A 56,723-nucleotide genomic window follows, 5' to 3' on the forward strand; every position below is an offset into this window, starting at 1 on the left:
CCGCCACATATCCCGACCGGGACGCTGCAGTGCTCGAACTGCCACAGCAACACCGCGGCGAGCTTTGCCACCTACACCATGAACCACACCGCGGTGGCGACGGCACGCTGCGACAGCTGTCACAACGGCAGCTTCACCGGCCAAGGCACCAAGGGGGCGCTCGGCACCGCGTCGTTCCCGAACCACGTCGCGACCGGCGGAGCCGATTGCGTGAGTTGTCACAGCAAGGCCGCCAGCGGCGGATATGTGAGCTGGGGCGGCGCGGCGTTCACCCACTCCGCGGCCAACACCAATTGCTCAGCCTGCCACAATGGTTCGAGCGCGAAAGGCCTGACCACCCCGCCGCATATTCCGGTGACGGGTGTGCAGTGCTCGAACTGCCACAGCAACACCGCGGCGAGCTTCGCGACCTACACCATGAGCCATGCTGCCGTGCATGCCACGCGCTGCGACAGCTGTCACAACGGCTCGTATCGCAGCCAGGGCCGCAGGGGTGCGCAGGGGCCGGATCATAGCGCGAAGTCGCAGGATTGCGGCTGCTGCCACGTGCGCGCCGCCGCCAACTTTTCCACCTGGGACGACGACCCGCAGAAGCCGGCAGCGGGCTGCTCCACGACGGCGCGGTCGGTGGTTCCTGCTCAGGCCCCGGCCGTCAAGGCGGTGACGCCGGCCTCAACCGCCAACCGGACGATGACGGCAGCAACGAATCCCGATGCAGCACCCGGTACGAACGCTGCACCGGCTACATCTCAGGCCGGCGCTGCCGCCAAGCCTGCGGCGCCATCCAGTTCGACGCTCCTGTTCAGCAGCAAGCCGCTGGCGAACACGGCTGCGACGTCGACGGCCCCGACAGCGGGATCCGAAGCAGGGGCCTCCGCCAGTTCGTCCGGTTCCTCCAATCCCGACAGTTCGGCCAAAGCTGGCGGCGCGGCGGCGTCCGTGCCGCAGCCGTCGGGGACGCCGCCCCGAATGACATCCGCGACATCACCGCTCTCGCCGAATGATCCCCGCGGTAGGCTCTTGCCTCCAACCGATACGGGCAGCGACTCGCCGGAAGCGAAGAATGCCGGTCGGCTTCCGTCGCTGCTGCCGACGTTCAATCCGAGGGCAGGGCTTGCCGGATCGAGCACCACGGAGGCCGGTTCCAGATTCAATCACATGACGGCGCAAGGGCCATGCGCATCCTGCCATAACGGAATGACCGCGCCTGGCAAGCCGCCGAAGCACGTCGCAACCGCTGCGCCGTGTGAGACCTGTCACAAGAGCACGACGACGTTCAGCGGCGCCCGGTTCAGCCATACTGGAACGACGGCGGCCTGCGCGAGCTGTCACAACGGCATGGCCGCGACCGGCAAGCCGCCGAAGCATGTCGCGACCACTGCGCCGTGTGAGACCTGCCACAAGAGCACGACGACGTTCAGCGGTGCCCGCTTCAGCCACACCGGCACGATGGCGGCCTGCGCGAGCTGCCACAACGGCATGGCCGCGAGCGGCAAGCCGCAGAAGCACGTGGTCACCAACGCGCCCTGTGAGACCTGCCACAAGAGCACGACGACGTTCAGCGGCGCCCGCTTCAGCCACACCGGCACGATGGCGGCCTGCGCGAGCTGTCACAACGGCATGGCCGCGACGGGCAAGCCGCAGAAGCACGTCACGACGAATGCGCCGTGCGAGACCTGCCACAAGAGCACGACGACGTTCAGCGGCGCCCGCTTCAGCCACACCGGCACGATGGCGGCCTGTGCGAGCTGCCACAACGGCATGGCCGCGGGCGGCAAGCCCCAGAAGCACGTGGTCACCAGCGCGCCATGCGAAAGCTGCCACAAGAACACCGTGTCGTTCTCGGGCGCGCGGATGGATCACACCAGCCTGACGGCGCCATGTGCCAGCTGTCACAACGGCTCCAACGCCACCGGAAAGTCGCCGAAGCACTTCGTGACCAACGTCCCCTGCGAGAGCTGCCACCGGACGGTGAGCTGGAGCTCGGTCAATTACCGGCATATGTCGGCGAGCTATCCGAACCATAGCGCGGCCATCGGCTGCACCGCCTGCCACAGCGGCAACTCGCAGGCCGTTCTGTTCAAGTTCGCGGCCTACAAGCCCGACTGCGCTGCCTGCCACGCCAGTGATTTCCGCCCGCAGCAGCACGCCAAGCTCGTGAAGCCGGCGCCGATGGACTACACCGTCGCCGAGCTCAAGGACTGCACAGGCGCATGCCATATCTATGCTGACAAGTCGCAGACCACCATCGTCACCCGCCGCCAGCGGCAGCACCGGGTCAATGGAGGTGGCTGGTGATGCGCGGCTGCTTCAGACAAGCCGCGGCAGCGAGGTCGGCGGGATGGCTGATCGGTCTGCTGGCCGGCTTGCTCGCAATCCTGCTCGACGGGGTCTTTGGCGTTGCACCGGCCCAGCCGGTCATCGATCAGTTCGTCGCCAATGCAAATGCCACGACGATCGGAAACTGCAGCCTTCTGCGGGTCAATTTTCACGTTCGTGTCCGCTACACCGGGCATTTCCCGCTCGACCAAGGCAGCCAGCTCAGCGTCTCGCTGCAATTGGTCGACCGGGACGCCATCATGGCGCGGCGCCTGGTCAGGCGCGAAGGCGTGCGTGTCGACAATGCCCAGGGCTCCGGCCTCCAGGACGTCTATCTGACGCTCGATCAGAACAGGGGACCGATCCTCGTCGTCCAGTTTGCCAGCGAGTTCACCTATCAGATCGTCCAATCCGGCAGCTTCGAGCAGGTGGCGATCGTGGTTGCCCGAAAGGGTCCGGTGTCGGCGTGCAAGGTGAAGGCCCTGGTGCCGAGCGTAGCCGCCCCGGATGCGCCGAAACCGGTTGCGGTCCCCGGTGCGGCGGCGTCGGTCCGCAACGACAATCGCACGATGCAGCAGGCCTCCGCCGCGGACATCCGGTTTGCGGAGGCGTCGATGGACGAGGCTCGCGCGTCGATCAAGAAAGGCAATTTCAGCGCCGCGATCGAGCTCCTGAGGAAGGTGCTGAAACTCCCCGAGAACGGCTCGAGCGCCGAGGCGCAGGAGCTGCTCGGCGTGGCGCGGCAGAAGGCTGGCCAGACCGCTGCCGCGCAGGCGGAGTATGAAGACTATCTGCGCCGCTATCCGACTGGCGAGGGCGCCGAGCGGGTGAGGCAGCGACTCGCCGCGCTTCTCACCGCAACCAGCAGCGCGCCGGCGCGGCCGCGCGACATGCCTTCCGTCACGCCCGACGGCGGAGACATGGGGGCAGGCATGCCGACCAAGGCGGCAGGGCCGAACGGCGACACCCGCTGGTCGATGTCGGGCAGCCTCTCGACCACCTTCATCACCAACGACACGACCAGCGCCGTCAAGGACAGAGCGATTGCGCCGAATCCGAATGCGGATCCCGACGCGCACCGCGTGCATCAGAACACGCTGCTGACCAATTTCGACTTTCTCGGCACCGCCGATAACGATCGCATCAGGACCAAGTTCAGGCTGGCGTTCACCCATGAGCGCCAGTTCGATACCGGGAACGACAAATACGGCGTCTCGACCGCGCAGGTCGATTACACGCTGAAGGAGGCCGACGTGACGCTGCGCGTCGGACGGCAATCCCGCAACACCGGCGGCGTGATCGGCCGCTTCGACGGCGCGGTGCTGAGCTGGCAGAAGAGCCCGGGGCTGCGCTTGAACGTGCTCGCGGGCTCGCCGAACTGGAGCCGCTTCGACGCACCGTTCAAGGATGGCAAGACGCTCTATGGCGCAAGCATCGACTTCGGCAAGATCCTGGGTGGCCTCGAGACCACGGTCTACCTGATCACGCAATACGACCGCAACATCGTCGACCGCCAGGCCATCGGCGCCGAATTCCGCTATTTCGACGCCAACAAGTCGCTGCTCGGCCTGATCGACTACGACACGCATTTCCGCGCGCTCAATGCCGCCGTGTTCTCGGGAACGTATACGTTCGAGGACAAGTCGGTCATCAACGCCTCGTTCGACTATCGAAGAGTGCCATTTCTCTCGACCTGGAATGCGCTGCAGGGGCAGCCCTTCCTCACCCTCTACGACATGATGAAGTTCAATACCGCGGGCGAGATCAGGCAGCTCGCGATCGACCGTACGCCGACGTTCCAGTCGGCGATGGTGAGCTACTCGCGGCCATTGAATGAGACTTGGCAGGTTGCTGCCGATGCCACGGTGACCAATCTCACCGGCACGCTGCCGTCCGGCGGCGTCGACGGCACGCCGGCGAGCGGCCTCGAATATTATCTGTCGGCCCAGCTGACCGGGAACGGCATCATCAAGCCGGGCGATCTGTTCATGGGTGCGCTGCGCTACGCGAGCCTGGCGGACTCCAAGTTCTACGTTCTCGATCTTGCCACGCGCTATCCGATCACGCCAGATCTTGCCATCAGCCCGCGGCTGCGGGCGGGGTACAGGTCCGGGACCCGGACCGACCTGAAGGAGTACACGGTTCTGCCGTCGCTGCTGGTCAGCTATCTCTGGTCGAAGGAGATCAGCCTGGAAACGGAGATCGGCTATCGGTTCGTCGACAGCACGCTCGCCAACGTCAAGACGACGACCAAGGACCTGTTCGCGACGGTCACGTTGCGGCGCGATTTCAACGCCGACGGTGTCACGAAGTGCAACGCCTCGATCGTCAGTTGCGCCTGGGCCAGGCCTGCAGCGTTGCAGGGCGGGCAGGGGGCAGGCTCGGGCGACATGCCGCTGCAATCGCGCGCGTCGATCCTGCCGTCCTACATGCTGGAGACCGGTGTGCGCTACTGGTTCAGCTCCGGGCAGAATCGCTACCGCTATTTCGCCGATCAGGCTGCGACGCTTCAGGTCTCCCGGCTCGCCTATGGCGGCATGACCGGGCACAGCGGCGAGATGTTCTTCAGGATCGATGCGCTCGACGGTCCGTTCACCAACATGTTTCTGAAGGGCTATATAGGGGCGGGCAAGATCAGCTCGGGCACGCTCGTCGACGAGGACTTCGCTCCGTTCGTCAATCCGTCGTCCAAGACCGTCAGCAGCGTGGGCGGGGGGCTGCAATATGCAAATCTCGATGTCGGTTTCAACCTGCTGGAGACCGAACGCTTCCGGCTCGGCGCCTTCGTCGGCTATCAATATTGGACGGAGACGGTGGACGCGCGGGGCTGCACCCAGGTGGGCGGCAATCCGACGATCTGCGCTCCTGCGCTGGGGCCGGGCGTGAAGGTGGTGACCGAGCAGGATCGCTGGCATAGCGGACGGGCCGGTGTCTCCCTCGACACGCGGCTGTCAGACCGGCTGAGCTGGCAGGCGGAGGCCGCCTATGTCTGGACCACGCAGAATGCGATCGACACGCACTATTTCACGTTCGGGCGCGATCCCGCCTCAGGGCAAGGAAGCGGCTTCCAGGCCGAGACCGTGCTGAACTACCAGTTGACCGACAATTTCCGCATCGGCATCGGTGGGCGCTGGTGGCATCTCAGCACCAATGCCGTCGATTCGTTCAACCAGGTCCTGAGATATACGACGGAGCGCTATGGCGTCTTCCTCCAGGGCTCCTACCAGTTCAATCGGGCAAAATAGCCGGCCGGAGGCGTCCAATCATGAACGACCGGACGGCCATCCGGCCTTCGCGGGACAAACCATCATCATCGCCGCCGATGAAGGACTGGGCGATATGATCCAGTTCGTCCGCTACGTCCCGATGGTCGCAGCGCTGGGCGCGCGCGTGATCCTCGCCGTTCAAGAGCCGTTGCTTCCGCTGTTGTCGAACATGCCAGGAATTTCGCAGTGTGTTCCGGTCGCGGAGGCCAGCGACCTTGCGGGAGTGGATGTCCAGTGTCCGATCATGAGCTTGTCGCTTGCCTTTCGGACGACACTGGCCACGATTCCAGCGCCGGTGTCCTATTTGCCGGCGCCTGATCCGGATCGGATCCAACTCTGGCAGGAGCGCCTTGGCATCCCGGAGAAATTGCGGATCAGCCTGGTCTGGTCAGGCAATCCCAACCACCTCGACGACCACAATCGTTCCATCCCCTTGCGCATGTTTTCCCGCCTGCTCCGCGAGGATGCGGCGTTCATCAGCCTGCAGAAGGAGCCGAAGGCCGAAGACAAGGCCGTGCTCCAGGAGACGAGCGGGATCATGGACCTGACGGGTCAACTTGCCGATTTCGCCGATAACGCCGCGCTGATCTCATGTCTGGATCTCGTGATCACGGTCGATACCAGTGTCGCTCATCTCGCCGGCACGCTTGGCTGTCCGACCTGGACGCTCCTGTCGTACACGCCGGACTATCGCTGGCTGCTCGATCGTGACGACAGCGTCTGGTATCCGCGCATTCGCCTGTTCCCTCAGCGCGAAAGGCGCGATTGGCGCGAGGTCATCGATCAGGTCGGAGATGCACTTCGCCAACGGATCGTGGCGAGGGCGTCGTCCCCGCCGGTCTCGAGCGATGATCGCGTGATCCTTCGCCGCTTCAATTCGACGACTGGCGGCTTGCCGTCAGTTGCTGGCGGTAACGTTCGGCGTCCCAGTTGTGCAGCAACTGCTCGTGCTGCGAGGAGAGATAGCCGATATCGGCCGATAGCGGCAGGCGGCTGGTCACGAGCGCGAGGCAGCTCAGCATGGCCTCGGCGCCCGGGCTGGCGTCGCTGCGGATGATGGCACCGAGACCCGGCGCGAGCGCTGCGACGGGCGCGGGCAGGCGGCTCGCTTCGGCGCGCGCGAGCAGCGTGGCGAGGTCGCTGGCGCTCTCGATCGTCGGCAGGCCCGGGCCGAGAAACACGACGTGGTCCGGATACAATGAGCCGCCGGTCGCGATGGCGCGGTTGAACGGATCGGTGGCGATGCCGTGGCTGGCAGCATCCTGCGGCAGGCGATAGGCGGTGCCGGCGCACAGACGGCGCAAGGCCGCTGCGTCGGCAGCAGGCGCCGGGCGTACCGGCAGCGCCAGCCGGTGCTCGACGTCATGGACCAGCGCCTCGGCCTGATCGCAGCTCTCGGCACCGACGACGAGGCCGTGATTGCCGAGGGTCAGCACGTCGATGCGGTCGCGCGCGACGATGGCGCTCACTGCGCGCGCCAGCGGCAGCCCGGGATGAAAGTAATCGAGATGGCGCCAGGCGAGCCCGTCCAGCCGCGCCGCAAAGTCATCGCGCGCATCGCGCCGCGCCGCCCAGGCGATGGTGTTGACGGCGTGCACGTGCAGCACGATCCGGTGCGGCAGCAGCGCATGCAGCGCGGTCTCGATCGAGGCGCGCAGGGGACCGGGAGCGGCCAGCGGAATGCGCTCGTCGTCAGCGGCGAGCGCGTCGCGCGCCGCCGGCAGGAGCACAGGCACGAAGATGTCCTTCGCGTCGGCATCGGCAAGCCAGGTGCCGGACGCCTTCACCCACAGCACATCATCCTGCTTGAGCGAGGAGTTGCCGCCGGCGCCTTGCACCAGCTCGATGTTGCGGCCGACCCGCGCCGACATCCGGCGCAACTCCTGAAGCTCGGCTGGCTCGCGCATTTCGCATCTCCTTCTCACCAAGAAAGGTGCTGCATCGTCCAGTTCGGCATGCGGCCGGGCGAAGCTGCGAGCTTGCGCGTTGCCGCAGCCAGGTCGGGCGCGCCGGCCAAGGTCGTGCGATGCACGCCATCGCCGAGCAGCAGGCTCTGCAGGCCTGCGGCGCGGGCGCCGGCGACGTCATGGTCGAGCGAGTCGCCGATCATCAGCACGCGGTGCGGATCCGGATCGCCGAGCTGCTCCAGCGCAGCCGCGAAGATCGGCTGATACGGCTTGCCGACGAAGCTCACCGGGCCGCCGAGCCACTCATAGGCGCGGGCCAGCGTGCCGGGTGCCGGCACGAGGCCGGCTGCACCGAACATCATCAGGTCGGGATTGGCACAGATCATCGGCACGCCCCGTGCCGCTGCTCCGGTGAATCGGTCGCGCCAGAGGTCCGGCTCGGCGAGGTCGTCATCGAGGCCGCCGAGCAGGATGAAGTCGGCGTCCCGCATATCCGTCACGAGGACGAGATCGAGCCCGTCGATCAGCGAGCAGTCGCCGCCCCTGGTGATCAGGAAGCAGGCGCTGCCGCAATCGGTGAACGGCGCGCGCGTCCGGTCGCGTAGTCCGCTCCAGGTCACCTCGCCCGAGGTGAGAATGCCGTCATAGGCCGAGCGCGGCAGGCCGAGCCGGGCGAGGCGCTCGGCATTGGCGCTCGCGCGCTTGCCGGAGTTCGACAGCACCAGGATCTGCTTGCCGGCCTCGCGCAGCCGCAGGACGCAGTCGTGAGCCGCCGGAAGCACGGTCCTGCCGTCATGCAACGTGCCCCATTGATCGAGCAGGACGTGATCGAACCGCTCGGCGATGGCGGACAGGCCGCTGATCTCGCACGCTGCCGCCGTCATTGCGGCGGTCCCTGCAGCGCCAGCAGCGCCGTGCCGTAGCTCGCTTCGGTCTGCGCGGCGACGCTGACGGGCACGCCAATGATGCGCCGGCGGATATCGGTCCAGGCGTCGTTCCGGGCGCCGCCGCCGATGCTGATCACCCGCCGCAGCGCGGGCGCGCCGAGCGCCTGGAGACGCTGATAGGCCATCGCCTCGACGCTTGCGATGCCTTCGAGCAGCGCCTGGAAGAAGCGGTGATCCTCGGCCGGGCGCGGCGTGATCTTTGGTGCGAGGGCGGGGTCGGCGATGGGGAAGCGCTCGCCGGGTTTGGGCAGCGGATAGTAGTCGAGCCCGGTGGGCTCGTCCGGGCGCAGCAGCGGGGTCATGCGGTCCATGTCGGCGGCGGTGAAATGCGCGAGCAGCGCGGCGCCACCGGAATTCGATGCACCCCCGGCGAGCCATTTGTCACCGAGGCGGTGCGAGTAGACACCCTGATCGGCGGCGAAGATCGGCTGCGTCGCGACCAGCTTCACCACCAGCGTGGTGCCGAGCGAGGTCACCGCATCGCCTGGCGTATCGGCGCCGGTGGCGATGAAGGCGGCGACGCCGTCGGTGGTGCCGGCGACGATGCGCGCCGACGGCGACAGACCAAGCGCGCGCGCGGTCGACGGATCGATGTCGGCGAATGGCGTGCCCGGCACCAGAATGCTCGGCAGCACGTCGCGGGGAACGCCGAGCTGATCGATCCAGCGCGGCCATTCGCGCCTGACGGGATCATAGCCGAGCTTCAGCGCGTTGTTCTCGTCGCTGACGCCGTGGCGGCCGGCGAGGCGTCCGGCGATCCAGTCGGCCTGATGCACGGCGTGCCGCGCGCCGCTGGTGGAGGCGAGCAGATGCAGCAGCTTGGCGAGCGGGCTGCTCGTGCCATGCGCGCCGCTCTCGGGCGGCGCCACCGCGGCGATCCGCCTGGCTTCGTCGACCGCGCGCGCATCGTTGTACATCAGTCCGTGCGAGCGGGGCCGTCCGTCGGCGTCGATCAGCAGCAAGGTGCCCGAGGTGCCGTCGACCGCGATGCGCGCGATGGCGCCGGGATCGACGATCCTGCCGAGCTTGTCGAGCGCCGCGACCGTCGCCTGCCACCACAGCTCGGGATCCTGGTCGACGGCGTTGCCGTCCTGGCGCGGCGCGGCGAGCGGAACGGCGGCTGCGCCCTTGATCTCGCCGCGCGCGTCGACGGCGCAGGCGCGCACACCGCTCGTGCCCACGTCGATGCCGACAAACAACTCCGTCATGCGACCTCATCCCGTTGTGCGTCGGCGAGCATGCCTGTGCTTGCCCGGCGCGTCATCCCTGACGCGCTGCAGCACGTTTGGGGGATTGACGGCCGGATCGCCGTCTGCAATTTTTTGCAAGGTGTGAAGAAATTTGCAAGCAGGCATTCAAGCGTGACGACAGCTTCCGACAGGGCGTCGATGGTGGACGGCGAGGCTTCGCTGGCGACGCGCGCCGCATGGCTGTATTTCGCGGCCGGGCTGACGCAGTCGGAGGTCGCCGATCGGCTCAACATCCAGAGCACGAAGGCGCATCGCCTGATCGCGCGCGCCAGCCGCGAGGGCATGATCCGTGTCTTCGTCGAGGGTCCCGTCGCCGAATGCGTCGCACTCGAGAACGCGCTGGCCGAACGCTACGGGCTCGACTTCTGCCGTGTCGCGCCGGATCTCGGCGAGGGCGACCTGCCGCTGAAGGCGCTGGCGCTGGAGGGCGCGAGCTTCCTGCGCCAGGTGCTGGAGCGCGGCGACGACAAGATCATCGGTGTCGGCCACGGCCGCACGCTCGCGGCCGTGGTGGCGCAACTGCCGCAGACGCCGGCGCGCGACGTGCAGTTCGTGTCGCTGCTCGGTGGCCTGACGCGCAAATTCGCCGCCAATCCGTTCGACGTGATCCATCGACTGGCCGAGCGCACCGGCGCCGAAGCCTATCTGCTGCCGGTGCCCGTGTTCGCCAACTCCGTCGCCGACCGCTGCGTGCTGATGCAGCAGTTCGGCATTGCCGACGTGTTTGCTCTCGCGCAGAAGGCTTCGCTGCTGTTCGTCGGCATCGGCCAGATCCATGCCGACGGCTTCCTGGTGTCGAGCGGCATGATCAAGCCGGACGAGGTCGTCGAGCTGAAGCGCGCCGGCGCCTGCGCCGACCTGCTCGGGCATTTCTTCAACGCCCAGGGCGAGCTGCTCGACCTCGATCTTTCGGCGCGGGCCACCTCGATGGCCGCTGCCGATCTGAAGAAACACCGCATCGTCGCCATCGGCGGCGGCGAGGCGAAGATCACGGCCCTGCGCGCTGTGCTGCGCAGCGGCTTCCTGAATGGCCTCATCATCGACGAGGCGACCGCTCAGGCATTGGCGACTGACAAGCCGGAGAAGACATCCGGCAACTCCAAGAACAAGAGTCGGAAGGGCAGGTAACGCGAACACGTCTCTACAAAAAACAAAGGGAGGGTTGAATGTACGATCGTGAGAAGAATCTCTTTGCGTCCTATGCCGGCAAGCGCATCAGCCGGCGTGATCTGCTCGACGGTGCCGCCAAGCTCGGCATTGCCGGTGTCGCCGCCAATGCCGCCTTTGCGTCCGCGATGTCGAAGGCGATGGCCGCTGACTTCAATTGGAAGGCGCATAGCGGCAAGACCGTCAAGCTGCTCTTGAACAAGCATCCTTACGTCGATGCGATGATCGGCGACATCGAGGCGTTCAAGAGTCTCACCGGCATGAACGTCACCTACGACATCTTCCCGGAGGACGTCTATTTCGACAAGGTGACGGCGGCGCTGTCGTCGAAGTCCGACCAGTACGACGCCTTCATGACCGGCGCCTACATGACCTGGACCTATGGTCCGGCCGGCTGGATCGAGGACCTCAACACCTACATCAAGGATCCCGCCAAGACCAATCCGGCGTTCGCCTGGAACGACGTGCTGCCCGGACTGCGGTCGTCGACGGCCTGGGATGGCGTCGCCGGCTCCGAGCTCGGCTCCGGCAAGGCCAAGCAGTGGTGCATCCCGTGGGGCTACGAGCTCAACAACATCACCTATAACCGCAAGATATTCGACAAGGTCGGCGTCAAGCCGCCGAAGAACCTCGACGAGATGCTCGACGTCGCGGCCAAGATCACCAAGGATGCCGGCGGTCCCTACGGCGTCGGTGTGCGCGGCTCGCGCTCCTGGGCCACCATCCATCCGGGCTTCCTGTCGGCCTACGCCAATTTCGGCCAGAAGGATTTCGTGATGGAGGGCGGCAAGCTCAAGGCCGCGATGAATACAAAGGCCTCGAAGGACTTCCACGAGAAGTGGGTCAGGATGATCCAGGGCTCGGGTCCGAAGAACTGGTCGACCTACACCTGGTACCAGGTCGGCACTGATCTGGGCGCCGGCGCCTCCGGCATGATCTTCGACGCCGACATTCTCGGCTATTTCATGAACGGCGGCGAGAACAAGGAGCGCGGCAATCTTGGCTACGCGCCGTTTGCAGCCAATCCGGCCGCCAAGGCGCCGACGCCGAACGTCTGGATCTGGTCGCTGGCGATGTCGAGCTTCTCCAAGCAGAAGGACGCGGCCTGGACCTTCATGCAGTGGGCGGCTTCGGTCGAGCATGATCTGTTCGGCGCGCGCAAGATGGACTTCGTCAATCCGGTCCGCGCCTCCGTTTGGAAGGACAGCGAGTTCCGCGACCGCATCGCGAAGTCCTATCCGGGCTATCTCGAGCAGCACGACCTCTCGGCACCGGGAGCGAAGATCTACTTCACGGCGCAGCCGCTGTTCTTCGACCTCACGACGGAGTGGGCGGCCTCGCTGCAGAAGATGGTGGCCAAGGAGGTCAGCGTCGATGAAGGCCTCGACAAGTTGGCCGACAGCATCAACCGTCAGTTGAAGCAGGCCGGCCTCGGCTGAGCCCAGGCGCACTCTCCATGACCACCCGCCGGTCCGGCCGCTCCCCCACGGGCGTCCGGACCGGCCCATCACTGCGAATGTGTGATCACGTCTGTCATGAGCATGGCTGAACTTATCGAGACCCCGGCGGTGCCGCGCCGCACGAAACGCTGGCGCGGGCGGTTGCTGCCGTATCTCTTGAGCCTGCCGGCGCTGCTGGTCTGCATCGCCATCCTGGTGCCGTTCGTGACCGCGGCGATCTATTCGCTGCAGCGCTACCGGCTCAACCTGCCTTACTTACGCGGCTTCATCGGCGTCGACAACTACATCGACTTCCTGTCCGATCCGGCGTTCTGGAATACGCTGCGGATCTCGCTCGTCTACACCGCGGTGACCGTGATCGCCGAGCTGCTGCTCGGCCTCGGCATCGCGCTGCTGCTGCGGCGGCCGACGCGCTTCCACAACGCTGTCTCGATCATGCTGCTGCTGCCGCTGATGACGGCGCCGGCGATCGCGGCGCTGATGTGGAAGCTGATGACCAATCCGAGCTTCGGCATCCTGTCCTATCTTGTCGGCCTGTTCGGCGCGCACGACTTCAAGTGGGCGTCCGATCCGTCGACCGCGCTGTTCACCGTCGTGCTGGTCGACGTCTGGGTCTACACGCCCTTTATCATGATCCTGCTCTTGGCCGGCCTGCGCTCGCTGCCGCGGCAGCCGTTCGAGGCGGCGGCGCTCGACGGCGTGCCGGCGAGCTTCGTGTTCTTCCGCATCACCCTGCCCATGCTCGCGCCCTACATCATCACGGCGTCGCTGTTCCGGCTGCTCGACTCCATCCAGCAGTTCGACATCGTCTATGCGATGACCCAAGGCGGCCCCGGCGACCGGCTGATGGTGTTCCAGGTGCAGGCCTATCTGGAATTTTTCCAGTACACCAATGTCGGACGCTCGGCGGCGCTTTTGATGATCCTGTGGCTGATCACCAACATCCTGTCGAACATCTTCATCAAGAACTGGCTGCGGCTGCGCGAACGCGCCCACGGTCACGCCTGAGGAGGCCGCCGATGGATCATTCCAGTCTCGCCGGGCGCATCTTCCGCGGCATCGCGCTCGCGCTGGTGCTCGTCTTCTTCATGTTCCCGATCGTCTGGATCCTCATGATGTCGTTCCAGAGCAACGAGCAGATCCTGCGTATCCCGCCGCGCATATTCTTCGAGCCGACGCTCGCCAATTACGAGGCGCTGATCTCCGGCCAGTTGCGTACGGCCGCCGGCAATCTGCAGATCTCGTTCATGCGTAACCTCATGAACAGCTTCATCCTGTCAAGCGCCTCGGTGGTCCTGGCACTGCTGCTCGGCGTGCCCGCGGCCTATGCGTTCGCGCGGTTCAAGTTCAAGCTCGGCGAGACCATCGCGTTCACGCTGCTGTCGTTCCGCTTCGCGCCGCCGCTCCTGGTGCTGCTGCCGCTGTCGCTGTACTACCAGCAGCTCGGCTTGAACGACACGTATTTCGGCATCGTCTGGGTCTACCAGCTGATCGCGCTGCCGCTGATCCTGTGGATCGTGCGCGGCTATTTCGAGGACATCAGCCCCGACATCGAGCATGCCTACCGGCTGGCGGGGCATTCCTGGCGCGAGGCGTTCACCCGGATCGCCGTCCCGCTGGCGGGACCCGGGATCGCGGCGGCGGGCTTGCTGTCCTTCATCTTCTGCTGGAACAATTTCGTGTTCGCGCTGATCCTGGCCTCCGCCGACAAGCAGCCGGTGACGGTGGGCGCGCTCGCCTTCGTGACGGCGTCCGGCATCCAATATGGCCAGATCGCAGCCGCAATCGTGCTGTCGGTGACGCCGACCTTGCTGCTCGCGCTCTATGCGCAGCGCTATCTGGTCGAAGGTCTCTCGCTCGGTGCAGTGAAGGGTTGAGGATACATGGCGCGTCTCGAACTCCAATCGGTCGACAAGAGCTTCGGCGCCGCAAGCTGCGCCAAGGGCGTGTCGCTCGCGGTCGAGCCCGGCGAGATCGTCGCGGTGTTCGGCCCGTCCGGGAGCGGCAAGACCGTGCTGCTGCGCATGATCGCCGGCATGTTCGAGCCTGATGCGGGCGACATCCTGGTCGGGGGCCGTTCGATCGTCGATGCGGCGCCGGAGCAGCGCGGCATCGGCATGGCGTTCCAGAACTTTGCGCTGTTTCCGCATATGAGCGCGCGAGACAACATCGCCAGCGGCCTGCGGGCGACGGGGAGCGCCGACGTCGCCGCGAAAGTTGCGGCGATGAGCCGGCTCCTGAAGATCGAGCACGTGCTCGGCCACAAGCCGCGCGAATTGTCCAACGGCCAGAAGCAGCGCACCGCGCTGGCGCGCGCTCTGATCGGCAATCCTGAGGTGCTGCTGCTCGACGATCCCTTGCGCAACGTCGATGCCAAGCTGCGCTACGAGATGCGGCTGGAGCTGCCGAGCCTGCTGCGCCGGAGCTCTGCGGCGGTGCTTTATGTGACGCAGGATTATCGCGAGGCGATGGCGATCGCCGATCGCATTGCCGTGCTGATCAATGGCCGCCTGGTGCAGGTGGCGCGTCCGGAGGAGATCTATGCGCGGCCCGCGTCGGTTGCGGTGGCGCGGCTGTTCGGCGATCCCAGCATCAATCTCTCGGAGGTCGTGCCGGTGGTGGAGCAGGGCCGGTTGATAGCGGCTATCGCCGGGACGCAGGTCCGGCTCGATGTCGACGATCTGCCGGCGGATGCGCGGGAGCGCTGCTGGCTGGGCGTGCGGCCGGACGATGTCGCGGTGACGCGCCATGGCGGTGAAGGCGCGATCCCCGCGCGCACCGTCGCCGTCACTCCGATTCATGAGCGTGCCGTGGTGCTGCTGCGCTTTGCTGACGGATCCGAGTGGCTGGCGGCGCTGGCGCCCGAGGCGCTGGAAGCCGGCGCCGACGAGGACGTGTTCGTGCGGTTCGCGCCCGAATCTGCGTTGCTGTTCGACCATGCGACGGGAAACCGTATTGGTGTCTTGCCGCGGCGGCAGGCGGCGTGAGGATGTGAGATGGGCATGCTCGAGATCCGCAACGTCGACAAGGTCTATCACCGTCGAGGCAAGGCGCCGGTTCACGCGGTGCGCGCGCTCGACATGGAGGTGAAGGCCGGCGAGATCGTCGCGCTGCTCGGCTCGTCCGGCTGCGGCAAGACCTCGACCTTGCGCATGATCGCCGGCTTCGAGAGTGTGAGCTCTGGATCGATCGCGCTGGCGCAGCGGCCGATCCATGATCTGGCGCCGGCGAAGCGCAGGGTCGCGATGGCGTTCGAAGGCTATTCGCTGTATCCGCCGCTGACGGTGCGCGAGAATATCGCCTTCGCCCTGAAGGCGCAGCAGTTGTCGCGCGTCGAGATCGCCCACCGCGTCGACAGCATCGCCCGCCTGGTCGAGATCGAGGACATTCTCGATCATCATCCGCGCGCGCTCTCCGGCGGCCAGCAGCAGCGGGTGTCGCTGGCGCGGGCGCTGGTGCGCGATGCCGACCTTTATCTGCTCGACGAGCCGATGGGCCAGTTGGAGCCGCAATTGCGCGCGGTGCTGCGCGGCCGCATCAAGGGCCTGCTCGCCGAGCGCGGCATGACCGCGATCTTCGTGACCCATGACCAGACCGAGGCGAGCGCGCTCGCCGATCGCATCGCCGTCATGGAAGACGGTGTGCTGCAACAGTTCGCCGGCGAACGGGAGTTGAAGAACCGCCCGGCCAATCTGTTCGTCGCGAGCTTCATCGGCGAGCCGCCGATGAACCTGCTGGAGACTGTGGTGACGCAGGAGGAAGGCGGGTTCCGCTTGTCTGTCGGCTCCGATGTTGCCTTTCATATTCCCGGGCAGACGTTGGACGTGGCAGGACAGCAGACGCTGGTGCGGACCGATCGGATCAAGGTCGGCATCCGGCCGCAGCGGATCGCGATCGGCAGCGGCGAGGCGCGGCTGCGCGTGGTCTCCAACCAGTGGCTCGGCGATCAGTCGCATATTGCGGGCGAATGCGCCGGTCATCTGCTGGTCGCGGTGACATCGAGCAAGATCGCGGCGCGGCCGGGCGATGTCGTGCCCTGCGCGCTGGAGTCACGCCATCTCCACATTTTCGGCGCCGACGGCATCTGCGTCCGCCACGCGGAGGCGCGCTGACCATGACCTCGGCTGCGACCCGCGACGTGATCATCGGCATCGACGCCGGGACCTCGGTGATCAAGGCGGTCGCGTTTGCGCGGGATGGCCGCCAGCTCGGCGAGTTCGCGATTCCGAACAGCTACACCACCTTGCCCGGTGGTCGTGTCGAGCAGGACATGGAGCGGACGTGGACCGACACTGTCGCGGCGTTGCGCGGCCTGGGCGGCGCGCTGCCGGACCTGTCCCGTCGCGTCGCCGCGATCGCCGTGACCGGGCAGGGCGACGGCACCTGGCTGATCGACGCGGACGGCCGTCCAGTCGCGCCCGCGCTGCTGTGGCTCGACTCGCGCGCGGCAGGCTTCGTTGAGACCTTCCGAGGCGGCGAGCGCAACGCCGCGCATTACCAACGCACCGGATCGGGGCTCAACGCCTGCCAGCAGGGGGCGCAGCTGGCCTGGCTGCAGGCGCATGACGCAGAGATGCTCGAACGCGCGAGTACGGCGTTCCACTGCAAGGATTGGCTCTACTTCAAGCTGACCGGCGAGCGGACCACCGATCCGTCCGAGGCGACGTTCTCCTGCGGCGACTTTCGCCGGCGTGGTTTCGACGGCGAAGCCGCGCGTCTTGTCGGGATCGCCGATTCCGCGCGCCTGTTTCCGGATGTCGTCGATGGTGTCACGACGACGCATGGCTTGACCGCGGCGGCCGCGGCCGAAACGGGCTTGCCCGATGGCGTGCCGGTGTCGCTCGGCTATGTCGATGTTATCTGCAATGCGCTCGGTGGTGGGCTGTATGATCCCGCACCCGACGTCGGCTGCACCATCATCGGCTCGACCGGCATGCACATGCGGCTGGTGAACGGCGCCGACGCGGTCAAGCTGAATGCCGAGGCGACCGGCTATACGATGCCGTTCCCGGTGCCCGGTCACTATGCGCAGATGCAGTCGACCATGGCTGCGACCTTGAACATCGACTGGCTGCTCGATGTCGCGCGCGGCGTGCTCGCCATGGAAGGCATCGCGAGGTCGCGCAATGATCTGATCTGGCGCCTCGACGAGCATGTGCTCGCGGCGAAGGTGGGCGAGCTGCTGTATCATCCGTTCATCTCTGACGCCGGCGAACGCGGCCCCTTCGTGTCCCACGAGGCGTCCGCCCAACTGGTCGGCCTGCGCATCCGCCACGGCTACTGGGATCTGATGCGCGCCGTGATGGAGGGACTGGCCTTCGCCGCACGCGACTGCTACGCGGCGATGGGACCGCTGCCGAGGGAAATTCGCCTGACCGGGGGCGCGGCGCGCAGCCGCGCGCTCGGCGCCATTCTTGGTGCGGCACTTGGCAGCACGATTCGAGTCTGCCGTCGCGAGGAGGCCGGCGCATCGGGCGCGGCGATGATCGCGGCGGTTGCGACCGGGCTCTACCCGGACATGATGATCTGCGCGGAGGAATGGGTGAGACCGTATCTGGATGAGCCGCAAGCGCCGGATGCGGCGCTGGCGGAACGTTATGCGCAATTGTTCCCGGCCTATGTCGACGCCCGCCTCGCGGCGCGGCCGGTCTGGAAGCAGCTCGCCGCGCAGCGCACGGGTGCCGATCATGTCTAGCTCCATCGCCATCATCGGCGACCGCTTCATGCTGCCCTCGGTGTTTGCCGAGCGCATCACCGCCATCTGCGGCGATGGCATCGACATCCGCATGCTCGAGCAGCCCTGGCCGGACGAGCCGATGGAGCACGGCTATGCCGGCTCGAAGCTCGACGGGCTCAAGGAGTTCATGGGCGATCCTGATGAGCTCGCTGAGTTCATCGGCGAGGCGCCCCTGCTGGTCACGCATCTCGCGCCGATCTCGCGCGCGATGCTGCGGCGGCTGCCGAGCCTGAAATTCATCGCGGTGTCGCGCGGCGGCCCGGTCAATATCGACATGCAGGCGGCGCGCGATCACGGCGTGCTCGTCGTCAATACGCCCGGACGCAACGCCAGCGCGGTGGCGGAATTCACCATCGGCGCGATGCTCGCGGAGACCCGGCTGATCCGCAGCGGCCACGAGTCGATGCGGGGCGGCGAGTGGCGCGGCGATCTCTACCGCGCCGATCGCACGGGACGTGAGCTCGGCGAGATGACAGTCGGCATCGTGGGCTATGGCGCGATCGGCACCCGCGTGGTGAAGCTGTTGAAGGCGTTTGGCTGCAAAATCCTGGTGGCCGACCCCTACGTTCAGCTGAGCGCGCAGGACCGCAACGACGGGGTCGAGCACGTCGCGCTTGCCGATCTCCTGGCGCGGGCCGATGTCATCAGCCTGCATGCCCGCGTGACCGCGGAGACCACCGGCTTCATCGATCGCGACGCGCTGGCGAGAATCAAGCCGGGTGCGATCCTGATCAATACGGCCCGCGGGCCCCTGGTCGACTATCACGCGCTCCATGACGCGCTCAGCTCGCAGCGGCTGGCGGGCGCGATGCTCGACACCTTCGCCGTCGAGCCGGTCCCGCCGGACTGGCCGCTGCTGCAGCTCCCCAACGTCACGCTGACGCCGCACATCGCCGGCGCCTCCGTGCGCACCGTCACCTTTGCCGCCGACCAGGCGGCCGAAGAGGTTCGCCGCTATCTGGCCGGCGAGCCGCCGCTCAATCCCTGCTGACGACGAAAGGTTTTCGACATGAATCGCGAGGAACGGCTGATCCGCGAGACCATCATCGCCAAATGCCGATGGATGAATGCGTCGGGGCTGAACCAGGGCACTTCGGGCAACATCTCGGCCCGCTACAAGGACCGCATGCTGATCACGCCATCGGCGACGCCCTACGACTCGATGAAGCCGGAGATGATCGCGGCGATGCCGCTCGAGGGGGACTACGGTTCCTGGGAGGGGCCGTTGAAGCCCTCGACGGAATGGCGCTTTCATCTCGACATCATGCGCGGCCGTCCGGATGTCGGCGGCGTCGTGCACACCCATTCGACCTACGCCACCGTGCTCGCCATCGCGCGCAAGCCGATCCCGGCCTGCCACTACATGATGGCCGCGTTCGGCGGCACCGACATTCGCTGCGCCGGCTATGCGCGGTTCGGCACGGCCGAATTGTCCGAGCTTGCGCTGGAGGCGCTGGAAGGCCGCAACGGCTGCCTGCTGGCCAATCACGGCATGATCGCGGTCGGCGCCAATCTCGACAAGGCGATGTGGCTTGCGGTCGAGCTCGAGACCATCGCGAAGCAGTACTATCTGTCGCTCGCGCTCGGCCAGCCGCACATCCTCGGCGACGCGGAGATCGCCGAGACCGCGCAGGGCTTTTCCACCTATGGCCTGCAGGAGCCCAAGGCGAAAGCGGCGAAGCCGGCCAAGACTGCGACGAAGGCGCGCGCCGCTGCGCGCAGCAAGCCAGAGAAGAAGCGCAGCAGCAAGCGATGAATGCGACGGTCTCACGCAGCGGATCCGATCACGGTCTGTTGGACCTCGCCGTGATCGGCGGCGGCATCAATGGCGCTGGTATCGCCCGTGATGCCGCCGGCCGCGGCCTGAAGGTGCTGCTGTGCGAGAAGGACGATTTCGCCCAGGGCACCTCGTCGCGTTCGGGCAAGCTGATCCATGGCGGCTTGCGCTATCTTGAGTACTATGAGTTCCGCTTGGTGCGCGAGGCGCTGATCGAGCGCGAGGTGCTGCTGGCCTCGGCGCCTCACATCATCTGGCCGATGCGCTTCGTGCTGCCGCACTCGCCGGAGCAGCGTCCCGCCTGGCTGGTGCGCACCGGGCTGTTCCTCTATGACCATCTCGGCGGCCGCAAGCAGCTGCCGGCGAGCCGCAACCTCGACCTCGCGCATGAGCCGGAGGGCGCGCCGCTGCGCCCCGAATTCCGGCGCGGCTTCGAATATTCGGACTGCTGGGTCGACGATGCCCGGCTGGTGATCCTCAATCTCGTCGATGCCGCGCACAAGGGAGCCATTATCCTGCCGCGCACCCGCGCCGTGAGTGCGCGGCGCGAGGGCGATTCCTGGCGGCTGGAGATGCGCTCCGAGAATGGCGAGGTGCAGATCGTCCGCGCGAAGGCACTGGTGAATGCTGCAGGTCCCTGGGTGCAGGACGTGGTGCAGGGTGTCGCCGGGCTCAACTCCGCGCACAATGTGCGGCTTGTCAAAGGCAGCCATCTCGTGGTGCCAAAATTCTGGAGCGGATCGCAGGCCTATCTGCTGCAGAACACCGACCGCCGCGTCATCTTCGTCAATCCCTATGAGACCGATCTGGCGCTGATTGGGACCACCGACATCGTGCATGATGGCCGCGCAGACGACGTCGCTGTCGATGGTGCTGAGATCGACTATCTGCTCGCGGTGCTCGATCGCTATTTCCGGGCCGCGCCGGGCAAGGGTGATATCATTCACGCCTTCTCCGGGGTGCGGCCGCTCTACGATGACAACGCCGACAATCCGTCGGCAGTGACGCGCGACTACGTGTTCGAGGTGCACGGTGCACCCGGGCAGCCGCCGCTGCTGTCGATCTTTGGCGGCAAGATCACGACGTTTCGCCGGCTCGCCGAGCAGGCGATGGAACGCCTCGCGCCGTGGTTTCCGCAGATGGCGCCGGCATGGACGGCGGGCGCGCGGCTTCCGGGCGGCGATCTCGGCGCGCCGTTCGATCGGTTCCTTGCCGATCTCGCCGGCGCGTATCCGGGATTGCCGCGCGATGTGGTAGCACATTATGCGCGGCTCTACGGCACCCGTGCGCGCGATCTGCTCGGAGCGTCCCGCAACGTCGGCGATCTCGGCCGCCATTTCGGTGCCTCCTTCTATGAGCGCGAGCTCGTTTTCCTGCGCGAGCAGGAGTGGGCCGTCACGGCCGCCGACATCCTGGACCGGCGTACCAAGCATGGCCTGCATCTGAGCCGCGCCGAGCGCGAGGCGTTCGAGCTCCAGCTTTGATCGTGTCTTGACGCGTCGAGCCTCTCCGCGACCGCCGCAGCCCCTGGCGGGTGCCGATGACACGCCCTGGCAAACCGTGCTATCGAGCGCCCGCGATATGGATCGCGACGCGCCTGGAGACGCGGAATTCGGCACAATCCGGACCTTCGCCGATGCTTGACGCGCCGATCGATTCACAATCAAACCGCCCGACGACCTCCTGAATGCGACGCCATGCCGGACCAGATCAAAGCGAGAGCCGACCATCGGCGCGGTCCGCGGCAGGCAGGCATCGTCGACGCCTGGACGAGGTTCGCGTCCGGCTCCTGGATGGACCGGCGCTGGACTCCCTGGATCATCGTGCTGAGTGGCCTCGTGCTGGCGCTGCTGTGTGATGCCTTCGTGGCGCACATGCTTTCCGTCAACTATCGGGAGACCTATCGGACGACCGAGGCCGCCAACGGCGATCTCGCCCGCGCGCTCGAAGAATACATGCTGCGCAACATCCAGGGCGTCGACGTGCTCTTGAACACGACGATCGACAGTCTCAAGCAGGACCCATCGCTGCTCACCGCCGGCAATCCGGCGCTGATCAACGAGTTGAAGCGCAGGGTGGTGCCGTACCCCGCCGCGGGCGGCATCGTCGTGCTGGATGCGGACGGCAATCTGCTCGGCGACAGCGCCGGCAACGGAGTTCCCGGCCGCGAGAACAATTTCGCCGATCGGGCCTATTACAAGGTCCAGCGCGATGACCCCGGCCGCGGTCTCTTCATCGACGTGCCGGTGGCCTCGCGCGTGAACAGGGGTCGGTTCATCGCGGTCAGCCGCGCCTTTATGATGCCGGACGGACGATTTGCCGGCGTGATCGTCGTGGCTGTGGACTACGAGAATCTGCGGCAGTTCTTCCTGTCGCTGAACGTCGGGCAGCGCGGAACGGTGACGCTCTATCGCGACGACGGCACGATCCTGCTGCGCACGCCGCATGCCGACGATTTCGCCGGCCGCAACGTCCGGTCCAATCGGCTGTTCAGTCTCTATCTGCCGCGGGCGCCTCACGGCAGCTTCGAGGGCAGCGGCATGACGGACGGCACGTCGCGGAGCATCAGCTATCGGCGCGTCGCCGGCCTGCCGTTGGTGGTGACCGTGGCGCGCGATCCGATCGAATATCTGGCCGGCTGGAAGAACAATGCGCTGTACTACAGCGCCATCGCCGCCGGCCTCAATCTGCTGATCGCGGGATTCGGTCTCGTCCTGGCGCGGCAATGGCGGCTGCGCGCGGCGTCCGAGCAGGCGCTGCGCGACAATTTCGAGCAGCATCTGCTGGTCACGGAGAACGTGCCCGCGCTGATCGTCCAGGTCGGCGCCGATGGCGACATCCGCTATGCCAACCGTGTCGCACGCGAATGGTATGCGCAGCCGCCCAGCGGAGTCGGCCGCAGCCGGCGGATCGACGACTACATCGATCCGGCGCGACGCGGCGAGGTGAGGCCGAAGATCGAGGCCGCGCTGGCCGGCCGGACCGCGGGCGGCGAGGAGAAGATCGCGTTTCCCGACGGCCGTGAACGCTGGTGCGAGACCATCCGGGTGCCGGATCGCAGCCAGGACGGCACGGTGCGCGGCTATTTCGTGCTGTCGGTCGACATCACCGAGCGCAAGCGCATCGAGGACGAGCTGCGGCAGGCGCAGAAGATGGAGGCCATCGGCCAGTTGGCGGGCGGCATCGCGCACGACTCCAACAACATGCTGGCGGCGACGCTCGGCAATCTCGATCTGTTGCTCGACGCGCTCCCGCCCGGCGAGAGCTCCCGCCGCAGCATGGTCGAGCGGGCGATCGAGGCGGCGGAGCGGGTCGCCGACCTCAACCGCCGCCTGCTCGCCTTCGCCCGCAAGCAGGCGCTGCAGCCGCAGGTCACCGACGTGAACCAGCTCGTCAGCGGGATGACGACCATCCTGCAGCGGACGCTCGGCGAGAACATCGAGATCGCATTGGCGCAGGACCCGATGCTGTGGCACTGCCTGATCGACCCGACGCAATTGCAGAACGCGCTGCTCAATCTGGCGCTCAATGCGCGGGATGCAATGGACGGCGGCGGGCGCCTGACGATCACGACGACGAATGCCGTGCTCGACCAGCCGCTCGACGACGGCGACGAGCGCATCATGCCCGGCGACTACGTGACGATCGCGGTGTCGGACATGGGAGCCGGCATGCCGCCCGAGATCGCGCGCCGCGCCTTCGAGCCGTTCTTCACCACCAAGGAGTTCGGCAAGGGCAGCGGCCTCGGCCTCAGCATGGTCTATGGCTTTGCGCGGCAGTCGGGCGGCACGGTGCTGATCGACAGCCGGGTGGCGGAGGGCACCTGCGTCACGCTGTATCTGCCGAGCGCGGGGCCGGGCGTCGGCGGTCGCGCGCGCGCCGGTGCGGCGCGGCTGGCGCGGCCGCAGACCGGCGAACGGATCCTCGTGGTCGAGGACAATCCGCTGGTCGGCGCCATGGCCTCGACCATGCTGACGTCGATGGGCTACAGCCCGGTCGTCGTCACCCATGCGGCAGCCGCGATCGCTGCGCTGGAGCGGCCGGACCCGTTCGCGCTGCTGCTGACCGACATTCTGCTGCCGGACGCCATGACCGGCATCGACCTCGCGCGCGAGGTGCGCCGCAGATGGCCGGAGCTGCCGATCGTCTTCATGTCCGGCTTCGCCGATCCCTCGCTGGTGCCGGAGGAACTCCGGGCGACGACCGCGCTGCTCGCCAAGCCGTTCCGGCTCGGCCAATTGTCGGAAGCGATCGTGTCGGCCCTGGCCGGCCGGAAGGCGATCTGAGCCCGCGGCGATCATGCGGGGAGCGATCCATCATTCGTCCGATCGTCGGCGCCGTCCGGGCAAGTCGTCTCCGCCTCGCGGCGCGCGATGCGTCCGAGCTGTGCCGGTCGTTTCGCCCTCGAAAGCCGAGGGCGCGGGGAATGCCGGGTGCTGGCCGCACCCATGGCCCGCCTGCGAACAAGAATGCAGGCGGCAGGAACCACAGGTTCAGCCGAGGCATCCCGGCATTCCCCGCGCGATGGTTTTGACGGCTTATACGTCCTCTCCCCGGGGACCGGCTGTCTTGCCCCCGTCGCCCGCGCAACGCGAACGCGTTGTCGCGCGCTTGGCCTCAGCACCGGGAGGCCAGGACCCTACGATTTCGCCGGCGCAACGGCTTCGTTCGTCCGCATGACCTTCGTCACGCTGCGAGCCGCTGCGCCCACCGCATCCCACCCCGCGTGCCGTGACGATCGCGATACGCCCCTCGTGCCGAGGCGGGATGGGGAGATACAATCATGATTTCCGATAAAGCGAAAGAGGAATATTTTTCGCGCGGGGACTGGACAGTGGTGATGTAATTGAGCCGGCGGATGAAAAGAGAATTTCGGCGCAGGCGACCCCCACCGCGAAACCAGCCGGACTTCCGTCTAATTACGATGCGACCGGCCGCGAGATGATCGACGCCGTCCGCCGCGTCGTCGGCCGTCCCGACCTGCCGGTGAAGCCGTTCCCGTGGATCACGCTCTGGTTCGCGGCGCCGTTCGTGCGCTTCATGCGCGAGGCGATCGAAATGCGCTGGCTGTGGAAGCAGAGCCTCGCGCTGGACAATGACAGGCTGGCCAGCCTGCTCGGCGCGAGTCGCATACGCCCCTCGATGATGCGGTGAGGGCGGCACTCGTGCCCATCACCTGAACCATTCACTCGCGAAAGGAGCGACCGTGATCACCGCATTGTTTGCGGCGCCGCTGACACGCGCCCAGTGTCTCATGCTTGTCCTGCTCATCGCGGCGCAGGTCGCACTCTTTGTTGCTCTGCTGATCGCGCCTGGCCAGGTTATCGACTGGTCATCCAGTCTGCGCCCGCCTGGCGCGGAAGCTCTGCCGCTAGTCGTGCGCAACCTTTCAGCCATGAAGGCCGGCTACTGGCGCGATGTCCTGAAGGCCCCCACTATGGTTCACGCCGTCTGTAAAGCAGCGCTCGACCCGCGGGGACGAGTTGCAGCAGAAGGTCGTAATCCGCGACGTTCGCGGTAAGGACGACCAAACCGAGCTTCTGGGCCTGAAGAAACAGCACACTGTCCTGAAGTGCGCGCAGCTTACCGTCTCGTTCGTAACTCTGAAGACGGCAAAGGATACCCGAAAGGAGTGCTGCGCGCCCGAGCGTGTCGCCATCAGGTGCAAAGGTGCGATGGGGTGGCATCGCTTTGATGTGCTTTCCGATCACATCGATGATCGGCGCTGTGCGCGGATCAGAGGGGTTCAATACGCCGACCGTGTGCATCAACTCTTGAATCGCAACTGTTGAGTGATTCACTTGCCGATGTGCGATCAGATCGTCGAGAATCGGAGGTGATCGATCCTGCATCTGGTCGATGTAGACGCAGGTGTCGAGCAAAAGCCCCTGTCCAGCGATCAGGGTCGCGTCAACAAATGGTAGTTGGTCATCACTTCTTCGGGGCAGCGTTTTCCACGGGTCGAACCGCGCCCATCGTCGTGCGGCATCGAAATCGAACGCCGCCACGTCAAAAACCGAGCTTCAGCTTCGGATCCGCCGTACCACGCGACCGTTTGAACACATCTGCGAAGTTGTCCTCAAGCGCGACCGTTGCGAGGGCAAATTCGATCAAGTCCGTATCCGTCTCGATGCCCGTTTGCCGCTTCGCTTGGCGGACAAGTGCAGAACTCACCCGGCCGCCGATACGACCTTGTTTGTCTTTCAGCAGACCCGACCGCTCGGCTGCCCGCATCACCGCCTCGAACCGCGTCTCGCTCCCGGCGAACTGGCCAGTTGCCGCTTCGCGGTGAATCCGCGAACTGCTGCCTGCCGCGCCCTTATCTCGGCGGGTTGGTGATTTGCCTGCGGGGGATTTGGTCATGGACGCTTCGATCATGTTAGACAAAAGCTGCTGTTGTTCAACGTAGCACTTCACCACACGGATATCAACGGAGCAGCAGACCGCTCCGCCCTCACTCCACCGCATCTTTCTTAGCGATCCTGTGCAGTTGCTCGAACAGATCCGACTGCTCGCTCGTACACAGGCACACGCCCTGCGCCGACGCCGCTTCGCCCGCGTTGAGGTAGGCGTGGCCCATGGTGCTGTCGAGATACATGCCGTCGCCCTCGTGCAGGATCTCCGGCGCGTAGAACTCGGTGTGCACGGCGATGGTGCCGCGGGTGACGAGGAAATACTCCTCGCCGCTGTGGCGGAGCAGGGGGCCGAACTCCTCGAGCGTGCGGGCGCGCACCTCGGCGATCATCGGCACCATGCGCTTTCCGATCAGGTCGGTGCACTGATAGGTGTAGGTGTAGAATCGGGTGTTGACGATCTGGCCCTGGCCGGCGCGGCTGACGCTGCGGCGGGCGGTCACCGGGCGGCCCGGCTCGGGGCGCGGCGAAGCAGGGCTGAACAGCTCGGCGATGTCCATCTGCAGGCCCGAGGTGAGCTGCAGCAGCTTGTCATAGGTCAGCGACATCAGGCCGTTCTCGACCTTGGACAAGGTCGACAGCGCCATCCCCGTTTTCTCCGCGACCTGCTTCAGGGTCAGGCCGCGCGCCTGCCGGGCCGCCTTCAGGCACTGGCCGAGCTGGGAGTGCGGGCCTTCGGCTGAAACGCTGATGGCAGTGTCTGTCAAAGCGATCTCCGGAAAATCCGTTAGCGGATCAGGCGTGCCGATGGCCGGGGCAGTTCGGGCAATCTCGCCCCAAAGCGCAGGAAATTCAATTGTGTGCTCCGACGTCCGAAGGTCATGCGTGGACAGCGGTGGAACAATGCGTTTTCAGGTCGTGCATTCGATTTCCTATATGCTAAATAGTTTTCCGAAACGGAAAAGAGAAGCCCAGTGCAATCGATTTGCGACAAGACCGCCGTCGAGCTGGTCAAGCTGCTGAAAACAAAGGCGATCTCCCCGGTTGCGCTGCTCGACTCGTGTCTGGAACGGATCGCGGCGGTGAACCCGGCGGTCAACGCGGTGGTGACCCTGGATGAAGCTGGCGCCCGGGCGGCCGCCAAGCGCGCCGAGGCCGAGATCGTCAGGGGCGAGGACAGGGGGCCGCTGCACGGCCTGCCGGTGCTGATCAAGGACACCCAGGACACCGCCGGGATGCGCTCGACCTATGGCAGCCCGATCCTGGCCGACAATGTCCCGGCCGTCGACCAGGCCTCGGTGGGCCGGCTGCGCGCGGCCGGCGCGATCATCTTCGGCAAGACCAACACGCCGGAATGGGCGGCGGGCGGCAACACCCGCAATCCCGTGTTCGGCGCCACCGGAAACCCGTTCGATCCCACGCGCTCGGCCGCCGGCTCCTCCGGCGGTTCGGCGGTCGCGCTCGCCTGCGGCATGGCCCCGCTGGCCTCCGGCTCCGACACCGGCGGGTCCTTGCGCAATCCGGCCGGCTTCTCTGGCATTGTTGGGATGCGGCCGTCCTACGGCCTCGTCGCCAGCGAGAAGCGCGCCCATGGCTGGTCGTGCCTGTCGACCGACGGGCCGATGGCGCGCGACGTCGCCGACACCGCGCTGATGCTGTCGGTGATGGCAAGCGACGATGCGCGCGATCCGCTCGCCTACACCTTGCCCGGCGAGGCCGTGCGCGGCGCGCCAGCGCGCTGGGCGGTGCCGCCAGCGGTGGAACTGAACAAGCTCAGGCTCGCCTTCACCGAGGATTTCGGCTTCGCGCCGACCGAACAACTGATCCGCCGCGCCTTCCGTGCGCGCGTGTCGCGCATCGCGCCGCTGTTTGCCGAGACGCACGAGGGCGCGCCGGATTGCAGCGGGGCCGACGAGACCTTTGCGGTGCTGCGCGCCTCGCTGTTCCTGACCCAGCATGGCAAGAATTATCGCGAACGCCCCGAGATGATCGGGCCGAACGTGCGCGCCAATGTCGAGGAGGGGCTCGGCTACAGCCTCGAGGATTTCTCGCGCGCGAGCGCCAACCAGACCCGGATCTACCGCGCCTATCAGAGCTTCTTCGCCAGCCATGACGTGCTGATCAGCCCGACCATCACCTTGAGCCCGCGGCCCTGGGCGGAGCTCTATCCGGCCGAGATCGACGGCGTGCCGACGCGGTCCTACTTCCACTGGCTGGCGCTCGCCTATGCGGTGACCCTGGCCGGGCATCCCGCGCTCAGCCTGCCGCTCGGCCTCGACGACAACGGCCTGCCGTTCGGCCTGCAGATCGTCGGCCCGCGCGGCGGCGATGCGCTGGTGCTCGGCGTGGCCGCGGCGCTGGAAGCCGCCTTTGCCGATGACGCCGAGCTTCGCCGTCCGCGGCCGGATCTCGCAAGGCTCGCGTCGCTGCCGCCGCTGGCGCAGACGCCGGGCTTCATGGCGTGGGATTGAGGCGGCCCTCATGATCACTACATCCTGGAGCGACTAACGATGTCCGACGCCCCCTCATGGCCGTTCTCGCTGGTGCGCCGCGCCGGCGGCCTGGTGTTCCTGTCCGGCGAAGTGCCGGTCGCCGATGACGGCAGCATTCCCGAAGGGATCGCGGCGCAGACCGACCTCGTCTTCAAGCACATCGCGGAAACGCTGGCCGGCGAAGGCCTGACGCTCGACGACATCGTGTCCTGCATGGTGCACCTCGCCGACAAGGCGGATTTCGCCGCCTACAACGAAGCCTATCGCAGGCACTTCAAGGATCCGCTGCCGGTCCGTACCACGGTGCAGGCGCAGATGATCGCGGATGTGAAGATCGAGGTCACCGTCGTCGCGGCGGCGCGGACCTGAGGTAGGAGTGATGACGATGCGAAGCGCGATCGTTCTCGGTGGCGGCATGGTTGGCGTCGGCACGGCGCTGCATCTGCAGAGCCGCGGCTGGTCAGTGGCGCTGGTCGACCGCAGGGAGCCGGGCCGCGAGACCAGCTATGGCAATGCCGGCATCATCCAGAGCGAGGCCGTCCGGCCCTACGCGATGCCCTATGATCTCGCCGGCGTGCTCGACATCGCGCTGGCGCGCACCAACGACGTGCATTACAGCCTCGCGGCGCTGCCCTATCACGTCCGGCCGCTGCTGCAATATTGGTGGAATTCGTTCCCCGCGCGCCACGAGGTGCTGACGCGCACCTATGCGCAACTGATCGCGCGCGCCGCGCCCGAGCACGAGCCGCTGATCCTCGCGGCCGGCGCCGGCAACCTCGTGCGCCGCGACGGCTTCCGCGTGCTGCACCGGACGCAGGCGCAGTTCGACAAGGAGGCCAGGGAGGCCGAGGCGGTCGGCAAGGCGTTCGGCGTCAAGTTCAAGCTCTTGAGCGCGCAGCAGCTCAAGCAGGCCGAGCCCGGGCTGATCGACAGCGGCATCGGCGGCCTGCACTGGCAGGAGCCGTGGACCGTGTCCGATCCCGGCAGCCTCGTCGCCTCCTATGCCGAGCTGTTCACGCGTCGTGGCGGCAAGCTGCTGCGTGGCGACGCGACCACGCTCGCGCAGGCGGGCAGCGGCTGGGCCGTCACCACCGCGGAGGGACGCATCGAAGCCGAGGCCGTGGTGGTCGCGCTCGGGCCGTGGTCGCCGGAGTTCCTGACGCGGTTCGGCTACGACATCCCGATGGTGCGCAAGCGCGGCTATCACCGTCACTACACCGGCGGCGCGCCGCTCGATCTGCCGCTGCGCGATGCGGCGCGCGGCTATCTGATGAACCCGATGGCGCTCGGCGTGCGCATCACGACCGGCGCCGAGCTGTCATCGCCGAATGCGAAATCGACCCCGGTTCAGCTCGGCAAGGCCGAGGCTGCCGCGCGCCAGCTCATCGATCTCGGCAAGCCGGTCGAGCCCGAGCCGTGGATCGGCACGCGGCCGTGCATGCCCGACATGCTGCCGGTGGTCGGCCAGGCGGCGCGTCACAAGGGCCTGTGGCTGCATTTCGGCCACGGCCACCAGGGCTTCACGCTGGGGCCTGCGACCGGCCGCATCCTCGCCGAGCTGATGAGCGGCGAGGCGCCGAGCGTCGACGTCGCCGCCTGCGCGCCGGCCCGGTTCGGCGCATAGTGCGGGAGCCGCTGCAGCCCTGCAATTGCAGGCTGCAGCGGCGCCCGCCGGGCAGTCCCTTGTTTACCAAGCGGGCCTGTTCTGGCGCTGCAAAATCTCCACTTCACGAATTCGCAAGCCCGCTCTCCTAGGGTGACGCCGGTTGGACCAGGACGCGGGGGCGAAACGCGTTTCGTGAGTTCTGTCGTCGGCCAGTGATCCGAACATCATGTGGGGGAGCAGATGAACTTCACGGGCCTCGTGTACCGCTTCGTCTCGAATTTCGTATTTCTCGCGGCCGTCTATCTCAGCCTGAACTACGTCGAGAAGTACCAGAACCGCGCCGTGCTGGCGCTGGTGGTGCTGATCTATGCCGGCATGCGCGCCGTCACGGTGGTGCGCACCTTCCACTTCTTCGGACGGATCGAGAAGATGGAGTCGGACGTTCGCCGTCTGGCCGGCATGCTCGGCGACGGGCCGGTCGGGCAGGTGGTCAGCAGGCAGGTGGTGTCCGACGTCGGATCGCTGCGCAAGGACGGCGAGAAGAAGTCCTACATGGACCTGTTCTTCCTGGCGGCCGCCGTCATCCTCTGCGTCAGCAAGCTGGTCTCGAACTGATCGCGCGCGGCGCGGGCGAATCGTCTTCGCGTCCTCACCTGCAACATCTGCGAATGTTCAGCGCCGCCTGAGGCTGGCGAGGCGCACCGGGCGCGGCGCCGGCTTGGCGGCCACAGCCTTCGGCGCCGGGCTTTCGAGCCGGGCCAGCTGGCGCCGCTGCGCCGACAGCGGCGCGACAGGCGGCCATGCGAACAGATCGGACGCCGGCGCTGCCAAGGCCGGCGCCGCAAGCCGCCGCGCGAGCGGCGGACGCGGCCATGCCGGCTTCTGCGCGACACGTCCGACGGCCGCCGGCACGTCGAGAATGCCGAAATCATCCAGCCTGGCGCGGGCCCTCGTATCGGCGCCAGCGAGATCGACGGGCGCTATCCTCGGCCAATGCGCCACCGGGGTCTCGTCCGACGGGCGGTGCACCAGCCAATCCTCGGGCTCGGTCGGCGTCGCCGGAAGGTCCGGCGTCGCCGCCACGACGTGGACGATTCGGTAGTTCTTGGCCTTGAGCTCGGCGAGGATCTTCGGCAGCGCCGTCACGGTGCGCGCATGGATGTCGTGCAGCAGCAGGATGCCCTTGCCGCGCGCCTCCAGCCGCTTCATCGCGAGCTCGTAGACCTTGGCGCCGGAGATGTTGCGCCAGTCGTCGGCGAGGAAGTCGGCGCTCCAGAGCTGCAGGCCGAGCGAGGCGGCGTAGCTCTCCACGGCGTCGCCGCGCAGCAGGCCGGGCACGCGGAAGAACGGCGACAGCGCCGACGGATCGGTCAGCGCCGCCGTCGTCCAGGCGATGCCCTGGTCGACCTCGGGCTTGACCTGGTCGAGCGTCATCTTGTTGAAGCTCAGCGGATGGTTCTGGCTGTGGGTGCCGATGGTGTGGCCGGCGGCCGCAAGCTTCCGCACGCCCTCGGGATCGGCCTTGGCCTGGCGGCCAATGGTGAAGAACGTCGCCTTGACGCACTGGTCGGTGAGGATCTGCAGCACCTGATTGCTGTATTTCGGCAGCGGGCCGTCGTCGAAGGTGATGACGACCTCGTGATCCCGAAGCGGCAGCGTCTCCTTGTACTGCATCGCGCCGATGCGCGGATGCTCGCGCGGATCGACCACCAGGACGCGCGACGTGCCGAGCGCGTTCGGATGCCCGGGACAATCGGCCACCGGTGCGGCCGACGATCCGACACTGGAGGCGAAGCAGGCGACGGTGCCCAACAGCACTGCGAGCCATGTTGGCCGTCCGACGCAAGCCCACCAACGATCACGCATCACGCTGCTCACATTCCCTTCACGGTCCCGGCTCCTTCGGCCAGGGTCTTCCACGGTCGATGATGTGTCGCAGCCGCGGGGGGCAGGCAAGCGACCGCCAAGACATAGCAGGGATGTTCGGCTGTCGCGAGATGACATCGTTCCGGGTTCCGGTTTGCCAGCGGCTGTTGCCGGATTGCAAGCGGCAGAAATCGCCGCGATCACGGCAGTCGAGCGTAGACAGTGGTCCTGAACGACGGATTAACCACCTTCGTGCGGCGGCGTCGGCGCGGCTGAAGGGCGCTCGCTATGCTCGTCGTGATGCAAATCCTCCGGCGGCTTCGGCACCACATGGACCACGCGATAGCCGTGCTTCTTCAGGTAGCGCAGGAACGCCGGCAGCATGGCCACCGTGCGCGGCTGCGGGTCGTGCAGCAGGATGATGCCTTTGCGCGCCTGGTTCAGCCGGCTGGTCAGCCGGTGGAGAGTCTGCTGCGGCGACAGCGGGTTCCAGTCGCCGGCCCAGAAGTCGGCGCCGAACACGACGATGCCGCGTGACTGCAGCAGGTCGAGCGTCGCCGGTGTCGATTCGAAATAGGGGAAGCGAAAGAATGGCGTCGACGGCGTGGTCGTCTCGACGCCGTTGAGCGCCTTCTCGTCGGCGGCGATGCCGCGATCGATCTCAGCGACGGCCTGTTCCGGCGTGATGTGCGCGAGATGCGCATGCGTGAAGGTGTGATGACCGACGGTGTGGCCTTCGGCCGCGATCTTCCGCACCAGCGCGGCGCGGCCCGACGCAGGCTGGCCGACCAGGAAGAAGGTCGCGCGCACGCATTCCCTGGCGAGCGCGGCGAGCACCTTGTCGGTCATCGGCGGCGACGGGCCGTCGTCGAAGGTCAGCACCACCTCGCCGTCATGCAGCGGCAGCGTGTCCGGGAAGCTCTTCAGGCCGACGCGCGGATGTGTGCCGGCGTCGACGGTGAGAATGCGCGACGTGCCGAGCGTACCTTCGCGCGGGCATGCGGCAGGCGCGGCTGCGGCGACGTCAGCCGCGAGCAGCGCCGCCACGACGCCGGCCGCGTTTACCCATCCCGTCATCGATCGCCAAGGCCGCATCTTTTCCCGTTGCGCTCGCTGTTGCCGATTATGTAATGCGTGAAGCACAAATCAGACCATTTGCTCTGAAATCAAGCGCGTGAGGCACGTCATGAACGAGACATCGGACGTTGCCCATGCTGATGCAACTCTACGCGATCGCGCGCCGATGCGCACCGAATCCGGCGAGATTAGCGCCGAATTCATCGCCGCCATCGCGGCGGCCATCGCCGCCGAGGACGAGGCGTTCCTGCGCGCCGAGGTCGCCGAGCTGCACGAGGCCGATCTCGGCGACCTGATCGCGGCGCTCGCGCCGGACGACCGTGTCCGGCTGGTCGAGCTGACCGGCACCGATTTCGACTTCTCCGCGCTGAACGAGGTCGACGACGCGGTCCGCGAGGAGATCCTCGAGGAACTCGAGCCCGAGACCGTCGCGGAGGGCGTGCGCGAGCTCGAATCCGACGACGCCGTCGAGCTCTTGGAAAGCCTCGACGAGGAGGACAAGGAGGAGATCCTCGAACGCCTGCCGCCGTCCGAGCGCGACGCGCTCGCGCGCAGCCTCGATTATCCCGAGGGCTCGGCCGGCCGCCGCATGCAGCGCGAGTTCATCGCGGTTCCGCTGGGCTGGACGGTCGGCGAAGCCATCGACTACATGCGCGAGACGCGGGATCTGCCCGAGCGGTTCTACGAGATCTATGCGGTCGACGACGCACGGCATTGGCAGGGCGCGGTGTCGCTCGATGCGCTGCTGCGCGCCCGCCGTCCGGTTCCGCTGGCCGATCTGATCGACGAGGACCGCCGTCGCGTCACCGTCACCGACGATCTCGCCGAGGTGGCGCGGCTGTTCGGCAAGTACAATCTGGTCGCAGCCCCCGTGGTCGATGCCGAGAACCGGCTGGCCGGCGTCATCACCATCGACGACGTGGTCGACGTCATCGAGGAGGAGGCCGACGAGGATTTCAAGGCGCTCGGCGGCGTGTCCGGCGACGAGGAGCTATCCGACAGCGTCTGGACCATCGCCAAGGGCCGCTTCAACTGGCTGCTGATCAATCTTGCCACCGCGTTCCTGGCGTCCTCGGTGCTCGGCCTGTTCGAGGGCCAGTTGCAGCAGATGGTCGCGCTCGCCGTGCTGGCGCCGATCGTCGCCAGCCAGGGCGGCAACGCCGCGACCCAGACCATGACGGTCGCAGTGCGCGCGCTGGCGACGCGCGAACTCGGGCCGAACAATGCGATGCGGGTGGTGATGCGCGAGGGGCTGGTCGGGCTCGTCAATGGCCTGGCCTTCGCGCTCGTCACCGGCATCGCCGCCGTGGCGTGGTTCAAGATGCCCGGGCTCGGCATCGTGATCGGGCTTGCGATGATCTCGAATCTCGTCGCGGGTGCGCTGGGCGGCATCCTGATCCCGATGGTGCTCGAACGGGTCCGCGCCGACCCGGCGGTAGCCTCCGGAACCTTCGTCACGACGGTGACCGACGTGGTCGGCTTCTTCTCGTTTCTGGGCATCGCCACGCTCTGGTTCGGCCTGAAATAACCGCTGCGCCTGAACGACTTATATCGTTAATCCGGCCTTAACGCGGTTCGGCGAGACTGTCGCTCGACACGGAGTCGGACGATGCAACGCTTGCGGCTGAAGGCAGATGGACGGATCGTGGAGCTGCGCGACGGCGAGGAGATTCCGCTGGCGCCCGCGGCTCCGCTCGAAGTGCGCGATCTCAGGCGGCGGGTGCATCTGACCCAGCAGGAATTCGCCGCCAAGCTCGGTGTGCCCGTCGAGACCATCCGCAATTGGGAGCAGGGCAAGCGCATGCCGCGCGGCCCGGCGCGCGCGCTGCTCACCGTCATCGCGCATGCGCCCGAGACGGTGTTTGCCGCCTTAGCCAAGACTTAAGCCAACCACGGGTCGTGCGTTGGCAACGCCCGGCGTGTGCCTACATAATGTTGCACGCGCTCTGGAGTGCACGGCCATGCTGATGATCGAGGCCAACGGTGCCAGGATTCCCGCTTTGGGTCTCGGAACCTGGGAGCTGCGCGGGCGCGCCTGCAGCCGCATCGTCGAGCAGGCGCTCACCCTCGGCTACCGGCACATCGACACCGCGCAGGTCTATGAGAACGAGCAAGAGGTCGGCGAGGGCCTGCGTGCGTCCCGCGTCCGGCGCAACGAGGTGTTCCTGACCACCAAGGTGTGGACCACGCATTTCGCGCCGCACGATCTCGAGCGCTCGGCCAAGGAGAGCCTGGTCCGCCTGCGCGTCTCCGAGGTCGACCTGTTGCTGCTGCACTGGCCCAACCCTCACGTGCCGCTGGCGGAGACGCTTGGGGCGCTCGCGCATGCCAAGACGCTCGGGCTCGCACGCCACATCGGCGTGTCCAATTTCACGGTCGGTCTGCTCGACGAGGCGGTGGCGGCGTCGCCGGAGCCGCTGGTGTGCAACCAGGTCGAGTATCATCCCTATCTCGATCAGACCAAGGTCCGCGAGGCCTGCGCGCGCCATGGCGTCGCGCTCGTCGCCTACAGCCCGATCGCCAAGGGCAAGATCAAGAACGATCCGACCTTGACGCGGATCGGCCGCGCCCATGGCAAGAGCCCGGCGCAGATCTGCCTGCGCTGGCTGGTGCAGCAGAGCGTCGTGGCGATCCCGCGCACCTCCAAGATCGAACGGCTGTCCGAGAACCTCGACGTGTTCGATTTCGAGCTGTCCGAGCAGGACATGGCCGACATCTTCGCGATGGGCAGTCCCGAGGGGCGGATGACCAACTTCGCCTTTGCGCCGAAATGGGATTGAGGGCGGCGCCCGCGCATTTATGCTAAAGCCTGACATGACAGGGCGCGGCCGGCGGGCCGCACGACGGCGGTTGCCGCATTCCCTGCCGATGATCGGAGCGATGGCGCGACGCGCACCTTCGCTCATGCGCGGGCGTAGTGAAGCAGCATGGAACGTTGGCAGTTCATCCGTTGGGGCATCGCCGCGTCCGTGCTCGCGCATCTCCTGATCGCCGGTGGGGTCGTGGTCTCGACCACGGTCCGGCCTTATGAGCTGCCCAAGAGCGACGAGATCGAGGTCAACATCGTCGACGCCGACGAGCCGCAGAAGACGCCCGAGCCCGTCGCCACGCCATCGCCATCCCCGACGCCGGATCTGGTGCTGCCGCAGCCGGACCCGAACGCCTCGCCGGCGGCCGCCGCACCGCCACCGCCCAGTCCGCCGCAGGACGCCAAGGAGACCCCCAATCCTCCGATGCCGGCCGCGCCGGCGGCGAAACAGCCGGCGCCGGCAGCATCGCCCAAAGCGGTGAAGACGGCCGCAAAGGCGGAGAGCAGATCCGCCGTCAAGCCGGCGCCGCCACCCGTGCCGGCACCCGCGCCGACCTATGTGCCTCCCGAACCGGATCTCACGGTGAAGTATGGGGTCATGCTCGGTCTGCCCGAGCCATTGTCTCCGTTACCGCGTCCCGGCGGCCCGGAGGACGGCAAGGACGCCGGGCCGACCGCGACGACGAACCTCGCCGCCAATCTGGAAGCGGCTCTGCGGCAGAAGGTCAGGAGCTGCGCGCGGCTGCCGGCCTCGCTGTCGCTGTCGGACAACGTGCTCATCAGGCTGCGCTTCGGCATGACACCCGATGGACGGCTGGCGACAGAGCCGGAGGTGATAGAGGTCGTCGCGGCCTCCAAGGCGATCCAGCTCAAGGAGAGCGCGGTCCAGGCGTTGAATGCCTGCCAGCCCTACGCGATGTTGCCTCCCGATCGCTACGACGAGTGGAAGGTGATCGAGATGTCGTTCACGCCACAAGATTTCGCCCGCTGATCTGCGGCCGGCGACGCATGAAGGCGGGCGCGTGGTCGGGCGCTTGTGTGTCGACGCAACGGCCGATCATCCTGTATGCGTCGCCGATAGCATGAGCGTCGACGGCGCGGCTGCGCGGGCCGTCCACGCCCAACACGGAGACGGTGCGACATGACGCTGAAGCTGGTGATCGGCAACAAGAACTATTCCTCATGGTCGATGCGGCCCTGGCTGGCGCTGCGCGGCTGCGACATCGCCTTCGATGAGATCGTGATCCCGCTCTACACCGACGATCCCGCCGACAAGGCGCGCATCCTCAAGCATTCCCCGGCCGGCAAGGTGCCGATCCTGATCGATGGCGCGATCAGCGTGTGGGATTCGCTCGCGATCATCGAATATCTCGCCGAGCGCTTCCCGCAGGCGGGGCTGTGGCCCGCCGATGCCGCTGCCCGCGCCCATGCGCGATCGGTCTGCGCCGAGATGCACTCCGGCTTTCCGGCCTTGCGCAACGAATGCCCGATGAATCTCCACCGGCCGGTGCGGCCGGTGGAACTGTCAGCCGATGCCAAGGCCAACATCGCGCGGATCGAGGACATCTGGCGCGACTGCCGTGCCCGCTACGGCCATGGCGGGCCGTTCCTGTTCGGCCGCTTCGGCGCCGCCGACGCCATGTTCGCCCCGGTGGTCACGCGCTTCCACAGCTTCGCCATTCCGGTCGCCGCCGAAACCCGCGCCTACATGGACATGATGATGGCGATGCCGGCCTTCGCGGCCTGGGTGAAGGACGGCCTCGCGGAGGACTGGGTCATCGAGCGGGTCGAGAACGTCTGAACGGTCTCGTCTGTTCGCGATTTGGTCCGTGGTGGACGAGCGCGCCCCGAGCCGCTCGTCCAGGAATACCGTTTGCGGACCCATCCCGTTGAAGAATCTCGCAATCTCCGCGTTTGCCAAGTCGTGAGGTCGCTGGTCAGGGCGGGCGGCGGCGTGATATAAGCGCGATATTTATAAAGACACGCCGGCTCGGGCAGCGGGACCAGGGGCTCTTGCCGGCATGCGAGCAGGAGAGGGCGTTGAAACACAAGTTCCCCATTGGGGCGACCGTCTATTTCACCGCGAGCAACGTCTCGCGTCCGGCGGCCACAGGCACCTACGAGATCATCCGCCAGCTTCCGACGGAAGACGACGACTGCCAGTATCGGATCAAAAGCTCGACGGAAGCCTTTGAGCGGGTTGCCCGAGAGAGCCAATTGGCCTTGTCTTGAGAACCACGTGCCGCGTCGGCGGACGCGGCCGCCGGAGACGTAGCCGAAGCGAGAGGGAGAGTTGCCACGCGTTCGGGAGCCGTGGCGCGAGACGATGACGATTGCTGCGCGATCCCTTTTGGGGATAGCGGGTAGCTCCACACCATCCGGCGCCCGCAGGCGCATGGAATCGTCTTATTGTCTTGGTGGGGCCGCAATCGATCGGGTGATCATTTGAATTTGATGATCGTTTCACGGCCGTCCCATGTAGGGACGCCATCGGGGCCGCTTTCGCTGGCCCACGTCAGGAACAAGCGCGCATGAACTCGACCTGGCCTTCCTCGTTGGATCAGCTCTTGAACTCACCGGCGTTCCCGATGTGGCTCACCGTTGCCGCGGCGGGTTTCTTTGCGCTGGTCGTCCTGACGACGCTGCTCAGGGCCGAGAAATCGGTCGCCAACGGCGCGCTGACGGTGATCACGCTGCTGGCGGTCGGGATTGCGGTGGCGTCGATGATGCGGAGCCAGGATGCGACCCCGCGTGGCGCCAATGGCGATCCTGCGGTGACCGCCTCCGTCGGCCTCTCGCCGCCCGCGCTGGCCTGCGTGGATGATCTCGCCGGCGATCTGGTGCTCGCGAATTGCGAGAAGAGCCTGTTCGGATCGGCCGAGATGACGGCCGCTGCCGTCAGCTATGCGGCGGGCATGCTGAGCCGGCTGTCCCAGGTGGGCGACGTCGCCAGCGCCAACAAGGTGATGACCGCGGAGCTGCTGGCGCTGCGCCGTGCCGTCGAGCGCGATCGCTATGGCCTGATGGCCTATGTGCTGCTGACACGCGACCGCTGCACGCCGAGCGATTGCGTGATGTTCCGTGCCGTGGGCGATCGCCAGCAACTGATGAACAACATGGAAGGGCGGACCTATGAGGGCCTGGTGACGCGCTACGCCTCGCAGTGGAATGCGGCGCCGGGCCAGCCCGTCGCTGGAACCTTTGCGGGATTGGCGCCTCCAGGCGTGGCGCCGTCGGCGCCGAGCGGCAAGCCGACGACCGCGGAATTTCCCAGCTCGGCGAATACCCCGCCGGTCAGCATCATGAATCCCGAGCCGACGGCCTCGACGCGCTCGGCCGCCCCGGCAGCCGCGGCGCCGAAACCGCCGACGCAGCTTACGCCGTCGCCCGCAGCCCCACCGAGCGTGGCTGCCAGCCACGCCCAGGCGCCGGCGGCCAAGAGGGCCGCGCCGAAGCCGAAGCCGGCCGCTGCGGCGCCTCAAGCGGCGCCTGAGGCCGCCGAGCCGGCCGCCAACAACGAATAGATCCCGCTGGTCGAACCGCCATCATGCCTCTGCACCTGATCAAGCTCGCCGTCGGCTGCGAGTCCGTGAAAGAGCTGAAGGAGTGGATCGCCGAGCGCATGCTCGCGGCCAAGAAGAAGGGCCTGCCGCAGCAGCATGTCCATGTCACGCGGATGACGCCGAAACGGGTCGAGGACATCCTCGCCGGCGGCTCGCTGTACTGGGTGATTCGCGGTGAGGTCGCCGCGCGCGAGAAGATCGTCGGCATCGAGCCGTTCCGCGACGGCGACGGCATCGGGCGGTGCCGCATCATCATGCAGCCGAAGGTGATCGCGGTGTCGCCGCGGCCGATGCGTCCGTTCCAGGGGTGGCGCTATCTGACCGCCGAGGATGCGCCGGCCGATCTCGGCAAGGCCAGTGCGGCGGGCGTCGAAGCCATGCCCGAGCCGCTGCGCCGCGAGCTGCGCGATCTCGGGTTGCTGTAGCACCTCGACGTGCCGGTGGTGTTGCGCGTGAGCATCTCACGCGCGGCGGAAGTTCAGCCTCGCTCGCAAGGGCAGGGCGTACGTTCGAGGCGGCGTCGGCTGCCGTTGCCTCTGCCTTGCGGGCGAGGGAGCCGCTCACGGTGTCTTGGCGGACCGCCGGTCTCCCGGCGCCTCACGCCGCGATATTGTCGATCAGTCGCGTGGTTCCGATCTTCGCTGCGACCAGGATGCGCTTGGGTCCCGACTCGTTCGGGGCGATGGGCGCCAGCGTCTCGGCGTGGCGGACCTCGAGATAGTCCAAGGCGAAGCCGGCTTCGGTGATTGCGGCGGCGCCATCATCAACCGCCGCCTGCATGTCTTCGCCGGCGCGCAGCCGGGCCGCCAGCTCCTTCAGGACACGGTGCAGCGTCGGCGCCGCCCGCCGCTCATCTGCCGAGAGGTAGACATTGCGCGACGACATCGCGAGTCCGTCGCGTTCGCGCACCGTACGCGATCCGACGACGCGGACGCCGAGATCGAGGTCGCGCGCCATCTGGGCGACGACGCGGAGCTGCTGATAGTCCTTCTCGCCGAAGATCGCGACGTCCGGCCGGCATTGCGTGAACAGCTTGGCGACCACGGTCGCCACCCCGCCGAAGAAATGCGGACGGAAGCGGTCCTCCAGCCCGGCCAATGCCGCGCCTTCCGGCACGATCCGCGTCGCGAAGCCGTCCGGATACATCGCCTTCGCGTCGGGATGCCAGATCAGATCGACGCGCTCGGCCGCAAGTTTCGCAACATCCTCCTTCCAGGTCCGGGGGTAGGACCCGAAATCCTCCGTCGGCGCGAACTGAGTCGGGTTGACGAAGATCGAGACGACCACCTTGTCGGCGCGGCGCTTCGCCTGCCGGACCAGCGAGATGTGCCCTTCATGCAGCGCGCCCATGGTCGGCACGAGCGCGATGCTGGCTTTTCTCGCGCGCAAGCTGTCGAGCTCGCGGCGGAGGGCGGAAACGGTGCGGGCGACGCGCGGGCTTCGTGACATTTTTGCTCGATCTCACAGCGAAAAATTGCGGTTGCTCTGTTCGGCCTTGACGCTCGGGCGACCGCCCTTAACAAGGACGCGGCACGCCGCTCAGCATACTTGAATACGCCTGTTAGCACGTCTCCGCGTCCGATGCGGAGTTGGTAAACGCGCGCGTCAAGTAGTAGCGGAGGATGCTCCCCCGTGGGATTCACGATGACGATGCATTTCACTTGACCGCAGACGACCGTGACTCGAAGATGATCGTAAGAGGTCGACAACATGCTGGTGCAGACTAGCCAAGGACAATCGGGCTCGGCCCACGTGGTTGTGCTTGGAAACGAGAAGGGCGGGTCGGGCAAGTCGACCACCGCCCTGCATATTGCCGTGGCACTCCTGAAGGCTGGCCAGCGTGTCGCCACGATCGATCTCGATTGCCGCCAGCAGAGCTTCACCCACTACATCAACAACCGGAGCGCCTGGGCGCGCCGCACCGGCCTGCGCCTCGAGCTGCCGACGCACTACTGCATCCAGCTCGGCAGGACGTTGCAGATCGACGAGAACGAGAACACCGAGTTCCAGCAGTTCATGGAGGCCGTGAGCGCCGTCGAACGCTCGTTCGATTTCATCGTCATCGATACGCCCGGCAACGACAGCTACCTGATGCGCCTGGCGCATTCGATGGCGGATACGCTGGTCACGCCGATCAACGACAGCTTCCTCGACTTCGACGTGCTGGGAACGGTCGATCCCGCGACCTATGCCGTGACCGGCGAGAGCCACTATGCGGAGATGGTGCGTGACGTCCGGCGCAAGCGCCGCCAGGTGGACGGTGCGATGACCGACTGGATCGTGGTCCGCAACCGGCTGTCGATGCTCGGCTCCCGCAACAAGCAACTGGTCGCCGACGGCCTCAAGGACCTGTCGCTGCGGCTCGGCTTTCGCGCCATCGACGGCTTTGCCGAGCGCGTCGTCTATCGCGAGTTCTTCCCGCGCGGACTGACCGCGCTCGACGACATCGACGAGGCGACCCTGGGCACCCGCCCCAATCTCGGCCACGTCACGGCCCGGGAGGAGGTCACCAGCCTGTTGCGCCAGCTCAAGCTGCCGCTGGACGAGCGCGGCCGCCGCCGCGCCGCAAACCGCGCCGAATGGTTCGCCCAGGTCGACAAGCCGCTCGACCTGCACGACATCATCAGCGCCTGAATACCGTCCGTAGTCAGGCGAACCCTCGCCTGAGACATTGTGCACGTTGAACGTGCCCGCGGCTTGGTTAAAAATCTCCGGACAGCGGCGGCGGGTAGCGGCGCGTTCAGCCTGTTTGGTCTGGACGGAAGAAGATTTGTCTCAGGTCAACGCCGCGGCCGCCAATTTCGCTAGATTACCGTCAAATTCATGACTGATTTGAACCTGACGTTCAGGGCTCAAGTCACAAGAGGGGGCGGCGGAACCCGCTCTGCTGCACAGCAACTAGGTGCGGCGCACAACGAACGGGCGACGGATACACAACATTTGGTCTTCCTGTCACAGCGCCGTTACATATATTAAACAGAACGGGTCGCGAGAGTCTTACAGGTTCAAAACTACCTTTGATTGTGCTCCCGAGGGACGAACATGAAGCGTGGAATAACCGTTCTTGTGTCTGTCAGCGTGCTGGCGGCCGTCGGCTACTTCACCGCGAGCAAGTGGGCGATCCGGCACGAGACCATCAGGTTCTATGACGCCTCGCGCGACAACCGTCTGGTCGAAGTCGCCGTCGCCGTCCGCCGCGATAAGGAGATGCAGGCCGAAGCCGGCATGATCAAGCTGCCGGTCGCGATCCTCAATCACGGCAACACCGTCAAGTTCACCGAGTACTCGTTCCTGGCCAACGTATTTGCTGCGCGCGGCTACATGGCGGTCAGCATCCAGCACGACCTGCCGACCGATGCGCCGATGGTGACGAAGATCGGCGAGCCCTATGTCGGCCGGCTGCCGCAGATCCAGCGCGGTGTGGCCAACATCCGATTCGCCGTCGAGCAGATGCACCAGGTGCAGCCGAATGCCGACTATGATCATCTGACGATTGTTGGTCATTCGATGGGCGGCGACATCTCGATGTATTTCGCCAAGCAGTATCCCGAGGACGTCCGGAAGGTGGTCACGCTCGACAACCTCCGCGTCCCGTTCGTCACCGACGGCAGGTTCAAGATCCTGTCGTTCCGCTCGAAGGACCCGCAGTTCAAGACCGATCCCGGCGTGATCCCGAGCGACGACATCTGCGAGAAGGAAGGCATCACCGTCGTCAAGACGGACTTCCAGCACAACGACATGCGCGACACAGGACCCGACGACGCCAAGTCGTCGATCCAGGCCATGCTGGACAAATTCCTCGCCGACAGCGACAGCAGCACCAGCGACATCGGGCCGGTCAAGACCAATACCCCGTTGCTCGATCCGGGTCCCGTCGCGCCTTATGCGCCGGTCGGCAAGACCGCGACGCCGGCCAAGCCGCTGACGCATTGAGGGGGCAGGGGCGGGGCGCACGCCGGTCTCGCCTGATCCTTGCGGCCCTTGCGACGGGAACGAACGGCGTATCCGGCAGATGTCACTGCCGTCATTGAAGCTGTCCATCCGCCTGCCCACATGATGCGCGTCCGAGCAAGGTGCGTGCATGGTCGATCATCGTTCGAAGCCCGGTTCTGCCCCGATCACCTCGCCCGACGATGGCTCGCGTCAGCAGCGCTTGCCGGACAATGAGCATTCCACGGCAGACGCGATTGCGGCATTCGTCGCGCAGGCCAAGGCCATGGCTCCCGCGGCTCTGGGGACCAGAGGCCGCCTCGTCTTCGCGCTCGATGCGACGTTGAGCCGGCAGCCAACCTGGGACATGGCCTGTGCCCTGCAGGCCGACATGTTCCGCGAGGCTGCCGCCCTCGGCAGCCTTGATATCCGGCTGGTGTACTACAGGGGCTTCAACGAATGTCGCGCCACTGGCTGGATCTCCGACAGCGCCGAGCTCGCCCGGCTGATGGGCAAGATCGATTGCCGCGGCGGCAAGACCCAGATCGGCAAGGTTCTTGCCGAGGCGCGGCGCCATGCGACAGCGTCCGGAATCCGCGCCGTCGTGTTCGTTGGCGACGCGATGGAGGAGAATGTCGACGAGCTCTGTGCGAAGGCCGGCGAGCTCGGGCTGTTGAAGGTCCCGCTGTTCATGTTCCAGGAGGGCCATGAGCCCGCGGCCGAGCAGGCGTTTCGCGAGATGGCGCGGCTCTCGGGAGGAGCGTGGTGCAGGTTCGATCCGGGCGCCTCCGCGCAGTTGCGCGAGCTCCTGCGCGCCGCCGCGGCCTACGCTGCGGGCGGTCGCGCGGCGCTGCTCCGGCTCGCCGGCTCCGAAGCGGGCGCGGCACGCCTGATCGGGCAGATGAAGTAGAGATCGATTTCGGCCGCCGCCAACATCAAGCGCACCGGCTCGAGCCTGCCGGTCGGGGACGCAGCCGATCATGCTTTTTGTGCCGACACGCTCTATATTCGGCCCATGACACTGATCGCTGGCGCCGTCGCCGTCATCACCCTTTATCTGTTGCTGCAGATGTTCCGGAACGCCAATCCGGCGGCGCTGGCGCGCGCGATCAAGGTTGCCGGCGGCATCGGCTGCCTTGCGGTGGCAGCTTTCACCGGCCTTCGCGGCGAGCTGGTGGTGGCGATCCCGATCGGGTTGTTCGGGGCGGGGCTGCTCGGCTGGTCACCCGGCGGGCTCGGCAATCTCGGCAGCATGTTCGGGCTGGGTGGGCAGCGCTCGTCCGGTCAGAGCTCGCGGGTGCGCTCGCAGTTCATCGAGATGGTGCTCGATCACGACAGTGGCCAGATGCTGGGCCGCTTCGTCGCCGGCATCCATGCCGGCCGGTCGCTCGACGAGTTCGATCTGCCGCAGCTCGCGGCGATGGCACCGAGCCTCGATGCCGACAGCGTCGCTCTACTTGAAACTTATCTGGACCGCCGGTTTCCCACTTGGCGTCAGCACGCGCAAGGCGATGCGGCAGGGCGGCAGCGCCGCGCGGCGTCGAGCTCCAAAATGACGGAAGAGGAGGCCTATCAGATCCTTGGCCTGCAGCCGGGCGCGGGGCGAGACGAGATCGGGCGTGCCCACCGTGCGCTCATGAAGAAACTGCATCCCGACCAAGGGGGGTCGACGTATCTCGCCGCCCGGGTGAACGAGGCCAAGGATACTCTGCTTCGTACGCATCACGGCTAACTCCGGCAACGCCACCAACGCCACAGATCGAAACTGCTTCCATCACAGCCATGTCGACATCAGCGGCTCCCGGCTCTGTCAGGCGCGATCGTGCGACATGGTGAAAAAGTTCTAGCGGCAATTCCTTGACGAGTGGTTTGCGCGAGCGCGTTCGCGGCGGTGTCGCACGCGCGCAAAGAAAAAGGCCCGCGCGTGTGTCGCGCGGGCCTCATATGTCGTGATGTCGGTGCGTTAGTTGTGCACGGTCATGCAGGAGATGTCGGCGCGCTTCAGCTTCTTGCAGACGGCCTCGGCCTGATCACGATCGAGGCCGGCGAAGCGGGCGCGGATGAGGGTCTTGTCGCCCTTCGCGACCGTCTCGGTGAAGGGATCGGCCTTGCTGAGGAGACCTTGTGCCGAGCTGCGGGCCGCCTCGATCCGCTTCTGGGCCTCGGCCTCGTTGTCCAGCGCTCCGACCTGAATGATCCAGCCGCTCCGCGTGACGGACGACTTGCTCGGGAGCTCCGGCGCAGCGCTCGCGGAGGCGATCTGCGTCGGCTGGGCCGGAGGCGCAGCATAGGCCATGGCCTGCGACGAGCCTGCCGGCAGGCTGGAGGCGGGCAGCACGCCGAGAATGCCGTTGCCGGTGCCATGGCCCGGCGGCTGCGGCGGCATCTCGGGGCGGGCGGCTTCGGCGCGCACCATCGGCGGCGCCGGCTCGATCGCTTCGATGCGCTGTGCAATCGGGGCAGGCGGTGGCGCCACCGGCTGCGGGGCCGCCGTGGCGAGCTTGACCGCGCCGGCCTTGACCTGAACGGTCCTGACCTTGACGGGCTTCATCGGCTCGGTCGAACCGGGAACGATCGACATCGGCTGGGTCTGGATCACACCCGATGTCATCGGCGCGGGCTCGACCTTCGCTTCCTTCGGCGCCGCCGGCGGCAGGGCCGCGGTGGCTTCCGACAGGGTCGAGATCAGCTTGGCGGCGCGGCTCGGGGCCGGGGCCTCTGGCGCCGCCGAGGCGAGCTGGACCGTGCCCCGGTCGTCGCCGGCATCGGAGCCGCCGCGCTCGCCGATCGCCGCGACGGTGCGCTTGGTCGCGCCCTTCTCGAGGTTCTCGGCGAGCAAATTGCGCATGATCGCGTCGCGCGAACCGCCGCTGCGGCCGCCCAACACGACGCCGATCAGATGGCGGTTGCCGCGGCGCAGCGAGGTCACGAGATTGAATCCGGACGCGCGCGTGTAGCCGGTCTTGATACCGTCGACGCCCTCGACGCTGCCGAGCAGGTGATTGTGGTTGCGGATCGACTGGCCGCGATAATTGAAGACCTCGGTCGAAAAGTAGCGATAGTAGCGCGGGAAGCGGTCCTGGATGGCGCGGCCGAGAATCGACTGGTCGCGTGCCGTCGTGATCTGCTCGTCGGCGGGCAGGCCCGAGGCGTTGACATAAGTGGTGCGGCTCATGCCGAGCGAGCGCGCCTTGCGCGTCATCATCTTGGCGAAATCATCCTCGTCGCCGCCGATCGCCTCGGCAATGACCACCGCAGCGTCGTTGGCCGAGCGCGTCACCAGGCCCTTGATCGCGTCCTCGACGCGGATGGTCTGGCCGGGGCGCAGGCCGAGCTTGGTCGGCGACTGCTCGGAGGCGTGCTCGGACACCGGCATCTCGGTGTCGAGCTTCATCTTGCCCGACTCCAGGCGCTCGAACAGCAGATAGAGAGTCATGATCTTGGTGAGCGACGCGGGATGCCGCAATGCGTCCGGGTTGGTCGCGGTCAGGGTCGCGCCCGAATTGCCGTCGACGATGATCGAGGCGAAGGCCGGGCTGTAGCTGCCTTCGTCGGTATGGGGCGAGTGACGCGCGTGGTGGTGCCGATGACGCCGGCGCGCTTCTGCGCTGTCGACCGTGACCACTGCTGCCGTCGCGAGGGTGATCAGTCCGTAGACGCCAACTCGCAACAGGCGCGAGGAAGCCATTTTTTTGCGAAGCATGAAATCCCCGTCCAATTTCTGACGTGATCACCGGCTCGTAAGGCGAAATTGTGCCGAACGCCCCTTTGACCGTGCCTGTCGGACCTCCCGATCGTGCCGTGACGCTGCCTAGCATCGAAGGGCCCGAACTGAGGTTTTGTTAAGACGCTGTTTTAGAACAGCTTTACGGTTCGGCCGACGCTGGCCGGGACCACCGGAGAGGTTAGGACGGTCGAGTTGCCAAAGGATTAAAGAAACCTTGCGGCGATGGCCGGTATTTCTGCCGAACTGACCCGGGTTGGAGCGCCTGACGGTGGATCGGGGAGCAATGCCCGGGATGGTGCATTGCACAAGATTCTTGATTGATTTTGTGCGCTGCACTATATTGTGATCGCGTCAGGGAGCCGGGGCTTCCCTGAGGGCGCTCAAAGTCAGGGAAAGGAATGCCACATGTTTAAGGTTGAAGACTTTCAGAACTACGGCAAAGAGCAGTTCGAGACCGTCGTGAACTCCGCGACGACCGTGCAGAACGGCCTCCAAGCCATCGCAACCGCCTATGGCGACTACACCAAGAAGTCGTTCGAGGACACCAAGTCGTTCGTCGAGAAGCTCCAGGGCGTGAAGTCGCTCGACAAGGTGCTCGAGGTGCAGACCGAGTTCGCCAAGTCGGCCTACGAGACCTTCGTCGCCGATTCGCAGAAGATCGCCGGGCTGTATTCGGATCTCGCCAAGCAGGCGTTCAAGCCGCTGGAAGGCATCGCCGCCAAGTTCACCCCGCCGGCCGCGCACTGACCGTTCGCGCCCGCAGGGAGCACAAAGCCCGGCTTGCGCCGGGCTTTTTTGTTGGCTGAAGGCAGAGCGCTGTCGGGGGCCCGGCGCTTCTGCTATTTGGCGACCCGCAGCTTCGACAATGCGGTGCCGATCGAGTTGAACGTGGTCACGATCTGGCTCGAACTCGTCAGCATGTAGAATTTGTCGGGACTGCTGGCGCAGTTCTGCAGCACGGTCGAGGTCGGGTCGGCGGGCGAGCTCGTGTTCACCTGGATCGTGTAGATCGTGTACATCGCGTTGCCCTTCGAATCCTTGGTGTTCTTCAGGTTCGAGCAGAGCAGGGCCTGGCGCGCGTCGATCGGGTTGCCCGAGGCTTGCGACGAGCCGTTGCCGTATTCGGGCCAGCGGTCCTCGGTGTTCAGGCCGTCCGACAGCAGGATGATGACGCGATTATAGGTGGTGTTGACGTCCTCCGCCGGCGCGCCCAGCACGCCGTTCGGAATCAGCGACTGCACGGCCCAGGCAAGTCCGATCGCCTGGTTGGTGCCGCCGGTCGGCTGCATGGCGTTGACGGCGCTCTTCAGCGAGCTCCAGCTGTAGCTGAGCGGCACGATCTCCGCGAGTTTCGTCGAGGCCGTGCTGCTGCAGTACTGGATGTTGTTCTCCATGTGCTGGTTGGCCGGGAACAGCGTCGTCACGTCGGAGGTCGCCGGCGACACGGCATTCGCGTCGTTCGGCTGGGTGCGGTCGGCGACGCATCCGGTCCAGGTGCTCTTGGTGTTGGCGACCCAGGTGTGGGTGAAGGTGTTGACCTTGCACACCGTGCTGGATCCGCTTCCCGTGCAGCTGCACGTGTTGTTCGGAAGATTGCTGCCGCTGGTCGGGCAGCTGCAATAGCTGCCGGTGCACCAGTTCACCCGCGTGCTGGTCTGAACGCTGTTCCAGCAGCCATTGTAGTAGCTGTGCGAGGCTGAATCATAGCCCGGGCAGACGTAGCCGGTGTAGCTCCCGCTCGACGGAATCCTCGAGGCGCTCGAACTCCCGGTCGCCGGGTCGCTGGTGCAGGAGAAGTAGGGAAAGCCGTTGCCGGACTTGAACGGACAGGAGGATCCCGGTCCCACCATGTCCCATTGCGATTGCGTGTAGCTGCCGTTCGGGATTGCGGCCTGATAGGAACCATTGGCAGGCTGGATCGTGGGCGGATTCTGCCAGTCGGTCCAGTCGATCCAGTCCTTGGCGTAATTGCTGGCGCCGACGTTGACGACCTTGGCGAATGGAACGACCGAGATGTAGACGTCGCCCGGGGTCTTGGCCAGCGCGCTGAGCTGGTCGATCAGCCCGCCGCTGCCGGCCACGGCGTTCTGCAGCGCGGACATCTTGCCGCTGGACGCCATCGAGCCGGTATTGTCGAGCGCGAGCGCCACTCGCATCTTCACGTCGCCCCAGGTCGATGTCGTTTTGACGCCGAAGTCCATGGTCGGAAAGCCGGCAATCCTCATGAACTGGGTGACGATCTGGCCGGAGGCCGACAATTGGATGTTGGAGGCCGACGTTGTGGTCGAGGCGGTATAGCTGGCCGTCACGGTGACGTTCTGCGCGTCCGTGCTGGTGTAGAGCGCCTTGAAATAGGCGCTTGCCTTGGTTCCGATGTCGGTTGCGCTGATGGTGCCCTGCGCTAGGTCGCGCGACAGCATCAGCGAGGTGGCGTCGAGCGCAGCCTGCATCGACGACCGCGCGGCGTTCAGCCGGCTGTAGTCGACGCCTGCGCCGACGAAGGCCAGGATGGGGACGAGCGAGATGGCGAACAGCATGGAGATGTTGCCACCGCGGTCGCAGGCGAACCGTCGGACGGCGCGGCGGCAGAAACGAATGAAGGAGACATCGGTCATGTCGCTCACCAATTATGGTTTTCTGCAGGTGTTTTCGGTTCAGCTTCGTCAAGGCCGGGTAAATCAAAACCGCGAAACACCGGGCCAATGCCCGCAGCCTGGCGCCGCGCCCGCAACCGAGCTGGTTCCCTGTCAATGCCCGCTGAATGGGCTTTGTAAAATGCGACCGGTTTGATTAACCTCGCGCCTCATCGCCGGGGCAGGGAATCGGTCCTGCCGGAGCGTCGGTCCGTCCTGGGCCTGCGCTTGCGGCAAACCGGTCGCTGACCCATATTCCTGGTGTCGGTCCGACCGGACCGGTCGGCTGGGACAGGCGATCTGGAAAGCAGGACCGGGTGGCGGAAAGCGGCCCGGCAGGGGACAGGTCGGGGCGCCCCTTATGAGAGCAACCCTCCGAGGGAAACTCTTTATTGGGAGCCTCGCAGCCATATCTAACGCGTGCAAGATGTCGCAGCCAACTTCCAGATTGAACCGATCCGCGCCCAGGATGAGCAATAACGACAACAAGTCCGGTGGCACCGGTGGCCCGGTCACGTCCGTGATCACCAAGGTCAAGCCGAAGACCAAGCGCCCCAACCTCTACCGCGTCCTGATCCTGAACGACGATTACACGCCGATGGAATTCGTCGTTCACGTCCTGGAGAAGTTCTTCAACAAGGACGTCGAGGCCGCGACCAAGATCATGCTCCACGTGCACCATCACGGCATCGGGGAGTGCGGCGTCTTCACCTACGAGATCGCCGAGACCAAGGTGACGCAGGTGATGGACTTCGCCCGCAAGCACCAGCATCCGTTGCAGTGTGTGATGGAGAAGAAATAGCCGGCTCCCTCCGCGAAGAGAGCCGCCGACGCGCGCGTCTGCGAGCCAGGGGGGCGGGGGCTCCGGCTGCTCGGGGGGCTGCCCGACTGATCGCCGCGAATCGGCGTCGGACGAAGGATCCTCGAAGGCCGCAGATTGCTGCAGACGAGGTCAGCGCGATCCGGCAGGTTTCACGTTTCGCCCGAAGAATTACGGCCGCTCCGGTCCTTATCTCTTCCCGCTCGGCGGCCTGCGACGTTCGGTTGGCGCAAGCCCGATTTGCCGCAATGGGAACGGGTTTTGCATTGACGATCCGGTGAACCCGTAATCGAGCCGCTCGGCCGGTCTTTTGTCGCACTCGGTTATAACTATATTTGACGAAGGTTGTTGTTGCCTGACCGGGCGGCGGCGATCATGATGGCAAGGGGCCACAGAGGACGCGCATGCCGACTTTTTCTCAAAGCCTTGAACAATCCCTGCATCGTGCGCTGGCGATCGCCAACGAGCGTCATCATCAATACGCGACACTGGAACATCTCCTTCTGTCCTTGATCGATGACAGCGATGCCGCGGCCGTGATGCGCGCATGCAGCGTCGACCTCGACAAGCTGCGCGGCAGTCTCGTGAACTACCTCGAAACCGAGTTCGAAAATCTGGTCACCGACGGCAGCGACGACGCCAAGCCGACCGCTGGTTTCCAGCGCGTGATCCAGCGCGCCGTGATTCACGTTCAGTCGTCGGGCCGCGAAGAGGTCACCGGCGCCAACGTGCTGATCGCGATCTTCGCCGAGCGTGAGAGCCACGCCGCGTACTTCCTGCAGGAGCAGGACATGACGCGTTACGATGCCGTGAACTACATCAGCCACGGCATCGCCAAGCGCCCTGGTGTCTCCGAAGCGCGCCCGGTTCGCGGCGTCGACGAGGAGACCGAAGCCAAGGGCAACGAGGACTCCAAGAAAAAGGGCGAGGCGCTGGAAACCTATTGCGTCAATCTCAACAAGAAGGCGCGTGACGGCAAGATCGATCCGGTGATCGGCCGCAACTCCGAGATCAACCGCGCCATCCAGGTGCTGTGCCGGCGCCAGAAGAACAACCCGCTGTTCGTCGGCGAAGCCGGCGTCGGCAAGACGGCGATCGCCGAGGGCCTCGCCAAGCGCATCGTCGACAGCGAAGTTCCCGAGGTGCTGTCGGCCGCGACCGTGTTCTCGCTCGACATGGGCACCTTGCTCGCGGGCACGCGCTATCGCGGCGACTTCGAGGAGCGCCTGAAGCAGGTGCTGAAGGAGCTCGAGGCGCATCCGAACGCGATCCTGTTCATCGACGAGATCCACACCGTGATCGGTGCCGGTGCGACGTCGGGCGGCGCGATGGATGCGTCCAACCTGCTCAAGCCGGCGCTGGCTTCGGGCTCGATCCGCTGCATGGGCTCGACGACCTACAAGGAGTATCGCCAGCATTTCGAGAAGGACCGTGCGCTGGTGCGCCGGTTCCAGAAGATCGACGTCAACGAGCCGTCGGTCGAGGATGCGATCGCGATCCTGAAGGGGCTGAAGCCGTACTTCGAGGACTATCACCGGCTGAAATACACCAACGAGGCCATCGAGGCCGCGGTGCAGCTGTCGTCGCGCTACATCCATGACCGCAAGCTGCCGGACAAGGCGATCGACGTGATCGACGAATCCGGTGCGGCGCAGATGCTGCTGGCCGAGAACAAGCGCAAGAAGACCATCGGCATCAAGGAGATCGAGACCACGATCGCCACGATGGCGCGGATCCCGCCGAAGAGCGTGTCGAAGGACGATGCCGAGGTGCTCAAGCATCTCGAGCAGACCCTCAAGCGCGTGGTGTTCGGCCAGGACAAGGCGATCGACTCGCTGTCGGCCTCGATCAAGCTGGCGCGGGCCGGCCTGCGCGAGCCGGAGAAGCCGATCGGCTGCTACCTGTTCTCGGGTCCGACCGGCGTCGGCAAGACCGAGGTCGCCAAGCAGCTCGCGTCGACCCTCGGCGTCGAGCTGCTGCGCTTCGACATGTCGGAGTACATGGAGCGGCACACGGTGTCGCGCCTGATCGGCGCGCCTCCCGGCTATGTCGGCTTCGACCAGGGCGGCCTCCTGACCGATGGCGTCGACCAGCATCCGCATTGCGTGGTGCTGCTGGACGAGATCGAGAAGGCGCATCCGGATCTCTACAATGTGCTGCTGCAGATCATGGATCACGGCCGGCTCACCGACCACAACGGCAAGCAGGTCAACTTCCGCAACGTGATCCTGATCATGACCACGAATGCAGGCGCGGCCGACATGGCCAAGCAGGCGTTCGGCTTCCATCGCTCGAAGCGGGAAGGTGACGATCACGAGGCGATCAACCGGCAGTTCGCGCCGGAATTCCGCAACCGGCTCGACTCCATCGTCTCGTTCGCGCACCTCAACGTCGAGGTGATCGGAATGGTCGTCGAGAAGTTCGTGCTGCAGCTCGAGGCCCAGCTCGCCGATCGCGACGTCACGATCGAGCTGTCGGAGCCGGCGAAGAGCTGGCTGATCCAGCACGGCTATGACGAGCAGATGGGCGCGCGCCCGATGGGCCGCGTGATCCAGGAGCACATCAAGAAGCCGCTGGCTGATGAGGTGCTGTTCGGCAAGCTGAAGGGCGGCGGCCACGTCCGCGTCGTGCTCGTCAAGGACGAGTCCGGCGTCGAGGAGAAGATCGGCTTCGAGTTCGTCGAGGGCCCGGTCACGCCGAAGTCCGAAGTTCCGGCGGCGCGCAAGCGCAAGCCGAAATCCGGCGGCGGCTCGAAGGGGCCGGCTCCGAAGGGACCGCTGGTCAAGGCGTAAGCCTGACGCGACGAGATGAGTACGAAAGGCCGGCCGTCGCGCCGGCCTTTTTCGTTGACGGGAGGTGCTTTGATGCGACGTCCGGCTCAGGCCGGCTTGACGAAGAAATACACCGTCAGGCCGCAGCCGACGGCGATGATGAAGCGGCGCACATGGGCCGGCGGGATGATCTGGCTGAGCCGCGCGCCGACGAAGCCGCCGACCATGGCAGCGCCCATCATCGTCAGCGTCTCCAGCCAATGCACGCGGCCCGAGAACGCAAAGATGGCGGAGGCCGTCATATTCATGAGCGCGGCGAGCAGCACCTTCATGCCGTTCATGGCGCGGATGTCGCGCAGGCCATAGAACACCAGCGCGGCCAGCATCAGGATGCCGATGCCGCCGCCGAAATAGCCGCCATAGATCGCGATCACGAACTGCACCGCCTGGATGGTCCGCGGCCCGAACCAGCGCGCGCCATCCTTCGGCGTAAAGCGCATGCCGAATGCAAACACCATTGTGGCGAACAGTAACAGCCAGGGCACCAGCCGGCTGAAGGCGGCCGACGGTGTGACCAGGAGCAGCACGGCGCCGAGCGTGCCGCCGAGCAGGCTGATGATCGACAGCCGCACGAGGTCGTGACGCCACGGCGCCTTTGCGTCGTTCAAGATCTCACGGGAGGCCCAGGCGCTGACGAACTGGCCGGGGCACAGCGCGACGGTGCTGGAGGCGTTGGCGTCGATGGCCGGGATGCCGGCCGCAAGCAGCGTCGGGAAGGTCAGGAACGCGCCGCCGCCGGCCAGCGCATTGACGATACCCGAGCCGAAGGCGGCGAGGGCGAGCAGGGCCAGCATCGTCCAGTCCGTCATCGCTGTCGCTACTCGCCCTTCAGCCGCTGGCCGTCCTGGACGCGGACGCGCTCGGCGCCGCGGGCGCCGGCCGGCGACAGCCTGAGCATGCTCAGGAATGCGCCGACCAGCGCGAAACCGACGCCGGTCAAGAGCGACAGCCGCGTGCCGTCGGTCGTGTCGATCGCCAGGAACATCGCGACCAGGGCTGCGCCCGTGGTCTGGCCGAGCAGCCGCGCCGTCCCGAGCATGCCGCTGGCGCCGCCCGCGCGCTCGCGCGGGGCGGCCGCGATCATCGTGCGGTTGTTGGGCGTCTGGAACAGCCCGAAGCCGCAGCCCGCCAGCGCCATGCGCCAGACGACGTCCCATGCCGCCGGCTCGCGCGGCAGCAGGCCGAGCGCACCGAGCCCGCAGGCGAAGATCACCAATCCGATCCCACCAAGCAGGCCGGCCGGCACGCGCTCGACCAGCCGGCCCGCCAGTGGCGCGGTCAGGCCGACCGCGATCGGCCACGGCGTGATCAGGAGACCCATCTGCACCGGCGAATAGCCGAAATGGCTTTCGAGATAGAAGGGGATGGCGACGAAGGCGAGCATCTGGCCGCAGAACGACGAGATCGAGGTCGCAATCGACAGCGCGAACACCGGGATGCGCAAGAGGTCGAGCGGCAGCAGCGGCGAGGCCATGTGGGTCTGACGCCAGACCAGCCACACGCCGGCCGTGATGGCGACGACGAACTCGATCGCGCAGGTCACCAGCGCCTCGCCATGGCCGAGGCTGTCCACGGCGGCGATCAGGAAGCCGAAGGCGGCCGCGCTCAGCGCCGCGCTCTGCCAGTCGAACATGTGCGGGGCGCGCGGCGTATGCGGCAGGAAGCGGAAGCCGAAGACGAAGGTGACGATGCCGAGCGGCACGTTGATCGCGAACAGCCACGGCCAGCTGCCGACGGCGAGAATGCCGGCGGCAATGGTCGGACCGACCGCGGCGGACACTGCGACCACCATCGCATTGATGCCGATGCCGCGGCCGAGCAGAGCGTGCGGGTAGGTGAAACGTACCAGCGCCGAGTTGACGCTGAGGATGCCGGCGGCGCCAAAGCCCTGCAGGATGCGCGCGAGCGTCAGCAGCAGCAGGCTGTCGGCGAGCGCGCAGAACGCGGAGGCGGCCGTGAACAACACGAGGCCGGCTAGATAGACCCGCCGATAGCCGATGATCTCGCCAAGCGAGGCCAACGGCAGCAGCGAGATCGTGACCGCGAGCTGGTAGCCGTTGACGATCCAGATGGAGAACGCCGGGCTGGCGTTCAGGTCGCGGGCGATCGTCGGCAGCGCCACATTGGCGATGGCGCCGTCGACCACGGCCAGCACGATGCCGAGCGCGATCGTCACGATCGCCCAGGTGCGCTGCGGCAGCGGCAGTCCGTCGGCGTGCAGACCTGGGGTCGTCGGCGTCATCATGCGGGCTCCGGCCGCTGCCGCGCCGCGGACAATGGACGGGAACGGGCAACACGGCGGTACATATCCCGTTCCACGCCGGCGGAGCGCGCCGACGCGTCACCGCCGTTTGGGGCGGACCTGAATCGCCTTGAGATAGTTGGCCGCGGCTTCCGCCTCGGGCCGGTCGAACTGGAAGCTCGGCATGTCCTTGTGAATGGTCGACAGGCCGGCCTGCAGCCGCTGGGCGAAATCCTCGTCGTAGAGCTTGCTGTCACCGAAGGTCCTGAACGGGGGCGCGTCGGGGTGCGGGCTGGCGCCCGTGAGACCTACGGCATGGCATCGGCTGCAAAGGCTTTGCAAGAGCGCTTTTCCACGCTTCTGCTCGCTGTCCAGCGCATGGCTTGGGCCTGTGAGCAGGCACGTCAAAGCCAACCCAAGCCCTGCTCGCATGATCATGTCACGTTCACCCGACTTATCCGGCCTACCAGCGGCCGGTGGCCTTTCCATAGGCGTAAAGCCCGATCAGGCCAATGCTCACGATCGTCGAGCCGATCAGGATGATCAGATCCCAACGGGGAGGATCGTCATCATCCCGGTTCAACGTCAGCAGGGTAAACAGAGCCTTCAAGGCAAAACGGCGCATCGCAGATCCGGCCCGGCCGACCAGCGCATGCGGCCAGCGCGTTGCAAGGGAGTTTCGAGGGGAGTTTAGCGCTTCAAGGTGCTGCGCCGCCACTCGCGTGGCGACAGGCCGAACTGCTCGCGGAACACGCGGCCGAAATGCGAGAGGTCATTGAAGCCCCAGGAAAAGGCGATCTCGCTGATCTGACGATGAGCCAGCATCGGCGAGCCGAGATCGCGCCGGCACTGCGTGAGCCGCTCGGCCAGCACGAAGCGCTGGAACGACGTCTCCTCGTCCGAGAACAGATCGTTGACGTAGCGCGCCGAGAGTCCGAGCTCGC

The 56,723-nt window shown here is 66.3% G+C and carries 48 protein-coding genes and 2 pseudogenes (1 of these 50 running past the window's edge); 34 read left to right on the forward strand and 16 right to left on the reverse strand.

Annotated elements, in window-relative coordinates; genetic code table 11:
* The 3 genes and pseudogenes from ACQR2C_RS26160 to ACQR2C_RS26170 form a co-directional block, all read left to right on the forward strand.
* Window positions 1-2,298 (forward strand): annotated as a pseudogene (locus ACQR2C_RS26160) (hypothetical protein); the annotation flags it as partial.
* On the forward strand, window positions 2,298-5,564 hold the full coding sequence (locus tag ACQR2C_RS26165; RefSeq protein WP_434882430.1) for a hypothetical protein: 3,267 nt from the start codon (window positions 2,298-2,300) through the stop codon (window positions 5,562-5,564). The pseudogene ACQR2C_RS26160 and the gene ACQR2C_RS26165, both read left to right, overlap by 1 nt.
* A gap of 559 nt (window positions 5,565-6,123) precedes the next feature.
* Window positions 6,124-6,270: pseudogene (locus ACQR2C_RS26170) on the forward strand (glycosyltransferase family 9 protein); the annotation flags it as partial.
* Window positions 6,271-6,457: 187 nt separating this feature from the next.
* On the opposite strand, the gene ACQR2C_RS26175 reads toward ACQR2C_RS26170, so the two are convergent.
* From ACQR2C_RS26175 to ACQR2C_RS26185, 3 genes are read right to left on the reverse strand one after another with little or no spacing between them, the layout of a single operon-like run.
* Entirely contained in the window at window positions 6,458-7,492 is a 1,035-nt protein-coding gene (locus ACQR2C_RS26175; RefSeq protein ID WP_434882431.1) for a class II aldolase/adducin family protein, read from the reverse strand.
* Between the two features lie 14 nt (window positions 7,493-7,506).
* Window positions 7,507-8,376, reverse strand: coding sequence for a TIGR01459 family HAD-type hydrolase (locus tag ACQR2C_RS26180; RefSeq protein WP_316237500.1), 870 nt, complete (start codon window positions 8,374-8,376; stop codon window positions 7,507-7,509).
* Window positions 8,373-9,647, reverse strand: coding sequence for an FGGY-family carbohydrate kinase (locus ACQR2C_RS26185; protein ID WP_434882432.1), 1,275 nt, complete (start codon window positions 9,645-9,647; stop codon window positions 8,373-8,375). The genes ACQR2C_RS26180 and ACQR2C_RS26185 overlap by 4 nt, the downstream gene beginning before the upstream one ends.
* Window positions 9,648-9,827: 180 nt before the next feature.
* Here ACQR2C_RS26185 and ACQR2C_RS26190 point away from each other — a divergent pair, with 180 nt between their 5' ends.
* The 12 genes from ACQR2C_RS26190 to ACQR2C_RS26245 all read left to right on the forward strand — a co-directional run bounded on the left by ACQR2C_RS26190 (window position 9,828) and on the right by ACQR2C_RS26245 (window position 24,984).
* Window positions 9,828-10,817 (forward strand): sugar-binding transcriptional regulator, encoded by a 990-nt coding sequence (locus tag ACQR2C_RS26190; protein WP_434882475.1) that lies wholly within the window; start codon window positions 9,828-9,830, stop codon window positions 10,815-10,817.
* A 38-nt stretch (window positions 10,818-10,855) separates the two neighbouring features.
* On the forward strand, window positions 10,856-12,295 hold the full coding sequence (locus ACQR2C_RS26195) for an extracellular solute-binding protein (protein ID WP_434882433.1): 1,440 nt from the start codon (window positions 10,856-10,858) through the stop codon (window positions 12,293-12,295).
* 102 nt (window positions 12,296-12,397) lie between these two features.
* Entirely contained in the window at window positions 12,398-13,324 is a 927-nt protein-coding gene (locus tag ACQR2C_RS26200) for a carbohydrate ABC transporter permease (RefSeq protein ID WP_434882434.1), read from the forward strand.
* A gap of 11 nt (window positions 13,325-13,335) precedes the next feature.
* On the forward strand, window positions 13,336-14,193 hold the full coding sequence (locus tag ACQR2C_RS26205; RefSeq protein WP_434882435.1) for a carbohydrate ABC transporter permease: 858 nt from the start codon (window positions 13,336-13,338) through the stop codon (window positions 14,191-14,193).
* A gap of 6 nt (window positions 14,194-14,199) precedes the next feature.
* Complete coding sequence (locus ACQR2C_RS26210; protein ID WP_434874456.1) at window positions 14,200-15,303, forward strand: ABC transporter ATP-binding protein; 1,104 nt, start codon at window positions 14,200-14,202, stop codon at window positions 15,301-15,303.
* Between the two features lie 15 nt (window positions 15,304-15,318).
* Window positions 15,319-16,428 (forward strand): ABC transporter ATP-binding protein, encoded by a 1,110-nt coding sequence (locus tag ACQR2C_RS26215; RefSeq protein ID WP_434882476.1) that lies wholly within the window; start codon window positions 15,319-15,321, stop codon window positions 16,426-16,428.
* Window positions 16,429-16,430: 2 nt separating this feature from the next.
* A complete protein-coding gene (locus ACQR2C_RS26220; protein ID WP_434882436.1) occupies window positions 16,431-18,011 on the forward strand; it encodes an FGGY-family carbohydrate kinase in 1,581 nt (526 codons plus the stop codon).
* Window positions 18,004-19,044: a 2-hydroxyacid dehydrogenase gene (locus ACQR2C_RS26225; protein ID WP_434882437.1), complete on the forward strand. Its 1,041-nt coding sequence runs from the start codon at window positions 18,004-18,006 to the stop codon at window positions 19,042-19,044. The genes ACQR2C_RS26220 and ACQR2C_RS26225 overlap by 8 nt, the downstream gene beginning before the upstream one ends.
* An 18-nt stretch (window positions 19,045-19,062) precedes the next feature.
* Window positions 19,063-19,809, forward strand: a complete 747-nt coding sequence (locus ACQR2C_RS26230; RefSeq protein WP_315804160.1) for a class II aldolase/adducin family protein — start codon at window positions 19,063-19,065, stop codon at window positions 19,807-19,809.
* Window positions 19,806-21,314 (forward strand): glycerol-3-phosphate dehydrogenase, encoded by a 1,509-nt coding sequence (locus ACQR2C_RS26235; RefSeq protein WP_316218251.1) that lies wholly within the window; start codon window positions 19,806-19,808, stop codon window positions 21,312-21,314. Before ACQR2C_RS26230 ends, ACQR2C_RS26235 begins: the two co-directional genes overlap by 4 nt.
* A 213-nt stretch (window positions 21,315-21,527) precedes the next feature.
* Window positions 21,528-24,116, forward strand: coding sequence for an ATP-binding protein (locus ACQR2C_RS26240; protein ID WP_434882438.1), 2,589 nt, complete (start codon window positions 21,528-21,530; stop codon window positions 24,114-24,116).
* Between the two features lie 655 nt (window positions 24,117-24,771).
* On the forward strand, window positions 24,772-24,984 hold the full coding sequence (locus ACQR2C_RS26245) for a hypothetical protein (RefSeq protein WP_434882439.1): 213 nt from the start codon (window positions 24,772-24,774) through the stop codon (window positions 24,982-24,984).
* 281 nt (window positions 24,985-25,265) lie between these two features.
* On the opposite strand, the gene ACQR2C_RS26250 is transcribed toward ACQR2C_RS26245, so the two are convergent.
* The 3 genes from ACQR2C_RS26250 to ACQR2C_RS26260 form a co-directional block, all read right to left on the reverse strand.
* Window positions 25,266-25,838 carry a type II toxin-antitoxin system VapC family toxin gene (locus ACQR2C_RS26250; RefSeq protein ID WP_434882440.1) on the reverse strand — a complete coding sequence of 191 codons (573 nt, stop codon included), beginning with the start codon at window positions 25,836-25,838 and terminating at the stop codon, window positions 25,266-25,268.
* A gap of 1 nt (window position 25,839) precedes the next feature.
* A complete protein-coding gene (locus ACQR2C_RS26255; protein WP_316181794.1) occupies window positions 25,840-26,193 on the reverse strand; it encodes a hypothetical protein in 354 nt (117 codons plus the stop codon).
* A 91-nt stretch (window positions 26,194-26,284) separates the two neighbouring features.
* Window positions 26,285-26,950 carry a helix-turn-helix domain-containing protein gene (locus tag ACQR2C_RS26260; RefSeq protein ID WP_315804155.1) on the reverse strand — a complete coding sequence of 222 codons (666 nt, stop codon included), beginning with the start codon at window positions 26,948-26,950 and terminating at the stop codon, window positions 26,285-26,287.
* 207 nt (window positions 26,951-27,157) lie between these two features.
* Between ACQR2C_RS26260 and ACQR2C_RS26265 the strand changes: the two genes are divergently transcribed.
* The 4 genes from ACQR2C_RS26265 to ACQR2C_RS26280 all read left to right on the forward strand — a co-directional run bounded on the left by ACQR2C_RS26265 (window position 27,158) and on the right by ACQR2C_RS26280 (window position 30,896).
* A complete protein-coding gene (locus ACQR2C_RS26265) occupies window positions 27,158-28,654 on the forward strand; it encodes an amidase (RefSeq protein WP_434882441.1) in 1,497 nt (498 codons plus the stop codon).
* A gap of 39 nt (window positions 28,655-28,693) precedes the next feature.
* A complete protein-coding gene (locus ACQR2C_RS26270) occupies window positions 28,694-29,044 on the forward strand; it encodes a RidA family protein (protein ID WP_315804153.1) in 351 nt (116 codons plus the stop codon).
* 16 nt (window positions 29,045-29,060) lie between these two features.
* Complete coding sequence (locus ACQR2C_RS26275; RefSeq protein ID WP_315804152.1) at window positions 29,061-30,299, forward strand: NAD(P)/FAD-dependent oxidoreductase; 1,239 nt, start codon at window positions 29,061-29,063, stop codon at window positions 30,297-30,299.
* A 222-nt stretch (window positions 30,300-30,521) separates the two neighbouring features.
* On the forward strand, window positions 30,522-30,896 hold the full coding sequence (locus ACQR2C_RS26280) for a hypothetical protein (RefSeq protein WP_315804151.1): 375 nt from the start codon (window positions 30,522-30,524) through the stop codon (window positions 30,894-30,896).
* 57 nt (window positions 30,897-30,953) lie between these two features.
* Here the strand turns inward: ACQR2C_RS26280 and ACQR2C_RS26285 are convergent, their stop codons facing one another.
* Both ACQR2C_RS26285 and ACQR2C_RS26290 read right to left on the reverse strand, forming a co-directional pair.
* Window positions 30,954-32,147 carry a polysaccharide deacetylase family protein gene (locus ACQR2C_RS26285; protein ID WP_434882442.1) on the reverse strand — a complete coding sequence of 398 codons (1,194 nt, stop codon included), beginning with the start codon at window positions 32,145-32,147 and terminating at the stop codon, window positions 30,954-30,956.
* A gap of 240 nt (window positions 32,148-32,387) precedes the next feature.
* Window positions 32,388-33,224 (reverse strand): polysaccharide deacetylase family protein, encoded by an 837-nt coding sequence (locus ACQR2C_RS26290; RefSeq protein WP_434882443.1) that lies wholly within the window; start codon window positions 33,222-33,224, stop codon window positions 32,388-32,390.
* A 109-nt stretch (window positions 33,225-33,333) separates the two neighbouring features.
* Between ACQR2C_RS26290 and mgtE the strand changes: the two genes are divergently transcribed.
* The 8 genes from mgtE (at window position 33,334) to ACQR2C_RS26330 (ending at window position 40,021) form a co-directional block, all read left to right on the forward strand.
* Window positions 33,334-34,752 (forward strand): magnesium transporter, encoded by a 1,419-nt coding sequence (gene mgtE, locus ACQR2C_RS26295; protein ID WP_316181803.1) that lies wholly within the window; start codon window positions 33,334-33,336, stop codon window positions 34,750-34,752.
* An 81-nt stretch (window positions 34,753-34,833) separates the two neighbouring features.
* Window positions 34,834-35,109 (forward strand): helix-turn-helix domain-containing protein, encoded by a 276-nt coding sequence (locus ACQR2C_RS26300; protein WP_315718360.1) that lies wholly within the window; start codon window positions 34,834-34,836, stop codon window positions 35,107-35,109.
* 76 nt (window positions 35,110-35,185) lie between these two features.
* Window positions 35,186-36,004, forward strand: coding sequence for an aldo/keto reductase (locus ACQR2C_RS26305; protein WP_434882444.1), 819 nt, complete (start codon window positions 35,186-35,188; stop codon window positions 36,002-36,004).
* Between the two features lie 147 nt (window positions 36,005-36,151).
* On the forward strand, window positions 36,152-37,024 hold the full coding sequence (locus ACQR2C_RS26310) for a hypothetical protein (RefSeq protein WP_434847047.1): 873 nt from the start codon (window positions 36,152-36,154) through the stop codon (window positions 37,022-37,024).
* A 150-nt stretch (window positions 37,025-37,174) separates the two neighbouring features.
* Window positions 37,175-37,834, forward strand: coding sequence for a glutathione S-transferase family protein (locus ACQR2C_RS26315; protein ID WP_316181807.1), 660 nt, complete (start codon window positions 37,175-37,177; stop codon window positions 37,832-37,834).
* Window positions 37,835-38,073: 239 nt separating this feature from the next.
* Complete coding sequence (locus tag ACQR2C_RS26320) at window positions 38,074-38,265, forward strand: hypothetical protein (RefSeq protein WP_315718364.1); 192 nt, start codon at window positions 38,074-38,076, stop codon at window positions 38,263-38,265.
* A gap of 299 nt (window positions 38,266-38,564) precedes the next feature.
* Window positions 38,565-39,557 carry a hypothetical protein gene (locus ACQR2C_RS26325; RefSeq protein ID WP_315804144.1) on the forward strand — a complete coding sequence of 331 codons (993 nt, stop codon included), beginning with the start codon at window positions 38,565-38,567 and terminating at the stop codon, window positions 39,555-39,557.
* Window positions 39,558-39,580: 23 nt separating this feature from the next.
* Complete coding sequence (locus ACQR2C_RS26330; protein ID WP_315804143.1) at window positions 39,581-40,021, forward strand: DUF1489 family protein; 441 nt, start codon at window positions 39,581-39,583, stop codon at window positions 40,019-40,021.
* 172 nt (window positions 40,022-40,193) lie between these two features.
* Here the strand turns inward: ACQR2C_RS26330 and panC are convergent, their stop codons facing one another.
* A complete protein-coding gene (gene panC, locus ACQR2C_RS26335) occupies window positions 40,194-41,045 on the reverse strand; it encodes a pantoate--beta-alanine ligase (RefSeq protein ID WP_434838277.1) in 852 nt (283 codons plus the stop codon).
* Window positions 41,046-41,306: 261 nt separating this feature from the next.
* On the opposite strand from panC, the gene ACQR2C_RS26340 reads away from it, so the two are divergent.
* The 4 genes from ACQR2C_RS26340 (at window position 41,307) to ACQR2C_RS26355 (ending at window position 45,258) form a co-directional block, all read left to right on the forward strand.
* Window positions 41,307-42,230, forward strand: coding sequence for a division plane positioning ATPase MipZ (locus ACQR2C_RS26340; RefSeq protein ID WP_315718368.1), 924 nt, complete (start codon window positions 41,307-41,309; stop codon window positions 42,228-42,230).
* A gap of 408 nt (window positions 42,231-42,638) precedes the next feature.
* Window positions 42,639-43,529 carry an alpha/beta fold hydrolase gene (locus ACQR2C_RS26345; protein WP_316181816.1) on the forward strand — a complete coding sequence of 297 codons (891 nt, stop codon included), beginning with the start codon at window positions 42,639-42,641 and terminating at the stop codon, window positions 43,527-43,529.
* Window positions 43,530-43,677: 148 nt separating this feature from the next.
* Window positions 43,678-44,436, forward strand: a complete 759-nt coding sequence (locus ACQR2C_RS26350; protein WP_316181817.1) for a VWA domain-containing protein — start codon at window positions 43,678-43,680, stop codon at window positions 44,434-44,436.
* 105 nt (window positions 44,437-44,541) lie between these two features.
* Window positions 44,542-45,258: a DnaJ domain-containing protein gene (locus ACQR2C_RS26355; RefSeq protein ID WP_316237485.1), complete on the forward strand. Its 717-nt coding sequence runs from the start codon at window positions 44,542-44,544 to the stop codon at window positions 45,256-45,258.
* 231 nt (window positions 45,259-45,489) lie between these two features.
* On the opposite strand, the gene ACQR2C_RS26360 is transcribed toward ACQR2C_RS26355, so the two are convergent.
* On the reverse strand, window positions 45,490-47,229 hold the full coding sequence (locus ACQR2C_RS26360; RefSeq protein WP_315804137.1) for a serine hydrolase: 1,740 nt from the start codon (window positions 47,227-47,229) through the stop codon (window positions 45,490-45,492).
* A 429-nt stretch (window positions 47,230-47,658) separates the two neighbouring features.
* Between ACQR2C_RS26360 and ACQR2C_RS26365 the strand changes: the two genes are divergently transcribed.
* Window positions 47,659-48,000 carry a phasin family protein gene (locus tag ACQR2C_RS26365; protein ID WP_315718372.1) on the forward strand — a complete coding sequence of 114 codons (342 nt, stop codon included), beginning with the start codon at window positions 47,659-47,661 and terminating at the stop codon, window positions 47,998-48,000.
* Between the two features lie 92 nt (window positions 48,001-48,092).
* Here ACQR2C_RS26365 and ACQR2C_RS26370 read toward each other — a convergent pair whose 3' ends face one another.
* Window positions 48,093-49,868, reverse strand: a complete 1,776-nt coding sequence (locus ACQR2C_RS26370) for a TadE/TadG family type IV pilus assembly protein (RefSeq protein WP_315804136.1) — start codon at window positions 49,866-49,868, stop codon at window positions 48,093-48,095.
* A gap of 487 nt (window positions 49,869-50,355) precedes the next feature.
* On the opposite strand from ACQR2C_RS26370, the gene clpS reads away from it, so the two are divergent.
* Window positions 50,356-50,688: an ATP-dependent Clp protease adapter ClpS gene (clpS, locus tag ACQR2C_RS26375; protein WP_008960690.1), complete on the forward strand. Its 333-nt coding sequence runs from the start codon at window positions 50,356-50,358 to the stop codon at window positions 50,686-50,688.
* A 422-nt stretch (window positions 50,689-51,110) separates the two neighbouring features.
* Window positions 51,111-53,498 carry an ATP-dependent Clp protease ATP-binding subunit ClpA gene (gene clpA, locus ACQR2C_RS26380; protein WP_315804135.1) on the forward strand — a complete coding sequence of 796 codons (2,388 nt, stop codon included), beginning with the start codon at window positions 51,111-51,113 and terminating at the stop codon, window positions 53,496-53,498.
* Window positions 53,499-53,584: 86 nt separating this feature from the next.
* On the opposite strand, the gene ACQR2C_RS26385 is transcribed toward clpA, so the two are convergent.
* The 5 genes from ACQR2C_RS26385 to ACQR2C_RS26405 form a co-directional block, all read right to left on the reverse strand.
* Window positions 53,585-54,346, reverse strand: a complete 762-nt coding sequence (locus ACQR2C_RS26385; protein WP_315804134.1) for a sulfite exporter TauE/SafE family protein — start codon at window positions 54,344-54,346, stop codon at window positions 53,585-53,587.
* Between the two features lie 8 nt (window positions 54,347-54,354).
* Entirely contained in the window at window positions 54,355-55,779 is a 1,425-nt protein-coding gene (locus ACQR2C_RS26390; protein ID WP_434882477.1) for an MFS transporter, read from the reverse strand.
* Window positions 55,780-55,878: 99 nt separating this feature from the next.
* Window positions 55,879-56,217: a c-type cytochrome gene (locus tag ACQR2C_RS26395; RefSeq protein WP_315804133.1), complete on the reverse strand. Its 339-nt coding sequence runs from the start codon at window positions 56,215-56,217 to the stop codon at window positions 55,879-55,881.
* Between the two features lie 25 nt (window positions 56,218-56,242).
* The gene (locus ACQR2C_RS26400; protein WP_315804132.1) at window positions 56,243-56,404 is read right to left on the reverse strand and encodes a hypothetical protein; all 162 of its coding nucleotides are present in this window, start codon (window positions 56,402-56,404) and stop codon (window positions 56,243-56,245) included.
* Between the two features lie 65 nt (window positions 56,405-56,469).
* Window positions 56,470-56,723: the final stretch of a helix-turn-helix domain-containing protein gene (locus ACQR2C_RS26405; RefSeq protein WP_434882445.1), read on the reverse strand. It continues 703 nt past the right edge of the window; only the last 254 of its 957 coding nucleotides appear in the window; its start codon lies off the right edge, out of view; the stop codon is at window positions 56,470-56,472.

This window comes from Bradyrhizobium sp. HKCCYLRH3061 (genome assembly GCF_051168015.1).
In the GTDB taxonomy this organism is placed as follows: domain Bacteria; phylum Pseudomonadota; class Alphaproteobacteria; order Rhizobiales; family Xanthobacteraceae; genus Bradyrhizobium.

What these genes read in the sequence shown, in the direction of transcription:
- ACQR2C_RS26350 (WP_316181817.1), top strand. Translation starts at nt 43,678, where the DNA reads ATGGTCGATCATCGTTCGAAGCCCGGTTCTGCCCCGATCACCTCGCCC.
- mgtE (WP_316181803.1), top strand. Translation starts at nt 33,334, where the DNA reads ATGAACGAGACATCGGACGTTGCCCATGCTGATGCAACTCTACGCGAT.
- ACQR2C_RS26385 (WP_315804134.1), bottom strand. Translation starts at nt 54,346, where the DNA reads ATGACGGACTGGACGATGCTGGCCCTGCTCGCCCTCGCCGCCTTCGGC.
- ACQR2C_RS26270 (WP_315804153.1), top strand. Translation starts at nt 28,694, where the DNA reads ATGTCCGACGCCCCCTCATGGCCGTTCTCGCTGGTGCGCCGCGCCGGC.
- ACQR2C_RS26180 (WP_316237500.1), bottom strand. Translation starts at nt 8,376, where the DNA reads ATGACGGCGGCAGCGTGCGAGATCAGCGGCCTGTCCGCCATCGCCGAG.
- ACQR2C_RS26240 (WP_434882438.1), top strand. Translation starts at nt 21,528, where the DNA reads ATGCCGGACCAGATCAAAGCGAGAGCCGACCATCGGCGCGGTCCGCGG.
- ACQR2C_RS26165 (WP_434882430.1), top strand. Translation starts at nt 2,298, where the DNA reads ATGCGCGGCTGCTTCAGACAAGCCGCGGCAGCGAGGTCGGCGGGATGG.
- ACQR2C_RS26310 (WP_434847047.1), top strand. Translation starts at nt 36,152, where the DNA reads ATGGAACGTTGGCAGTTCATCCGTTGGGGCATCGCCGCGTCCGTGCTC.
- ACQR2C_RS26205 (WP_434882435.1), top strand. Translation starts at nt 13,336, where the DNA reads ATGGATCATTCCAGTCTCGCCGGGCGCATCTTCCGCGGCATCGCGCTC.
- ACQR2C_RS26390 (WP_434882477.1), bottom strand. Translation starts at nt 55,779, where the DNA reads ATGACGCCGACGACCCCAGGTCTGCACGCCGACGGACTGCCGCTGCCG.
- ACQR2C_RS26315 (WP_316181807.1), top strand. Translation starts at nt 37,175, where the DNA reads ATGACGCTGAAGCTGGTGATCGGCAACAAGAACTATTCCTCATGGTCG.
- ACQR2C_RS26275 (WP_315804152.1), top strand. Translation starts at nt 29,061, where the DNA reads ATGCGAAGCGCGATCGTTCTCGGTGGCGGCATGGTTGGCGTCGGCACG.
- ACQR2C_RS26305 (WP_434882444.1), top strand. Translation starts at nt 35,186, where the DNA reads ATGCTGATGATCGAGGCCAACGGTGCCAGGATTCCCGCTTTGGGTCTC.
- ACQR2C_RS26255 (WP_316181794.1), bottom strand. Translation starts at nt 26,193, where the DNA reads ATGACCAAATCCCCCGCAGGCAAATCACCAACCCGCCGAGATAAGGGC.
- ACQR2C_RS26280 (WP_315804151.1), top strand. Translation starts at nt 30,522, where the DNA reads ATGAACTTCACGGGCCTCGTGTACCGCTTCGTCTCGAATTTCGTATTT.
- clpA (WP_315804135.1), top strand. Translation starts at nt 51,111, where the DNA reads ATGCCGACTTTTTCTCAAAGCCTTGAACAATCCCTGCATCGTGCGCTG.
- ACQR2C_RS26245 (WP_434882439.1), top strand. Translation starts at nt 24,772, where the DNA reads ATGATCGACGCCGTCCGCCGCGTCGTCGGCCGTCCCGACCTGCCGGTG.
- ACQR2C_RS26355 (WP_316237485.1), top strand. Translation starts at nt 44,542, where the DNA reads ATGACACTGATCGCTGGCGCCGTCGCCGTCATCACCCTTTATCTGTTG.
- ACQR2C_RS26225 (WP_434882437.1), top strand. Translation starts at nt 18,004, where the DNA reads ATGTCTAGCTCCATCGCCATCATCGGCGACCGCTTCATGCTGCCCTCG.
- ACQR2C_RS26175 (WP_434882431.1), bottom strand. Translation starts at nt 7,492, where the DNA reads ATGCGCGAGCCAGCCGAGCTTCAGGAGTTGCGCCGGATGTCGGCGCGG.
- ACQR2C_RS26345 (WP_316181816.1), top strand. Translation starts at nt 42,639, where the DNA reads ATGAAGCGTGGAATAACCGTTCTTGTGTCTGTCAGCGTGCTGGCGGCC.
- ACQR2C_RS26290 (WP_434882443.1), bottom strand. Translation starts at nt 33,224, where the DNA reads ATGACGGGATGGGTAAACGCGGCCGGCGTCGTGGCGGCGCTGCTCGCG.
- ACQR2C_RS26400 (WP_315804132.1), bottom strand. Translation starts at nt 56,404, where the DNA reads ATGCGCCGTTTTGCCTTGAAGGCTCTGTTTACCCTGCTGACGTTGAAC.
- ACQR2C_RS26220 (WP_434882436.1), top strand. Translation starts at nt 16,431, where the DNA reads ATGACCTCGGCTGCGACCCGCGACGTGATCATCGGCATCGACGCCGGG.
- ACQR2C_RS26200 (WP_434882434.1), top strand. Translation starts at nt 12,398, where the DNA reads ATGGCTGAACTTATCGAGACCCCGGCGGTGCCGCGCCGCACGAAACGC.
- ACQR2C_RS26360 (WP_315804137.1), bottom strand. Translation starts at nt 47,229, where the DNA reads ATGCTTCGCAAAAAAATGGCTTCCTCGCGCCTGTTGCGAGTTGGCGTC.
- panC (WP_434838277.1), bottom strand. Translation starts at nt 41,045, where the DNA reads ATGTCACGAAGCCCGCGCGTCGCCCGCACCGTTTCCGCCCTCCGCCGC.
- ACQR2C_RS26365 (WP_315718372.1), top strand. Translation starts at nt 47,659, where the DNA reads ATGTTTAAGGTTGAAGACTTTCAGAACTACGGCAAAGAGCAGTTCGAG.
- ACQR2C_RS26340 (WP_315718368.1), top strand. Translation starts at nt 41,307, where the DNA reads ATGCTGGTGCAGACTAGCCAAGGACAATCGGGCTCGGCCCACGTGGTT.
- ACQR2C_RS26210 (WP_434874456.1), top strand. Translation starts at nt 14,200, where the DNA reads ATGGCGCGTCTCGAACTCCAATCGGTCGACAAGAGCTTCGGCGCCGCA.
- ACQR2C_RS26235 (WP_316218251.1), top strand. Translation starts at nt 19,806, where the DNA reads ATGAATGCGACGGTCTCACGCAGCGGATCCGATCACGGTCTGTTGGAC.
- ACQR2C_RS26370 (WP_315804136.1), bottom strand. Translation starts at nt 49,868, where the DNA reads ATGACCGATGTCTCCTTCATTCGTTTCTGCCGCCGCGCCGTCCGACGG.
- ACQR2C_RS26325 (WP_315804144.1), top strand. Translation starts at nt 38,565, where the DNA reads ATGAACTCGACCTGGCCTTCCTCGTTGGATCAGCTCTTGAACTCACCG.
- ACQR2C_RS26330 (WP_315804143.1), top strand. Translation starts at nt 39,581, where the DNA reads ATGCCTCTGCACCTGATCAAGCTCGCCGTCGGCTGCGAGTCCGTGAAA.
- ACQR2C_RS26215 (WP_434882476.1), top strand. Translation starts at nt 15,319, where the DNA reads ATGCTCGAGATCCGCAACGTCGACAAGGTCTATCACCGTCGAGGCAAG.
- ACQR2C_RS26190 (WP_434882475.1), top strand. Translation starts at nt 9,828, where the DNA reads ATGGTGGACGGCGAGGCTTCGCTGGCGACGCGCGCCGCATGGCTGTAT.
- ACQR2C_RS26195 (WP_434882433.1), top strand. Translation starts at nt 10,856, where the DNA reads ATGTACGATCGTGAGAAGAATCTCTTTGCGTCCTATGCCGGCAAGCGC.
- clpS (WP_008960690.1), top strand. Translation starts at nt 50,356, where the DNA reads ATGAGCAATAACGACAACAAGTCCGGTGGCACCGGTGGCCCGGTCACG.
- ACQR2C_RS26285 (WP_434882442.1), bottom strand. Translation starts at nt 32,147, where the DNA reads ATGCGTGATCGTTGGTGGGCTTGCGTCGGACGGCCAACATGGCTCGCA.
- ACQR2C_RS26185 (WP_434882432.1), bottom strand. Translation starts at nt 9,647, where the DNA reads ATGACGGAGTTGTTTGTCGGCATCGACGTGGGCACGAGCGGTGTGCGC.
- ACQR2C_RS26395 (WP_315804133.1), bottom strand. Translation starts at nt 56,217, where the DNA reads ATGATCATGCGAGCAGGGCTTGGGTTGGCTTTGACGTGCCTGCTCACA.
- ACQR2C_RS26300 (WP_315718360.1), top strand. Translation starts at nt 34,834, where the DNA reads ATGCAACGCTTGCGGCTGAAGGCAGATGGACGGATCGTGGAGCTGCGC.
- ACQR2C_RS26230 (WP_315804160.1), top strand. Translation starts at nt 19,063, where the DNA reads ATGAATCGCGAGGAACGGCTGATCCGCGAGACCATCATCGCCAAATGC.